This is a genomic window from Halorhodospira sp. 9628 (genome assembly GCF_022228075.1).
GTDB classification, from domain to species: Bacteria; Pseudomonadota; Gammaproteobacteria; order Nitrococcales; family Halorhodospiraceae; genus Halorhodospira; species Halorhodospira halophila_A.
Genome location: NZ_JAJNRF010000016.1, coordinates 1 through 43,086, shown reverse-complemented (window position 1 = coordinate 43,086; position 43,086 = coordinate 1). Strand labels below are relative to the sequence as shown.

51 protein-coding genes and 5 tRNA genes are annotated in these 43,086 nt (G+C 67.3%); 1 reads left to right on the top strand and 55 read right to left on the bottom strand.

Annotated elements, in window-relative coordinates; all coding sequences use genetic code 11:
- The first annotated feature begins 705 nt into the window (after positions 1 to 705).
- Complete coding sequence (locus tag LRG10_RS12480) at positions 706 to 1,689, top strand: Fic family protein (protein WP_238635720.1); 984 nt, start codon at positions 706 to 708, stop codon at positions 1,687 to 1,689.
- An 88-nt stretch (positions 1,690 to 1,777) separates the two neighbouring features.
- On the opposite strand, the gene LRG10_RS12475 is transcribed toward LRG10_RS12480, so the two are convergent.
- From LRG10_RS12475 to LRG10_RS12205, 55 genes are all read right to left on the bottom strand, one after another.
- Positions 1,778 to 2,452, bottom strand: coding sequence for a class I SAM-dependent methyltransferase (locus LRG10_RS12475; RefSeq protein ID WP_238635719.1), 675 nt, complete (start codon positions 2,450 to 2,452; stop codon positions 1,778 to 1,780).
- Positions 2,453 to 2,502: 50 nt separating this feature from the next.
- The gene (locus tag LRG10_RS12470) at positions 2,503 to 3,771 is read right to left on the bottom strand and encodes an aspartate aminotransferase family protein (RefSeq protein WP_238635718.1); all 1,269 of its coding nucleotides are present in this window, start codon (positions 3,769 to 3,771) and stop codon (positions 2,503 to 2,505) included.
- 76 nt (positions 3,772 to 3,847) lie between these two features.
- Positions 3,848 to 5,278, bottom strand: a complete 1,431-nt coding sequence (locus LRG10_RS12465) for an MBL fold metallo-hydrolase (protein WP_238635717.1) — start codon at positions 5,276 to 5,278, stop codon at positions 3,848 to 3,850.
- A gap of 15 nt (positions 5,279 to 5,293) precedes the next feature.
- On the bottom strand, positions 5,294 to 6,463 hold the full coding sequence (locus LRG10_RS12460) for an isocitrate/isopropylmalate dehydrogenase family protein (protein WP_238635716.1): 1,170 nt from the start codon (positions 6,461 to 6,463) through the stop codon (positions 5,294 to 5,296).
- 35 nt (positions 6,464 to 6,498) lie between these two features.
- Positions 6,499 to 7,479: a malate dehydrogenase gene (locus tag LRG10_RS12455; RefSeq protein WP_238635715.1), complete on the bottom strand. Its 981-nt coding sequence runs from the start codon at positions 7,477 to 7,479 to the stop codon at positions 6,499 to 6,501.
- A 78-nt stretch (positions 7,480 to 7,557) separates the two neighbouring features.
- On the bottom strand, positions 7,558 to 8,331 hold the full coding sequence (locus LRG10_RS12450) for an S-adenosyl-l-methionine hydroxide adenosyltransferase family protein (protein ID WP_238635714.1): 774 nt from the start codon (positions 8,329 to 8,331) through the stop codon (positions 7,558 to 7,560).
- A gap of 4 nt (positions 8,332 to 8,335) precedes the next feature.
- Positions 8,336 to 8,752, bottom strand: a complete 417-nt coding sequence (gene rplQ / locus LRG10_RS12445) for a 50S ribosomal protein L17 (protein ID WP_201169174.1) — start codon at positions 8,750 to 8,752, stop codon at positions 8,336 to 8,338.
- A gap of 20 nt (positions 8,753 to 8,772) precedes the next feature.
- Entirely contained in the window at positions 8,773 to 9,771 is a 999-nt protein-coding gene (gene rpoA, locus LRG10_RS12440; protein ID WP_201169176.1) for a DNA-directed RNA polymerase subunit alpha, read from the bottom strand.
- Between the two features lie 25 nt (positions 9,772 to 9,796).
- Positions 9,797 to 10,420, bottom strand: coding sequence for a 30S ribosomal protein S4 (gene rpsD / locus LRG10_RS12435; protein ID WP_201169178.1), 624 nt, complete (start codon positions 10,418 to 10,420; stop codon positions 9,797 to 9,799).
- A gap of 16 nt (positions 10,421 to 10,436) precedes the next feature.
- Complete coding sequence (rpsK, locus tag LRG10_RS12430; protein WP_201169181.1) at positions 10,437 to 10,832, bottom strand: 30S ribosomal protein S11; 396 nt, start codon at positions 10,830 to 10,832, stop codon at positions 10,437 to 10,439.
- Positions 10,833 to 10,903: 71 nt separating this feature from the next.
- Positions 10,904 to 11,263: a 30S ribosomal protein S13 gene (gene rpsM / locus LRG10_RS12425; RefSeq protein WP_201169184.1), complete on the bottom strand. Its 360-nt coding sequence runs from the start codon at positions 11,261 to 11,263 to the stop codon at positions 10,904 to 10,906.
- A 70-nt stretch (positions 11,264 to 11,333) separates the two neighbouring features.
- The gene (rpmJ, locus tag LRG10_RS12420; protein WP_201169187.1) at positions 11,334 to 11,447 is read right to left on the bottom strand and encodes a 50S ribosomal protein L36; all 114 of its coding nucleotides are present in this window, start codon (positions 11,445 to 11,447) and stop codon (positions 11,334 to 11,336) included.
- 107 nt (positions 11,448 to 11,554) lie between these two features.
- Positions 11,555 to 12,859, bottom strand: a complete 1,305-nt coding sequence (secY, locus tag LRG10_RS12415; RefSeq protein ID WP_201169190.1) for a preprotein translocase subunit SecY — start codon at positions 12,857 to 12,859, stop codon at positions 11,555 to 11,557.
- A gap of 40 nt (positions 12,860 to 12,899) precedes the next feature.
- Positions 12,900 to 13,340: a 50S ribosomal protein L15 gene (rplO, locus tag LRG10_RS12410; protein WP_201169193.1), complete on the bottom strand. Its 441-nt coding sequence runs from the start codon at positions 13,338 to 13,340 to the stop codon at positions 12,900 to 12,902.
- On the bottom strand, positions 13,341 to 13,529 hold the full coding sequence (gene rpmD, locus LRG10_RS12405; protein ID WP_011813639.1) for a 50S ribosomal protein L30: 189 nt from the start codon (positions 13,527 to 13,529) through the stop codon (positions 13,341 to 13,343). It abuts the gene before it with no gap.
- 2 nt (positions 13,530 to 13,531) lie between these two features.
- Positions 13,532 to 14,035 (bottom strand): 30S ribosomal protein S5, encoded by a 504-nt coding sequence (gene rpsE / locus LRG10_RS12400; RefSeq protein ID WP_011813640.1) that lies wholly within the window; start codon positions 14,033 to 14,035, stop codon positions 13,532 to 13,534.
- Between the two features lie 18 nt (positions 14,036 to 14,053).
- Positions 14,054 to 14,407, bottom strand: a complete 354-nt coding sequence (rplR, locus tag LRG10_RS12395; RefSeq protein ID WP_201169196.1) for a 50S ribosomal protein L18 — start codon at positions 14,405 to 14,407, stop codon at positions 14,054 to 14,056.
- 15 nt (positions 14,408 to 14,422) lie between these two features.
- The gene (gene rplF / locus LRG10_RS12390) at positions 14,423 to 14,956 is read right to left on the bottom strand and encodes a 50S ribosomal protein L6 (protein ID WP_201169199.1); all 534 of its coding nucleotides are present in this window, start codon (positions 14,954 to 14,956) and stop codon (positions 14,423 to 14,425) included.
- A gap of 15 nt (positions 14,957 to 14,971) precedes the next feature.
- Positions 14,972 to 15,367, bottom strand: a complete 396-nt coding sequence (rpsH, locus tag LRG10_RS12385; RefSeq protein WP_011813643.1) for a 30S ribosomal protein S8 — start codon at positions 15,365 to 15,367, stop codon at positions 14,972 to 14,974.
- Positions 15,368 to 15,378: 11 nt separating this feature from the next.
- Complete coding sequence (rpsN, locus tag LRG10_RS12380; protein WP_201169201.1) at positions 15,379 to 15,684, bottom strand: 30S ribosomal protein S14; 306 nt, start codon at positions 15,682 to 15,684, stop codon at positions 15,379 to 15,381.
- A gap of 20 nt (positions 15,685 to 15,704) precedes the next feature.
- Entirely contained in the window at positions 15,705 to 16,244 is a 540-nt protein-coding gene (gene rplE / locus LRG10_RS12375; RefSeq protein WP_201169204.1) for a 50S ribosomal protein L5, read from the bottom strand.
- Between the two features lie 10 nt (positions 16,245 to 16,254).
- Positions 16,255 to 16,572 carry a 50S ribosomal protein L24 gene (rplX, locus tag LRG10_RS12370; RefSeq protein WP_201169206.1) on the bottom strand — a complete coding sequence of 106 codons (318 nt, stop codon included), beginning with the start codon at positions 16,570 to 16,572 and terminating at the stop codon, positions 16,255 to 16,257.
- Between the two features lie 11 nt (positions 16,573 to 16,583).
- Positions 16,584 to 16,952, bottom strand: a complete 369-nt coding sequence (gene rplN, locus LRG10_RS12365; protein WP_201169208.1) for a 50S ribosomal protein L14 — start codon at positions 16,950 to 16,952, stop codon at positions 16,584 to 16,586.
- Between the two features lie 55 nt (positions 16,953 to 17,007).
- On the bottom strand, positions 17,008 to 17,268 hold the full coding sequence (gene rpsQ / locus LRG10_RS12360) for a 30S ribosomal protein S17 (protein ID WP_201169211.1): 261 nt from the start codon (positions 17,266 to 17,268) through the stop codon (positions 17,008 to 17,010).
- The gene (rpmC, locus tag LRG10_RS12355; RefSeq protein ID WP_011813649.1) at positions 17,265 to 17,468 is read right to left on the bottom strand and encodes a 50S ribosomal protein L29; all 204 of its coding nucleotides are present in this window, start codon (positions 17,466 to 17,468) and stop codon (positions 17,265 to 17,267) included. The genes rpsQ and rpmC overlap by 4 nt, the downstream gene beginning before the upstream one ends.
- A complete protein-coding gene (rplP, locus tag LRG10_RS12350) occupies positions 17,468 to 17,881 on the bottom strand; it encodes a 50S ribosomal protein L16 (protein ID WP_201169213.1) in 414 nt (137 codons plus the stop codon). The genes rpmC and rplP overlap by 1 nt, the downstream gene beginning before the upstream one ends.
- 21 nt (positions 17,882 to 17,902) lie before the next feature.
- The gene (gene rpsC / locus LRG10_RS12345) at positions 17,903 to 18,589 is read right to left on the bottom strand and encodes a 30S ribosomal protein S3 (protein ID WP_201169217.1); all 687 of its coding nucleotides are present in this window, start codon (positions 18,587 to 18,589) and stop codon (positions 17,903 to 17,905) included.
- 25 nt (positions 18,590 to 18,614) lie between these two features.
- Positions 18,615 to 18,947 (bottom strand): 50S ribosomal protein L22, encoded by a 333-nt coding sequence (rplV, locus tag LRG10_RS12340; RefSeq protein ID WP_201169229.1) that lies wholly within the window; start codon positions 18,945 to 18,947, stop codon positions 18,615 to 18,617.
- A gap of 12 nt (positions 18,948 to 18,959) precedes the next feature.
- Entirely contained in the window at positions 18,960 to 19,235 is a 276-nt protein-coding gene (rpsS, locus tag LRG10_RS12335) for a 30S ribosomal protein S19 (RefSeq protein ID WP_201169231.1), read from the bottom strand.
- A 13-nt stretch (positions 19,236 to 19,248) separates the two neighbouring features.
- Entirely contained in the window at positions 19,249 to 20,073 is an 825-nt protein-coding gene (rplB, locus tag LRG10_RS12330; protein ID WP_201169233.1) for a 50S ribosomal protein L2, read from the bottom strand.
- A 12-nt stretch (positions 20,074 to 20,085) separates the two neighbouring features.
- Positions 20,086 to 20,382 carry a 50S ribosomal protein L23 gene (gene rplW / locus LRG10_RS12325; protein WP_011813655.1) on the bottom strand — a complete coding sequence of 99 codons (297 nt, stop codon included), beginning with the start codon at positions 20,380 to 20,382 and terminating at the stop codon, positions 20,086 to 20,088.
- Entirely contained in the window at positions 20,379 to 20,996 is a 618-nt protein-coding gene (gene rplD / locus LRG10_RS12320; RefSeq protein ID WP_201241653.1) for a 50S ribosomal protein L4, read from the bottom strand. The genes rplW and rplD overlap by 4 nt, the downstream gene beginning before the upstream one ends.
- A gap of 18 nt (positions 20,997 to 21,014) precedes the next feature.
- Complete coding sequence (gene rplC / locus LRG10_RS12315) at positions 21,015 to 21,665, bottom strand: 50S ribosomal protein L3 (RefSeq protein WP_201169236.1); 651 nt, start codon at positions 21,663 to 21,665, stop codon at positions 21,015 to 21,017.
- 159 nt (positions 21,666 to 21,824) lie between these two features.
- Complete coding sequence (gene rpsJ / locus LRG10_RS12310) at positions 21,825 to 22,154, bottom strand: 30S ribosomal protein S10 (RefSeq protein ID WP_011813658.1); 330 nt, start codon at positions 22,152 to 22,154, stop codon at positions 21,825 to 21,827.
- Positions 22,155 to 22,161: 7 nt separating this feature from the next.
- Positions 22,162 to 23,352 (bottom strand): elongation factor Tu, encoded by a 1,191-nt coding sequence (tuf, locus tag LRG10_RS12305; RefSeq protein WP_201169237.1) that lies wholly within the window; start codon positions 23,350 to 23,352, stop codon positions 22,162 to 22,164.
- Between the two features lie 57 nt (positions 23,353 to 23,409).
- Positions 23,410 to 25,506 (bottom strand): elongation factor G, encoded by a 2,097-nt coding sequence (gene fusA, locus LRG10_RS12300; protein ID WP_201169238.1) that lies wholly within the window; start codon positions 25,504 to 25,506, stop codon positions 23,410 to 23,412.
- A 35-nt stretch (positions 25,507 to 25,541) separates the two neighbouring features.
- Positions 25,542 to 26,009 (bottom strand): 30S ribosomal protein S7, encoded by a 468-nt coding sequence (rpsG, locus tag LRG10_RS12295; RefSeq protein WP_201169241.1) that lies wholly within the window; start codon positions 26,007 to 26,009, stop codon positions 25,542 to 25,544.
- A 12-nt stretch (positions 26,010 to 26,021) separates the two neighbouring features.
- Positions 26,022 to 26,399, bottom strand: coding sequence for a 30S ribosomal protein S12 (gene rpsL, locus LRG10_RS12290; RefSeq protein WP_201169243.1), 378 nt, complete (start codon positions 26,397 to 26,399; stop codon positions 26,022 to 26,024).
- Positions 26,400 to 26,549: 150 nt separating this feature from the next.
- A complete protein-coding gene (gene rpoC, locus LRG10_RS12285; protein WP_201241649.1) occupies positions 26,550 to 30,842 on the bottom strand; it encodes a DNA-directed RNA polymerase subunit beta' in 4,293 nt (1,430 codons plus the stop codon).
- 178 nt (positions 30,843 to 31,020) lie between these two features.
- A complete protein-coding gene (gene rpoB / locus LRG10_RS12280; RefSeq protein WP_238634094.1) occupies positions 31,021 to 35,166 on the bottom strand; it encodes a DNA-directed RNA polymerase subunit beta in 4,146 nt (1,381 codons plus the stop codon).
- Between the two features lie 215 nt (positions 35,167 to 35,381).
- On the bottom strand, positions 35,382 to 35,768 hold the full coding sequence (rplL, locus tag LRG10_RS12275; protein WP_201169248.1) for a 50S ribosomal protein L7/L12: 387 nt from the start codon (positions 35,766 to 35,768) through the stop codon (positions 35,382 to 35,384).
- A gap of 64 nt (positions 35,769 to 35,832) precedes the next feature.
- Positions 35,833 to 36,360 (bottom strand): 50S ribosomal protein L10, encoded by a 528-nt coding sequence (gene rplJ, locus LRG10_RS12270; protein ID WP_201169249.1) that lies wholly within the window; start codon positions 36,358 to 36,360, stop codon positions 35,833 to 35,835.
- A gap of 279 nt (positions 36,361 to 36,639) precedes the next feature.
- The gene (gene rplA / locus LRG10_RS12265) at positions 36,640 to 37,335 is read right to left on the bottom strand and encodes a 50S ribosomal protein L1 (protein WP_201241646.1); all 696 of its coding nucleotides are present in this window, start codon (positions 37,333 to 37,335) and stop codon (positions 36,640 to 36,642) included.
- A gap of 3 nt (positions 37,336 to 37,338) precedes the next feature.
- Entirely contained in the window at positions 37,339 to 37,770 is a 432-nt protein-coding gene (gene rplK / locus LRG10_RS12260) for a 50S ribosomal protein L11 (protein ID WP_201169251.1), read from the bottom strand.
- A gap of 80 nt (positions 37,771 to 37,850) precedes the next feature.
- On the bottom strand, positions 37,851 to 38,384 hold the full coding sequence (gene nusG / locus LRG10_RS12255) for a transcription termination/antitermination protein NusG (protein WP_011813669.1): 534 nt from the start codon (positions 38,382 to 38,384) through the stop codon (positions 37,851 to 37,853).
- 3 nt (positions 38,385 to 38,387) lie between these two features.
- Positions 38,388 to 38,765 carry a preprotein translocase subunit SecE gene (secE, locus tag LRG10_RS12250; RefSeq protein WP_201169253.1) on the bottom strand — a complete coding sequence of 126 codons (378 nt, stop codon included), beginning with the start codon at positions 38,763 to 38,765 and terminating at the stop codon, positions 38,388 to 38,390.
- A gap of 57 nt (positions 38,766 to 38,822) precedes the next feature.
- A tRNA-Trp gene (locus tag LRG10_RS12245) sits at positions 38,823 to 38,898 on the bottom strand.
- A 58-nt stretch (positions 38,899 to 38,956) separates the two neighbouring features.
- A complete protein-coding gene (gene tuf / locus LRG10_RS12240) occupies positions 38,957 to 40,147 on the bottom strand; it encodes an elongation factor Tu (RefSeq protein WP_238635713.1) in 1,191 nt (396 codons plus the stop codon).
- Positions 40,148 to 40,211: 64 nt separating this feature from the next.
- Positions 40,212 to 40,287: transfer RNA gene (locus LRG10_RS12235), tRNA-Thr, on the bottom strand.
- 39 nt (positions 40,288 to 40,326) lie between these two features.
- Positions 40,327 to 40,400, bottom strand: a tRNA-Gly gene (locus LRG10_RS12230).
- A 63-nt stretch (positions 40,401 to 40,463) separates the two neighbouring features.
- Positions 40,464 to 40,548 (bottom strand) — tRNA-Tyr (locus tag LRG10_RS12225).
- Between the two features lie 48 nt (positions 40,549 to 40,596).
- Positions 40,597 to 40,672, bottom strand: a tRNA-Thr gene (locus LRG10_RS12220).
- Positions 40,673 to 40,693: 21 nt separating this feature from the next.
- Positions 40,694 to 41,236, bottom strand: a complete 543-nt coding sequence (locus LRG10_RS12215) for a hypothetical protein (protein WP_201169257.1) — start codon at positions 41,234 to 41,236, stop codon at positions 40,694 to 40,696.
- A complete protein-coding gene (locus tag LRG10_RS12210) occupies positions 41,236 to 42,003 on the bottom strand; it encodes a type III pantothenate kinase (RefSeq protein WP_201169260.1) in 768 nt (255 codons plus the stop codon). The genes LRG10_RS12215 and LRG10_RS12210 overlap by 1 nt, the downstream gene beginning before the upstream one ends.
- Positions 42,000 to 42,977 (bottom strand): biotin--[acetyl-CoA-carboxylase] ligase, encoded by a 978-nt coding sequence (locus LRG10_RS12205; protein WP_238635712.1) that lies wholly within the window; start codon positions 42,975 to 42,977, stop codon positions 42,000 to 42,002. The genes LRG10_RS12210 and LRG10_RS12205 overlap by 4 nt, the downstream gene beginning before the upstream one ends.
- Positions 42,978 to 43,086 lie beyond the last annotated feature (109 nt).

Sequence of the window (43,086 nt, the reverse complement as noted above, 5' to 3'; positions counted from 1 at the left end):
CGACAGGCGGGGCGCGATCTTCGGCCGCCACCGCGGACCGGCCTCCTGACCGGGGAATAACCACCCAAGTTTTGCCACCCCACAGAGGACACTCCGGCGTATCGCGCTTGCCCACGGAGTGGACCGATCTCATAATCGTTCTTCATGGAAAAACGCTCAGAACAACGCTTTTCAGGGGCTGTAACCATCTTTCGTGGGCTACGGCTTCCTGAGCGTGCTACGCCAGTAGGCTATGCCGCGCTGATCGATGCATACGACCTGCAGGTCCCGTGGCCGCGGAAGCTTCGAGCTGCCGCCGAGCGCCACAGGGTCTACAGCGAGGGCGGCTGGGAACTGCTGACACCGCGCCACCGCCCGCCCGCGACCCTTGAAAGCCACCTGACCTTCGCGCTCAAGCACGAAGGTCTCGATCTCGCTGTGCTGAAGCGACTCTTCCAAACGGTCGGTCCGGAGCCAATCGCGGGATGGGTCCGCTCCAAGCCAACGGGGTCATATGCACGAAGGGTCTGGTTCCTTTACGAGTGGCTGCTCGGGAGCCGATTGCCGCTGAACGATGCCACGCGCGGGAACTACGTCCCCGCAGTGGATCCCAACCTGCAGTGGGCGGGCGCGGGTAAGGTGTCGAAGCGTCATCGTGTGCGCAACAATCTCCCGGGGACCCCGTCGTTCTGCCCTCTCGTTTTCCACACGGATACACTCCGCGAGATGGTCGATCGCGACCTAGCCCTGCGGGCTCGCAAGGTACTGGATGAGGTGCCCCAGCATATCCTCTCGCGCACGGCGGCCTTCCTGCTCCTGAAGGACTCGCGCTCGAGCTACGCCATCGAAGGCGAGAAACCGCCGCAGGATCGTATCCAGCGCTGGGGCCGGGCCATCGGGGAGGCCGGGCGACACCCGATCGATATCGAGGAGCTGCTTCGCCTCCAGTCCCTTGTCATCGGCGATGCCCGGTTCGTGAAACTCGGTCTACGCACTGAGGGCGGTTTCGTCGGCACTCGAGAGCATCCCGGCTTACGCCCGCTGCCCGAGCACATCAGCGCGCGGCCGGAGGACTTGCCCGATCTGGTCTCCGGCATGATCGCATTCGATCAAGAAGCGGCCAGCGCGCTTGACCCGGTGATTGCTGCGGCCGTGCTCGCCTTCGGCTTTATCTACGCGCATCCGTTTGAGGACGGCAATGGGCGGATCCATCGCTACCTGATCCACCATATGCTCGCCGAGCGCGGTTTCAATCCGCCGGGGGTGGTGTTTCCTGTTTCGGCCGTCATGCTCGAAGAGATCGACCGTTACCGGCACGTCCTGGAAGACTACTCTCGGCGCCTGCTCCCGGTGGTTGACTGGCGGCCGACGGACGGTGGCAACGTCGAGGTGCTCAACGATACCGCGGACTTTTACCGCTTCTTCGATGCAACCCCTCACGCAGAGTTTCTCTACCGCTGCGTGCATCGCACCATCGAGCGCGACCTGCCGGAAGAGGCGCGTTTCCTGCGCCGGTACGATTCCTTCTGCCGTCGCGCAGAACAGATCGTGGACATGCCGGATACGACGCTGGATCTGCTTTTCCGCTTTCTTCAGCAGAACGAGGGACAGCTCTCCAAACGAGCCCGCACCAGGGAGTTCGCGCAACTAACCGATGACGAGGCCGCCGCCGTGGAACGGATCTATCGCGACCTGTTCACGGCGTCCTAAACCCCGCCGAAAGGCGGGGCGCGATCTTCGGCCGCCACCGCGGACCGGCCTCCCGACCGGGACCTCCTGACCGGGTAGCGGCCGTAGCTCAACTGGCGGTCGCCAGCTCCTCCTCCGGCTCCTCCACCGGCGCCGACTCCGCCGACGAACCATTGCGGTAATGGACCAGCTTCCAGTACCCGAAGAAGTACGCCGGATGCACCCCGAGGCACTCAAAGCCCGGGCGCTGCGGCAGATCATCCAACTCCATGTCCGTACGGAACCCGAGCAGCTTCGACAACGGCCGAATCGTCTTCTCGAACCCCCGGAGCACCGGATGCTGCGAGGCGAAGTGATTGATGATGAAGATCTCGCCCCCGGGCCGGCAGACCCGACGGCACTCATCCACCAATCGATCCGGGTTCGGCACTACCGAGGCGACGTACATCGCCACCACCACATCGAACGAATCGTCCGGGAAATCCAGCGCCTCGGCATCCATCTCGTGGAGCGACTCCACGTGCTCCAGCCCCTGCTCTGCCACCCGGCGATGGGCGATATCGAGCATATCCGGGCTGACATCGACGCCGACGATGGAGACATCCCGCCGGTACTCCGGCAGCGAGATCCCCGTCCCGACCCCCACCTCGAGGATGCGCCGGTCCGGCTCGGCGTTGAGATACTGCATCGTGAACTTGCGCCCCGGCGCGAAGATGCGCCCGAAAAAGCCGTCGTAGTACCGCGCGTAGCGCCGGTACGCGTTGCGGATCGAAGAGAGATCCATGACTCCGCTCACCTCCAGGAAATCGGTTCGGGTATCGCCATCGCACCGGCTCAGGCCGTGGCGCGCAGCGCCTCCGCAAAGGTGTCCACCGCCCGGTCGACCTCCTCGCGGGTGACGATCAGCGGCGGCAGCCAGCGCACGATCTGCCCCTGCGGCCCGCAGCGGATCATCAGCACGTCACGCTCTTCCATGGCCTTGAGTACCCGCGCGGCGCGATCACCATCCGGGCGCCCCTGCTCGTCCACCAGCTCGGTGCCGTGCATCAGGCCCATGCCCTGGACGTGGGCGATGGCCGGCTCCTCGGCACACAGGGCGTCGAGCCGGCGGCGCAGATGCGCACCCTGCTCGCGGGCGTTCTCCACCAAGCCCTCTTCCTCGATGACCTCCAGCGTCGCCAGCGCTGCGGCGCAGGCGACCGCGTTGCCGCCGTAGGTGCCGCCCTGGGAGGCCGGCCAGCCGCGCTCCATGATCGCTTCCGGCGCGGCCACGGCCGAGAGCGGGAAGCCACTGGCCAGCCCCTTGGCCGTGACCACCACGTCGGGCTCCACGTCGAAGTGGCTGTGGGCCCAGAAGGCCCCGCTGCGCCCGTAGCCGCTCTGCACCTCATCGGCGATGAGCAGCATACCGTGGCGATCGGCCCGCTCACGCAGCCCCTGCATGAAGGTCCGCCCGGCCGGGATGTAGCCGGCCTCGCCCTGGATGGGCTCGACGAAGAAGGCCGCCGACTCCGCCGGGCTCGACTGCGTGGCCAGGATGTGGTCGAGCTCACGCAGGCAGAACTCGGCGGTCTCCTCGTCGTCCCAGCCGTAGCGCCGGGCATTCGGGAACGGCGCGAACACGGTGCCGCCCATCATCGGCTGCACGCCGGCGCGCAGGCCCACGCTCGAGGAGGTCATCGAAAGCGAGCCCATGGTACGTCCATGGAAGCCGCCCTGGAAGACGATGATGTTGGGCCGGCCGGTGGCCTGGCGGGCCAGGCGCAGGGCGGTCTCGCACGCCTCGGTGCCAGCATTGGAGAAGAAGATACGGTCGATCGCGCCGGGCATGATCTCGCCCAGGCGCTCGGCAAGACGGACCATAGGCGGGTGGCGGACGATGGCGTACTGGCCGTGGACCAGGGTGGCGGCCTGGCGCTGGGCCGCTTCGACCACCTTGGGATGGCAGTGTCCGGTGGCGGTGACGCCGATGCCCGAGGTGAAATCGAGGTAGCGGCGCCCGTCGGTGCCGATGATGTAGGCACCCTCGCCGCGTTCGGCGACAACCTCGCTGGACTGCTTGAGCAGCGGGGAGATAGCTCCGGTCTTGTGCGCGTCGCTCATGGTGCGTGTCCTCCGCTCGGCCGTTCCCGGCCGTTGACTGCAGGGCCGCCGCAGCGACGGCCCCCTGTGGACCAAATTAGTACGCCGCGGGCGGTTCCGCGCTGCGCCCCGGCAGCTGAAGCAGGTCGATATGCGCGCCCTCTTCGGGAGTCTCGACGCCGAAGTCGCGGCTGCCCAGGGCCTCGGCGAGGCTGTCCATGGCGCCGGACTCGCCGTGAACCAGGGCCACCCGCGGCCCATTGGCGAAGTGCTCGGCCCAGGCGATCAGCTCCGAGCGCCCGGCGTGGGCGGAAAGCCCGCCGACGGTGTGCACGGTGGCGCCGACGCGCACCGGTTCGCCCCACAAGGTCAACTCCCTGGCGCCGTCGACCAGCGCGCGCCCGGGCGTGCCCTGGGCCTGGAAGCCGACCATGATCACGTTGCAGTTGCGCCGCCACAGGTTGTGCTTGAAGTGGTGGCGGATGCGCCCGCCGTTGCACATCCCTGAGCCGGCGATGATCAGCGCCCCGGACTGGACCCGGTTGATGGCCATGGAGTCTTCGGCCTGCGGGGTCAGGCGCAGGTTGGGCAACTGGAAGCGGTGGTTCTCCGGCTCGGCGTAGAAGGCGGCGGTCTCGGCGTCGTAGAGCTCCGGGAAGCGGGCGTAGACCTTGGTGGCCTCGATGGCCATGGGGCTATCGAGGAAGACGCTCCAGTCGCCCAGTTCCCACTCCTCGTAGTGCCGGGCGAGGATGTAGAGCAGCTCCTGGGTGCGCCCGACGGCAAACGCCGGCACCAGGATGTTGCCGCGGGAGGCGCGGGCATTGCGGATGATCTCGCCGAGTTCGGCCCAGGTCTCCTCCCAGGAGCGGTGGTCGCGGTCGCCGTAGGTGCTCTCCATGACCAGCAGGTCGGCGTCGCCGACCTGTGCCGGGTCGCGGAGGATCGGCGCGCCGGCATAGCCGAGGTCGCCGGAGAAGACCACCTTGCGGCGCTCGCCGCCGGCCTCGAGCCACATCTCGACGATGGCCGAGCCGAGGATGTGCCCGGCATCGCGCAGGCGCACGGTGACGCCGGGCACCGGCTGCCACGGTTCGTCGTAGGCGTGGCCGACCAGGGCGTCGATGGCCTGCTCGGCATCCGCCACGGTGTAGGTGGGCTCCACCGGCTCGTCGTGGCGGCGGCGGCGTTTCTTGTTCTCGATGGCGGCGTCGCGCTCGGCGAGGAAGGCGGCGTCGCGCAGGAGGATGTCCACCAGCGCGGCCCCGGCGCTGTGGGTGTGGATTGGCCCCTGGTAGCCGGCGGCTCGTAGCAGCGGCAGGCGACCGCTGTGATCCAGATGGGCGTGGGTGAGGATCACGGCGTCGAGGCTGCCCGGATCGAAGGGGAACGGCGCTCGGTTGCGTGCCTCCTGCTTGCCCCCGCCCTGGATCAGGCCGCAGTCGATGAGCACGCGGTGGTCACCGACCTCGAGCAGCATGCAGGAACCGGTCACCTCGCGGGTGGCCCCGTGGAAGTGCAGTCGCATGGACTCAGCCTCCGTCTACGCGGACGGCGCTCCGGCCGTCCGGATGCGTTGCGCCACGGCGCGGCCGACGTCGGCGCAGCCGCGCCCGCTCATGCCGTGCTCGGCGATGTCGTCGGCCACGGCGCGGTGGAGCTGCACGGCGGCACGGGCAGCCTGCGGATCGACCTCACCCATCCATTCCAGCATAGCGGCGGCGGTCAGCAGCATGGCCGCCGGGTGGGCGCGGTCGCCACCGGCGATGTCCGGGGCGCTGCCGTGGGTGGGCTCGAAGAGCGGCGGCACGCTGCGGTCGGCGGGGTTGAGGTTGGCCGAGGGGGCAACGCCCATGCCGCCGGCGAGCACTGCGGCTAGGTCGGTGAGGATGTCGCCGTGGAGGTTGCTGGCCACGACCACGTCGAACTGCCACGGCTGGCTGACGAACTTCATGCAGCAGGCGTCGATGAGCTCGTGGTGGGTGGCGATCTCCGGGTAGTCGGCGGCGACCTCGGCGAAGACCTCGCTCCAGAGCTCGCCGGCGTATTGCACGGCGTTGCGTTTGGTGACCACGCAAACGGCGCCGTCCGCACCGCCGTCACCGGCCGCATAGCGCGGCGCGCGCAGCCCCTGACGGCGCTCCTCGGCCCGCCGGGTGGCCCGCTCGAAGGCGTGGCGGATGATGCGCTCGGTACCGGCGCGGGTGAAGACCTCGAGCTGGGTGGCGGTCTCGCGGGGGGTGCCGGCGGCCAGCCGGCCGCCCTGGTCGACGTATTCGCCTTCGCTGTTCTCGCGGATGACGAGCAGATCGGTGTGCAGGGCGCGCGGGTCGGACAGGGGCATGGGGGCGCCGGCCATGGGCACCGCCGGGCGCTCACAGGCCCAAAGATCGAGCCCCTTGCGCAGCTGCAGCAGCGGCGCCAGCGAGACGCCATCGGGCAGCAGGTAGCGCCCCGGATCGTCGGCAGGCCCGGGGTCCCCGAGGGCGCCGAGGAGCAATGCGTCGTAGCCGACCAGTTGCTCGCGCCAGTCGGCGGGCATCATCTCACCGTGAGCGCGGTGCCAGGCGTGGGCGGGCCAGCCCAGCTCGGTCAGCGCCAACCGGGGCCCGGGGAGGGCCTCCAGGGCGTGGCGGGTGGCGGCCATGACCTCCGGGCCAATCCCGTCGCCGGGCATCACGGCGACCTGCCAAGTCTCCTGGTTGCGTTCCATGGCGGCCCTCCCCGGGCGTTGCCGTCCGCTTCCGCTCAGGGCAGCAGATGCGCCACCGCGCCGCGCTCCTCGGCGAGCTCGGCGGCGGTCTCGTCCATGCGTGCGCGGCTGAACTCGTCCACGGACAGCCCCTGCACGATCTCGTAGTCCCCGCTCCGACAGGTCACCGGGAAGGAGTAGATGAGCCCGGGCTCGATGCCGTAACTGCCATCGGAGGGCACGGCCATGCTCGTCCACTCGCCCTCGGGCGTGCCCAGCGCCCACTCGCGCATGTGGTCGATGGCGGCACTGGCAGCGGAGGCGGCGCTGGAGGCCCCGCGAGCCTTGATGATCGCCGCGCCGCGCTGCTGCACGGTGGGGATGAACGTGTCCTTCACCCAGGCGTGATCAACCTGCTCGCCGGCCGGAGTCCCCTGGATGGTGCAGTGGCTGATATCCGGGTACTGCGTCGCCGAGTGGTTGCCCCACACGGCCAGGCCGTGGATCTCCGTGGAATGGCAGCCAACCTTGTTGGCGAGCTGCGCCAGCGCGCGGTTGTGGTCGAGGCGGGTCATGGCCGTGAAGTTGCGCGGGTCAAGATCCGGCGCGTTGCGCTGGGTGATCAGCGCGTTGGTGTTGGCCGGGTTGCCCACCGCGAGGACCTTCACGTCGCGCTTGGCCACGGCGTTCAGCGCCTGACCCTGGGCCGAGAAGATCGCCGCGTTGGCCTCGAGCAGATCCTTGCGCTCCATGCCGGGGCCGCGGGGCTTGGCGCCGACGAGCAGGACGTAGTCGGCCTCGCGAAAGGCCTCCTCGGCGCTGTCGGTGGCGACGATGCCGGCGACCAGCGGGAAGGCGCAGTCCTCGAGCTCCATCACGGTGCCCTGCAGCGCCTCTTGGGCCTGCGGGATCTCAAGCAGCTGGAGGATCACCGGCTGATCCTTGCCGAGCATCTCGCCGGCGGCGATGCGAAAGAGCAGGCTGTAGCCGATCTGGCCGGCCGCCCCGGTCACCGCGACTCGCACGGGTGTCTTCATGGCTCTCTCCTCGATCCGTTGTAATGCCCGCCGGGCCCTGCCTGCCGACCCGGGCCGGGGGGCCGATTGTAGCAGAGGCTAGCCGCGCGCCCGCCAGTCCAGCACCGCCCCGGGCCCCTGGGCCAGGCGCTGCGCCGCGGAGCCGCTGTTCACCGCCACTTCGACCAGGCCCAGCGCGTTGACGTACCAGAACGCCGTGCCTGCGGGGACGTCAGCGAACCTCGCCGCCCGCGCCAGGCGCTCGCCGCCGACAACGAGCTCCGCCTGGTCCGGCGCGGTCTCGCCACGCCGGCCACTGATCAGATTACCGAAGCCGTCGGTGTAGATCAGGGCGTCCCAGTCCCGCGGCCACCTGTGGCCGACCCAGGTCTCCACCGCCTCCGACCCACGCGGCGGCCGGTCCGTAACCGCCACCTCGGCGGCGGCATCGGCGAAAACGTCGCGGCCGTGGAACGTCGCCGGGGTGCCCGGCGGTGGCGGCGGCAGGCAGTACGCTTGGACATCCGCGAAGTCGCGCGCCGCGACAGCGAACAGCCCGTTGTCCGGACCGATCAGCCAGCGTCCGTCGGCGCGCAGGGCCAGCCCGCCGCGCTCCGTGCCGACACCGGGGTCGACCACGGCTAGCACCACCGCGTCCGGTGGCAGGTACTTGAGGTTGGCGGCAAGCAGGTAGGCGGCACAGTCCGGGCGGAAAGCCGGAGCGTCGTGCATCAGGTCAACGACCTCGGGGGCCGAGTCGAAGGCCTGGCGCAGCCGTGCATGGAGGTGGCCCACATAGGGCCCGAGGTGGGTGTAATCCGTGAACAGGAAGACGGCACCGGGGCGAGCACGCTGGTTCACCCCGGTGCGCAAGGCGTTACGCCTCGGCCGTTTCCTCGGCGTCCTCTTCCGACTCACGCCGGGCGGCGATCGCCTCTTCCCGGTCGACGAGTTGGACGAGGGCCATCGGCGCGCCGTCGCCCTTGCGGAAGCCACAGCGCAGGATGCGCATGTAGCCGCCCGGGCGCTCCTTGAAGTGCGGCCCCAGCTCCTCGAAGAGCTTGGTGACCATCTCCTTGTCGCGCAGCCGTGCAAAGGCCAGACGGCGGTTCGCCGTGGTGTCTTCCTTGGCCAGGGTGATCAGCGGCTCGGCGACACGCCGCAGCTCCTTCGCCTTGGGCACGGTGGTGCGGATCTCTTCCTCGCGGAAGAGCGCGGCGGCGAGGTTCTTGAACATCGCCTTGCGGTGCGAGTTGTCACGGTTGAGGTGACGTCCGGCTTTACGATGGCGCATGACGTTGATCCTTTGACAGTTTAGCCGGCGATACGGGCGCGGTCCCCGAGGGACGGCGGCGGCCAGTTATCGAGTTGCATGCCCAGCGACAGCCCGTGCTCGGCCAAGGTGTCCTTGATCTCGTTGAGCGACTTCTTGCCGAGGTTCGGCGTCTTGAGCAGCTCAACCTCGGTGCGCTGGACCAGGTCGCCGACGTAGTGGATGCTCTCCGCCTTGAGGCAGTTGGCCGAGCGGACGGTGAGCTCCAGGTCGTCGATCGGGCGCAGCAGGACGGGATCGATCTCCGGCTCCTCCTGCTCTTCGCCGGCCTCCAGCAGCCCGCCTTCGAGGTCGATGAAGACCGAAAGCTGATCACGCAGCAGGCTGGCGGCGAACTTGACCGCCTCCTCGGGCGTGACCACGCCGTTGGTCTCGACATCGAGGACCAGCTTGTCGAGGTCGGTACGCTGCTCGACACGCGCACTCTCGACCGCGTACGAGACGCGGCGCACCGGGCTGAAGCTCGCATCCAGGGCCAGGTGGCCGATGGTGCGGGTGTCCTCTTCTTCGCGCGCGGTGACCGGCAGGTAGCCACGCCCCCGCTCGATCTTCAGCGACGCCTTGAACGGCTGCTCGTGCGTGATCGTAGCGATGTGAAGATCCGGGTTCTTGATCTCCACGTCGTGGTCGGTGGCGATGTCCGCCGCCGTCACGGCGCCTGGCCCCTGCTTCTCGACGCTGAGCGTCACCGAGTCGCGCTCGTTGAGCCGCACGGCGAGATCCTTGAGGTTGAGCAGGATATCCACGGTGTCTTCGTGGATGCCCTCGACCGCCGTGTACTCGTGCTGGACGCCCTCGATCTCCACCTCGGTGACCGCGGTCCCGGGCATCGACGAGAGCAGCAGCCGCCGCAGGGCGTTGCCCAGCGTATGGCCAAAGCCCCGCTCCAGCGGCTCCAGGACGACCTTGGCGCGGTTGTCCGAGAGCGGCTCGATCTCGACCGAGCGCGGCTTAAGAAAGTCCTTCAGGTACCCCTTCATGGACGACACCTTGCAGTTGCGGCTGTTACTTCGAGTACAGCTCGACGATCAGCGATTCGTTGATTTCCTGAGACAGATCGGCGCGGTCCGGGGCCTGCTTGAAGACGCCTTCCATCTTGGTGGCGTCGACGTCGACCCAGGGCGCCCAGCCGTTCTGCTGCGCCAGCTCGAGGGCGGCCTGAATGCGCAGCTGGCTCTTGGCCTTCTCCTTGACGGAGACGGTGTCGCCCGGCTTGACCTGGTACGACGGGATGTTAACCACCCGGCCGTTGACCAGGATGCCGCGGTGATTGACCAGCTGCCGCGCCTCCGCGCGGGTGCTGCCAAAACCCATCCGGTAGCAGACGTTGTCCAGGCGGCTCTCGAGCAGCTGCAGCAGCGCGGTGCCGGTGGCGTCCTTACGGCGGGCGGCTTCCTTGTAGTAGTTGCGGAACTGCCGCTCCATGATGCCGTACATGCGACGGACCTTCTGCTTCTCACGCAGCTGAAGGCCGTAGTCGGACATGCGGCCGCCGCGGCGCTGCCCGTGCTGCCCCGGGGGCTGCTCGAGCTTGCACTTGGTGTCGATGGACCGGACGCCGCTCTTCAGGAACAGGTCGGTTTTCTCGCGGCGCGCCAGTTTGCACTTGGGACCAATATACTTCGCCATGGCGAGCGCTTCCTCCTCAGACCCGCCGCTTCTTGGGCGGCCGGCAACCGTTGTGCGGGATGGGCGAGACGTCGGAAATGTTGGTGATCCGGTACCCGACCGCGTTGAGCGCACGCACGGCGGACTCGCGCCCGGGGCCAGGCCCCTTGACGCGAACCTCCAGGTTCTTGAGACCGTAATCCTGCGCGGCACGCGCGGCGGTCTCCGACGCCACCTGGGCAGCGAAGGGCGTGCTCTTGCGCGACCCCTTGAAGCCGCTGCCGCCGGCGCTCGCCCAGGACAACGCGTTGCCCTGCCGGTCGGTGATGGTGATCAGCGTGTTGTTGAAGGTCGCGTTGATGTGCGCGACACCATCACTGACTGTGCGCTTGACTTTCTTCTTGCCGCCACCGCGGCTGGATGCCTTCGCCATAGGTCTTTGTTCCCGTGTTCGCTCCGAACGCGGTGCCGATCCGGCCCACGCGTTGAATGTTGCCTACCCGATCAGCGGCTGGCGGGGCCCCGACGCGGACCCTTGCGCGTACGCGCGTTGGTCTGCGTCTGCTGCCCACGCACCGGCAGGCCGCGGCGGTGCCGCATGCCCCGGTAGCAGCCGAGGTCCATCAGGCGCTTGATGTCCATCGCCACCGAGCGGCGCAGATCGCCCTCGATAACGTAGTTGCCGACTTCCTGCCGCAGCGCCTCGACCTCGGCGTCATTGAGATCGCGGACGCGCCGGTCATGCGGCACGCCGGCCGCTTCACAGATGCTCAGGGCACGCGTGCGGCCGATCCCGTAGATCGAGGTCAGCGCGACCCACGCGTGCTTGTGTGTCGGTATGTTGATTCCTGCGATTCGGGCCATGGGGCCAACTCTCCCGTGATTCGCGCTTGTTGGGTGCCGGGTCGATCCGCCGGTGCTCGCCGGTCCGGATTCAGCCCTGGCGTTGCTTGTGCCGCGCCTCCGTGCAGATGACCCGCACGGTCCCGCGCCGCTTCACGATCTTGCAGTTGCGGCAAATCCGCTTGACCGATGCCCTGACTTTCATGGTCGTCTCTCCAATACTCCGAGCGCGGCCGCTCACGGGCGACCCAAAGGCGCGAAAGGATACCAGTCCGCGCGCCCGGATGCCACCCCGCAGCCAGTTTTATCGATTCAGCGCAGCATCCCGCCGCCAGGCCGGGTGTGCCCCTTGAGGTTGGCCTTCTTCATCAGCGGCTCGTACTGGTGCGAGACCAGGTGCGACTGCAGCTGCGCCATGAAGTCCATGACCACGATGACGCTGATCAGCAGCGAGGTGCCGCCGAAGTAGAACGGCACGTTCCAGTACAGGATCAGGAACTCCGGCATCAGGCAGACGGCGGTGATGTAGAGCGCACCGACGAAAGTGAGCCGGCTCTGCACCTGATCGATGTACCGGGAGGTCTGCTCGCCGGGACGGATCCCGGGGATGAACGCCCCCGACTTCTTCAGGTTGTCGGCGGTGTCCCGCGAGTTGAACACCAGCGCCGTGTAGAAGAAGCAGAAGAAGATGATCGCCGCGGCGTAAAGCGCCACATAGATCGGCTGCCCCGGCGAGAGCGTCGCGGCGATGTCTCCGATAAAGCCCAGCCCCTCGGCATCGCCGAACCACTGCCCGACCGTGGCCGGGAAGAGAATGATGCTCGAGGCGAAGATCGGCGGGATCACGCCCGCCATGTTCAGCTTCAGCGGCAGGTGGCTCTGCTGCGCGGCGTACATCTTGCGCCCTTGCTGGCGCTTGGCGTACTGCACGGTGATCCGCCGCTGCCCCCGCTCGATGAAGACAATGAACGCGGTCACCGCCGCGGCCATGATCAGCAGCAGCAGGATCGTCGCGGTACCCAGCTCGCCGGTACGCTGCAGTTCGAGCGTGCCACCCAGCGCGCCGGGCAGGCCGGCGACGATGCCGGCGAAGATGATGATCGAGATACCGTTGCCGATGCCCCGCTCGGTGATCTGCTCACCAAGCCACATCAAGAAGATCACGCCGGTGGCCAGGGTCACCGTGGAGATAAATACAAACGCCGGCCCGGGCATGGCGGCCACACCCTGCCCCTGCAGCGCGATACTGATGCCGATGCCCTGGAAGGTGGCCAGCCCGAGCGTGCCGTAGCGCGTGTACTGCGTGATCTTGCGCCGGCCGGCCTCCCCCTCCTTCTTCAGCCGCTCGAGCGACGGCACCACCGCCGTGAGCAGCTGCATGATGATCGCCGCCGAGATATAGGGCATGACGCCGAGGGCGAAGATGGAGAGTCGCTCCAACGCCCCGCCGGCGAACATGTTGAACATCTCCAGGATGGTGCCGCGCTGCTGCTCGACCATCTGCTCGAGCGCCGCCGGATCGATACCCGGGATCGTGATGTGGGTACCGATGCGGTAGATGATCAGCGCGAGCAGTACGAAAAGCAGACGCTGACGAACCTCGGTGAGACGTCCCATCCCACCGAGGGCCCCTGCGGCACCACCTGGACGTCCCAACTTAACCCTCCTCGACGACTTGGCCGCCGGCCGCCTCGATCGCCTTGCGGGCGCCCTGGGTCACCTTGACGCCACGCACGGTCACTGCGCGGTCGATGGTGCCCGAGGCGATAACCTTGACGTAGCGCATGTTCTTGCGCACGACGCCGGCCTTGTGCAGCGCCGAAAGGTCCACCGTATCACCGTCGACGCGGGCGATCTCGTGGAGGCGAACCTCCGCGGTACGCAGGCTTTTCTGCGAGGAGAAGCCGTACTTCGGCACCCGGCGCTGCAGCGGCATCTGGCCGCCTTCGAAGCCGACCTTGTGGAAGCCGCCACTGCGGCTGTGCTGACCCTTGTGACCGCGACCGGCCGTCTTGCCCAGGCCGCTGCCCGCACCGCGTCCGGCGCGCTTGGCCTCCGGCCGGCTGCCCGGGCTCGGCGACAGTTGATTGAGCCGCATTTACGCCTCCTGAACTTCCAGCATATAGGACACCTTCCGGATCATTCCGCGATTCTCCGGGGTGTCGTCGACCAGGACAGTCTGGTGCATCCGGCGCAGGCCGAGGCCGCGCACGCACTGGCGGTGCTTCTGCAGCCGGCCGTGGACGCTGCGCCGCAGCGTTACCTGGAGCTTCTTCTGGTTAGCCATGATCAGCCCGTAATCTCTTCGACACTCTTGCCCCGCCGGGCAGCGACTGCCTCGGGGGAGTCCATCGAGGCCAGCCCGTCGACCGTGGCGCGCACCACGTTGATCGGGTTGCGCGAGCCGACCGACTTGGCCAGCACGTCCTGCACGCCGAGCACCTCGAAGACCGCGCGCATGGCGCCGCCGGCGATAATGCCGGTACCCGGCGAGGCCGGCTTCATGAAGACCTTGCTCGACCCGTGGAAGTGGGTCACTGGGTAGCGCAGGGTCGGGCCATCCAGCGGCACGGTGCGCATCCCGCCGCGCGCCCGCTCCATTGCCTTCTGGATCGCTGCGGGGACCTCGCGGGCCTTGCCGTAACCGAACCCGACTCGCCCCTCGCCGTCACCGACCACGGTCAGCGCCGTGAAGCCGAACTGGCGGCCGCCCTGGACCACCTTCGCCACGCGGTTGATCGTGATCAGCTTTTCGCGGAGCCCGTCCGCGCCGGTTTGTTCACCGTTCGCCATAGCTTCTTAGCCCCTAGCCTAAAACTTCAGTCCGGCTTCACGCGCGGCCTCGGCCAGCGCCTGCACGCGGCCGTGGTACTGGTAGCCGGCACGATCGAATGCCACCTGCTCGACGCCGGCCGCCTTGGCGCGCTCGGCGATCAGCCGGCCCACCTCTTGGGCGGCGCTCACGTTGCCGGTCCCCTCGCTGCGCTGACGCAGGGAGGGCTCCACCGTGGAAGCAGCCGCCAGGGTCTTCGCGCCGTCCGGCTGCTGCACCTGTGCGTAGATATGGCGCGGCGTGCGGTGGACCGAGAGCCGGTAGGCACCGGCGTCGCGGATGCGCCCGCGGCTCTTGCGCGCGCGCCGCATGCGTGCTGTGTTCTTGTCCATCTTCGTCCCCACCGCCTACTTCTTCTTGGCTTCTTTGAGGACCACCCGCTCGTCGGCGTAGCGTACACCCTTGCCCTTGTAGGGCTCCGGCGGGCGATAGCCTCGGATCTGGGCGGCCACCTGGCCAACCTGCTGCTTGTCGGCGCCCTTGACCACGACCTCCGTCTGCGAGGGGCACTCGATCGTTACGCCCTCGGGGATCTCGTGGTACACCGGGTGCGAGAACCCGAGCGTGAGGTGCAGGGTGTTGCCCTGGACCTGCGCCCGGTACCCGACGCCCTTGAGTTCGAGGCGACGCTCGAATCCCTCGCTGACGCCGATCACCATGTTGCTCACCAGGGCCCGCGTCGTACCGGTCAGCGCCACCGCGCGGGTGCTCTGCTGCCGGGGCTCGAAGGTGAGCGTGCCGTCCTCCTGATTCAGAGAAACCAGGCGGTGGCAGCGCCACGCCATCTGGCCCTTGGGGCCCTTGACCTGAATGTCGTTACCCTGGAGCGTCACCTCCACGCCGGAGGGGACCTCCACGGGTGCCTTTGCGACTCTCGACATGATTGCCCGTCCTGTCTAGAAGACCCAGCAGAGTACCTCGCCGCCGTGCCCCTGCGCGCGGGCCTGACCATCGCTCATCACGCCCTTGGACGTGGAGATAATGGCGGTGCCCAGCCCGTTGCGCACGCGCGGCAGCTCGTCACGACCGCGGTAGACCCGCAGACCCGGCCGGCTGTAACGCTGGATTTCGCGGATTGCCGGCTGACCCTCGTGGTACCGGAGCGTGACCTCCAGGACCGGCTTTTTCTCTTCCCCGACCTCGCGGTAACCCTCGATGTAGCCCTCCTCTTGGAGGACGGCGGCAATCGCCCGCTTGAGCTTCGAGGACGGCATACGCACGTCCGCCTTCTCGGCGTGGTGCGCGTTCCGTACCCGGGTCAGCATGTCGGCAATGGGATCGGTCATGCTCATCGTCTATCCCCTTACCAGCTCGAGAGGGTCAGGCCCGGGATCTCGCCGTTCATGGCCGCCCGACGCAGCTCATTGCGGGCCAGCCCGAACTTGCGGTAATACCCCCGCGGCCGGCCCGACTTGGCGCAGCGGTTACGCTGGCGCACGGGGCTGGCGTTGCGCGGGATCTGCTGTAGCTTGAGCTGCGCTTCGAAGCGCTCCTCGACGCTCGACTCAGGGCTGTCGATAATCGCCTTGAGCCGCTCGCGCTTGGCAGCGTACTTCTGTGCCAGCTTGCGGCGCTTTCGGTCGCGCTCAACCATGGAGTTCTTGGCCATCTGCGCTGCTCCTCTGGACGTTAGGTCCGGAAGGGGAAGCCGAACCCTTCGAGCAGGGCCTTCCCTTCCGCGTCGGTGCGAGCGGTGGTGGACACCGTGATGTCCATGCCGCGCACCCGATCGATTTCGTCGTAGTCGATCTCCGGGAAGATCAGCTGCTCCCGGATACCGAGGTTGTAGTTACCGCGCCCGTCAAACGACCGCGGCGAGAACCCACGGAAGTCGCGGACCCGCGGGGCCGCCACGTGGATGAAGCGCTCGAGGAACTCGTACATCCGCTCGCGGCGCAGCGTGACCTTGCAGCCGATCGGCCAGCCCTCACGGATCTTGAAGCCCGCCACGGACTTGCGCGCCCGCGTGACGATCGGCTTCTGCCCGCTGATCTTGGCCAGGTCCTCCTGCGCGGCCTCCAGGATCTTCTTGTCCTTGGTGGCCTCACCCAGCCCCATGTTGATCACGATCTTCTGCAGCTGGGGCACCTGCATCACGTTCTGGTACCCGAATCGCTCCTGCAGGGCCGGAGTGACCTCTTCCTGATAAAGCTTTCGCAACGTCGCCATTCCAGCCCCCTCAGGCGTCAATCAGCTGCTGGTTGGACTTGAAATAACGCACCTTGCGATCCCCCTCCCAGCGGACGCCGACGCGATCGGCCTGCTCCGTCTCGGGGTTGTAGATCGCCACATTCGAGATGTGGATCGGTGCCTCTTTCTCGATAATCCCGCCGGTGGTGCCCTGCATCGGGTTCCCGCGCGTGTGCCGCTTGACCATGTTGACGTTCTCGACGACAACGCGGTCCTTGTCGGGGATCACCCGGGACACCCGGCCACGACGCCCCTTGTCTTTTCCGGCGATGACGATGACCTCGTCGCCCGTACGAATCTTGCGCATGATGACCTCGCCTACAGTACTTCGGGCGCCAGGGAAATGATCCGCATGAAGCGCTCGTTGCGCAGCTCACGGGTCACCGGGCCAAAGACACGCGTGCCGATCGGCTGCAGATTGTTGTTCAGCAGCACCGCCGCGTTGCCGTCAAAACGGATCTTCGACCCGTCGGCCCGGCGCACGCCTCGCTTGCTGCGGACGACTACAGCGTTGTAGACCTCGCCCTTTTTGACGCGCCCCCGCGGGATCGCGTCCTTGACGCTGACCTTGACGATATCACCAATCCCCGCATAGCGGCGCTTGGAGCCGCCCAGCACCTTGATGCACTGCACCTGCCGGGCGCCGCTGTTGTCCGCCGCTTTGAGGAGGCTTTCCATCTGGATCATGACGCTTCACCCGCTCTTGTTCTTGCTCGCCCCCTTGCGGGGCACTTCCGCGCGCTTAGCTCGCGGCCCGCTCCAGCACCTTCACCAGCCGCCAGGTCTTGTTCTTCGACAGCGGACGGCACTCCTGGATGGAGACCCAGTCGCCTTCGCGCCCCTCGTTTTGCTCATCGTGGGCGTGGAGCTTGGTCGACCGCCGGATGAACTTGCCGTACAGCGGGTGCTTCACGCGGCGCTCGACCAGCACGGTGAGGGTCTTGTCCATCTTGTTGCTGACCACGCGCCCGTTCACGGTGCGGGTGTTTTTCTCTTCACTCATGCCTGCCGCTCCGCACGCTTACGCTCGTTGAGCACGGTCTTGATGCGCGCGACGTCGCGGCGCACCTTGCCGAGCTGATCGGTCCGGGCCAGCTGACCGCTGGCCTTCTGCATCCGCAGATTGAACTGTTCCTTGCGGCGCTCGAGCAGCTCGTTCTCGAGTTCCTCGGTTTTCTTTTCGCGCAGCTCGCTCGCCTTCATCACATCACCGTCCGGTTCACGAAGGTGGTCTTCACCGGCAGCTTCGCCGCCGCGCGCCGGAAGGCCTCGCGGGCGACTTCCTCGGACACGCCCTCGATCTCATAGAGGACGCGACCGGGCGCGATCGGCTCGCACCAGTGATCCACGTTGCCCTTGCCCTTGCCCATCCGGACCTCGAGCGGCTTTTCAGTGACCGGCTTATCCGGGAAGACCCGGATCCAGATCTTGCCGCCGCGGCGGATGTAGCGGTTGATCGCACGCCGCGCGGCCTCGATCTGCCGCGAGGTGATGGGTCCGCGAGTGGTTGCCTTGAGGCCGAACTCGCCGAAGCTCACGCGATCACCGCGGGTCGCGAGGCCCGAGCAGCGGCCCTTTTGCTTCTTGCGGTACTTGGTCCGTTTCGGCTGTAACATCGCTTACGCGCTCCCGTCCGCTCAGCCCTGGGCAGCCGCGGCGCGCTTGACGCGCTCGGCAGGGGCCCCTTCGTTGTCGGTGTCGATGATCTCGCCCTTGAAGATCCAGACCTTCACACCGATGACGCCGTACGTGGTCATCGCCTCGGCAAAGCCGTAGTCGATGTCCGCACGGAGGGTGTGCAGCGGCACGCGGCCCTCGCGATACCACTCGGTCCGGGCGATCTCGGAGCCGTTCAGCCGCCCCGAAACCTGCACCTTGATCCCCTGGGCGCCGACGCGCTGGGCGTTGCCGACAGCCCGTTTGAGGGCCCGCCGGAACATGACGCGGCGCTCCAGCTGCCCGGCGATGCCCTCGGCCACCAGGTTGGCGTCGGCCTCCGGCTTGCGGATCTCCTCGATATTGATGTGCACCGGCACGCCCATCCGGGCCGCCACCTCACCGCGAAGCCGATCGATGTCCTCACCCTTCTTGCCGATCACGATGCCCGGGCGGGCGGTATGGATCGTAACCAGGGCGTTCTTCGCCGGGCGCTCGATCTGGATGCGACTCACGGAGGCGTTCTTCAGGCGCTCACGAATGAACTCCCGCACCTCCAGGTCGGTGTTGAGGTACTTGCCGAAGTTCGCGCTATCGGCGTACCACATGGAACGCCAGTCTTCGGTGACGCCCAGCCTAAACCCCGTGGGATGGGTCTTGTTTCCCATGCCGGCCTCTCTCGCTTGATCCGCTTCAGTCCTCGGCGACCGCCACGGTAATGTGGCTGGTCCGCTTGAGGATTCGGTTGGCACGCCCTTTGGCGCGCGGCTGAATTCGCTTCATCGTCGGGCCCTCATCGACCATGATCCGCGCTACGCGCAGCTCGTCGATGTCGGCACCATCATTGTGCTCTGCGTTCGCAACCGCCGACTCGAGCACCTTACGCACGATCTCCGCGGCCTTGCGCGGGCTGTACTCGAGGGTCCGCAGCGCGTCGTCCACCGGCAGCCCGCGAATCTGATCGGCAACAAGCCGGGCCTTTTGCGGCGAGACACGCGAGAAACGCAGTTTTGCTTGGGTCTCCATGGCGCGCTCCCGTTATCGCTTCGACTTCTTGTCCGCGGCGTGGCCGCGGAAGGTACGCGTCGCCGCAAACTCGCCCAGCTTGTGGCCAACCATGTTCTCGTTGATCAGCACGGGAACATGCTGGCGCCCGTTGTGGATGGCGATGGTGAGCCCGACCATATCCGGCATCACCACCGAGCGACGCGACCAGGTCTTGATCGGCCGCTTGCTGTTGTTGGCATTCGCCTCTTCCACCTTCTTCAGCAGGTGGTGGTCGATGAACGGCCCTTTCTTGGTCGAGCGTGGCACGATTCTTTACCCCTCAACGCTTCCGTCGGCGCACGATGTACTTATCGGTGCGCTTGTTCTTGCGGGTCTTATGCCCCTTGGTGGGCATACCCCACGGCGAGACCGGGTGACGCCCGCCTGCGGTGCGGCCCTCGCCGCCGCCGTGCGGGTGATCAACCGGGTTCATGGCGACACCACGGACGGTCGGACGCACGCCCAGGTGGCGCTTGGCGCCCGCCTTGCCGAGGTTGCGCAGGCTGTGCTCGGCGTTGCCAACCTCGCCCACCGTCGCCATGCAGTCGGCGGGAACGCGGCGCATCTCGCCTGAGCGAAGGCGCAGGGTCGCCATACCGCTTTCGCGGGCGACGATCTGCACGCTGGCACCGGCTGAGCGGGCGAGCTGCGCCCCCTTACCGGGCTTGAGCTCGACGCAGTGCACCTGCGTACCGACCGGGATGTTGCGCAGCGGCAGGGCGTTGCCCGGCTTGATGGCGGCGTCGCGCCCGCTCTGGATCGGCGAGCCAGGTTCAACGCCACGAGGCGCGATAATATACCTTCTCTCGCCGTCTTGATAAAGGACCAGAGCGATATTCGCGGAACGATTCGGGTCGTACTCGAGTCGTTCGACCTTGCCCGGCACCCCGGTTTTGTTCCGCTTGAAGTCAATCAGGCGGTAGCGCTGCTTGTGACCACCGCCACGATGGCGCGTGGTGATGCGGCCGTCGCTGTTGCGCCCGCCGGACTTGGTCTTTTGCACCACCAGGGGCTCATAAGGCCCACCCTGGTGCAGCCGGGCGTCTTTCGTCTTGACGACGAAGCGCCGGCCCGGAGACGTCGGCTTGCTCTTGACTAGTGCCATGACTGGCTCTCCTTACTCCCCACCGAGGAAGTCGATGTCCTGTCCCTCGGCGAGGGTGACGTATGCCTTCTTCCAATCCCGGCGGCGGCCACGGATCATGCCGAAGCGCTTGCGCTTGCCCTTGGCGTTGACCGTGCGCACGCCGGTGACTTGCACATCGAACAGCTTTTCGACGGCGGCCTTGATTTCCTTCTTGTTGGCGTCGGGCGCCACCTGGAAGACCACCTGGCCGGCGCCGTCGGCGATGACCGTGCTCTTCTCGGAGATGTGCGGGCCACGAAGCACGGTATAGAGTCTTTCCTGGTTCATGACAGCCACTCCTCGACACGGCGGATGGCGGACTCGGTGATCACCACCCGCTCGGCGCCGACCAAGCTCGCCGGATCGACGCCGGCGGCGTCAACCACGCCCAGGCGCGGCAGGTTACGGGCGGCAAGTTCGAGGTTGGTGTCGATCTCGTCGACCACGATCAACCCCTCGCTCACGCCGAGCCCGTCCAGGCGCGCCTTGAGCGCCTGGGTCTTGGGCGCGTCGACCGTCAGCTGCTGGACGACCACCAGGCGGTCCTGGCGGGCCAGCTCGGACAGGATCGAGCGCATGGCGCCGCGGTACATCTTGCGGTTGACCTTCTGCGAGAAGTCCCGCGGTTTAGCCGCGAAGGTCTGGCCGCCGCCGCGCCACAGCGGGCTGCGGATGGTGCCGGCACGCGCGTTGCCCGTGCCTTTCTGACGCCAGGGCTTCTTGCCACCGCCGGCGACCTCGCTGCGCGTCTTCTGTGCCTTGGTCCCGGCACGCGCCCCGGCGAGGTGGGCGGTAACCACCTGGTGGACGAGCGATTCGCGGAACGGCGCGTCGAAGGTCTGATCCGAGACCTCGAGCTGGCCTGCCGCTTCGCCCTTTTCGTTACTGAGCTTGAGCTCCATGGCTCCCCCTGTCACCTCTTACGCCTTGCTCGCCGGACGGACGATCAGGTCGCTGCCGACGGCCCCGGGGACAGCACCCCGGATGAGCAGCAGGTTGCGCTCGCTATCCACGCGCACGACCTCCAGGTTCTGGACGGTGGCGCGCCGATTGCCCATCTGCCCGGCCATCTTCTTGCCCTTGAACACGCGCCCGGGGCTCTGGCACTGGCCGATGGAACCCGGGACCCGGTGCGACTTCGAGTTGCCGTGGGTGTTGCGCTGGGCCCGGAAGTTATGCCGACGCACCGTACCCGCGAAGCCCCGGCCCTTGCTGGTGCCGGTGACGTCGACCTTCTGGCCGGCCTCAAAGCTGCCCACTTCGATGGAGGCACCGGCCTCCGGCAGCTCCTCGTCCGTGGCGCGCTGGCCCTTGTCCAGCCGGAACTCCCACACGCCGCGGCCGGCCTCGACCCCGGCGCGGGCGAAATGCCCCGCCTCGGGCTTGCGCACGCGCTGCGGCTTGCGCCGGCCGGCGGTCACCTGCACGGCGCGGTAGCCGTCACTCTCCTCGGTCTTCACCTGGGTGACGCGATTCGGGTCCGCCTCGACGACGGTCACCGGGATCGAGCCCCCTTCTTCGGTAAAAACACGCGTCATGCCGCGCTTGCGACCGACGATTCCAATTGCCATCGTCCGCGTCTCCTCAAAATCTCTCTGCCCGGATCTAGCTCACCGGGAACGAATAGACTCCGGCGGGCGCACGGCGCGCAGCCCCTGCGGGGCGGCCCGCCGCTTGCCGGCCGGAGCGCCGGTCACCGCCGGTCGTTGTCGATACGGCGGCTCGACGTGTCAGTAGAGCTTGATCTGAACGTCGACACCGGCGGCCAGGTCGAGCTTCATCAGCGCGTCGACCGTCTTGTCCGTCGGGTCGATGATGTCCATCAGCCGCTTGTGGGTGCGGATCTCGTACTGGTCCCGCGCGTCCTTATTGACGTGCGGCGAGGTCAGCACGGTAAACCGCTCCTTCTTGACCGGAAGCGGGATGGGGCCACAGACGTGGGCCCCGGTCCGCTTCGCGGTATCCACGATTTCCCGGGCGGACTGATCGATCAGACGGTGATCGAACGCCTTCAGCCGGATCCGGATACGCTGGTTCTGTGTTGCCGCTGCGGTCGCCATGGCTACTTTACTCGATGATCTTGGAGACGACGCCGGCGCCGACGGTGCGGCCGCCCTCGCGGATCGCGAAGCGCAGGCCGTCCTCCATGGCGATCGGGGCGATCAGCTGAACCGTCATCTTGACGTTATCGCCCGGCATCACCATCTCGGTGCCCTCCGGCAGCGTCACCGTACCCGTGACGTCCGTCGTCCGGAAGTAGAACTGCGGACGGTAGCCGTTGAAAAACGGCGTGTGCCGGCCACCCTCGTCCTTGCTCAGGACGTACACCTCGGCCTCGAAGTGCGTGTGCGGCGTGATCGACTTCGGCTTGCACAGCACCTGGCCACGCTCGACGTCGTCGCGCTTGATCCCGCGCAGCAGCGCACCGATGTTGTCACCCGCCTCGCCCTGGTCGAGCAGCTTGCGGAACATCTCGACGCCGGTGCAGGTCGTCTTGCGCGTCTCGGTGATGCCGACGATCTCGACCTCTTCACCGACCTTGATCACACCGCGCTCGACCCGGCCGGTGACCACCGTGCCGCGACCCGAGATGGAGAAGACGTCCTCGATCGGCATCAGGAAGTCGCCGTCAACCGGACGCTCCGGCTGCGGGATGTGCTCGTCCATGGCCTCGACGAGCTTGATGATCGCCGGACGCCCCATCTCCGAGTCGTCGCCCTCGAGCGCCTTCAGTGCCGAGCCGGTGACCACCGGGATGTTGTCACCGTCGAAGTCGTAGTCGCTCAGCAGCTCGCGGACCTCCATCTCGACGAGCTCGAGCAGCTCGGCGTCGTCGACCATGTCGGCCTTGTTCAGGAAGACCACGATCGCCGGGACACCGACCTGACGGGCGAGCAGGATGTGCTCACGCGTCTGCGGCATCGGGCCGTCGGCGGCGGAGACCACCAGGATCGAGCCGTCCATCTGCGCCGCGCCGGTGATCATGTTCTTCACGTAGTCGGCGTGACCCGGGCAGTCGACGTGGGCGTAGTGGCGGCTCTCCGACTCGTACTCCACGTGCGCGGTGGCGATCGTGATGCCGCGAGCACGCTCCTCCGGCGCGTTGTCGATCTGATCGAACGCGCGGGCGTCGCCGCCGTGAGCTTCCGCCAGGACCTTGGTCAGGGCCGCAGTCAGCGTCGTCTTGCCATGGTCCACGTGACCGATGGTGCCGACGTTGATGTGCGGCTTCTTACGCTCAAACTTTTCCTTGGACACGCCACACCTCGTTTATCTTGTACGGTCTCTCGTCTGAAACTGAACGGCGACGTACGCTTACGACGCCTTCTTGATCACTTCATCGGCGATGCTCGCCGGCGCCTCGTGATACTCCTCGAACTCCATCACGTAGGAGGCACGCCCCTGGGTGTTGGAGCGCAGGTCCGTCGCGTAGCCGAACATCTCCTTCAGCGGCACCTGGGCACGGATCTGCTTGCCGTTGGGGATGTCCTCCATCTTCTGCACGGTGCCACGCCGACGGTTGAGGTCACCGACCACGTCGCCCATGTACTCCTCCGGCGTGACCACCTCGACCTTCATCACGGGCTCGAGCAGAACCGGATCCGCCTTCATGAACCCTTCGCGGAAGGCCATGGAGCCGGCGATCTTGAACGCCATCTCCGAGGAGTCGACATCGTGGTAGGAGCCGTCGTAGAGCTCCACGGCCACGTCGACCACCGGGTAGCCGGCGAGCACGCCCTCTTCCATGACCTCGCGACAGCCGTGGTCGACCGACGGCACGTACTCCTTGGGCACCACGCCGCCGACGATCTTGCTCTCGAAGTTGTAGCCGTCGCCACGCTCCTGCGGCTTCATGCGGATGTGCACGTGACCGTACTGGCCGCGGCCACCGGACTGGCGCACGAACTTGCCTTCCTGCTCGACCTGCTTACGGATGGTCTCGCGGTAGGCGACCTGCGGCGCGCCGACGTTGGCCTCGACCTTGAACTCCCGCTTGAGGCGGTCGACGATGATATCCAGGTGCAGCTCACCCATGCCGGAGATGATGGTCTGCCCGGACTCCTCGTCGGTGCGCACGCGGAAGGACGGATCCTCCTGCGCCAGCCGGCCGAGGGCCTGGCCCATCTTCTCTTGATCACTGCGCGTCTTCGGCTCGACGGCAACGGCGATCACCGGCTCGGGGAACTCCATGCGCTCGAGCGTGACCTTGTTGCTCGGATCGCACAGGGTGTCACCGGTGGTGACATCCTTCAGGCCGACAGCGGCGGCGATGTCGCCGGCGCGGACCTCCTTGATCTCCTCGCGCTGGTTGGAGTGCATCTGCAGCAGACGGCCGATGCGCTCCTTCTTGCCCTTGACCGGGTTGAAGACCGCGTCGCCGGAGCTTAGCACGCCGGAGTAGACGCGGAAGAACGTGAGGTTGCCGACGTACGGATCGTTGGCGATCTTGAACGCCAGCGCCGCGAAGGGCTGATCGTCGCTGGACTCGCGGGTGACCACGGTCTCTTCGTCATCGAGCACACCCTCGATGGCCGGGACCTCGTTGGGCGCCGGCAGGAATTCGATGACGGCGTCGAGCAGCGTCTGAACGCCCTTGTTCTTGAACGCCGAGCCGCACATGCACAGCACGATCTCGGTGTTCAGGGTGCGCTGGCGCAAGCCACGCTTGATGTCGTCGTGGGACAGTTCCCCTTCGTTGAGGTACTTGTCCATCAGCTCTTCGTCCGCCTCGGCGGCGGCCTCGACCATCTCCTCGCGGGCGGCCTCGGCGTCGGCCCTGAGCTCTTCCGGGATCTCCCGCTCGGAGTAGGTCATGCCCTGCTCGTCGCGGTCCCAGTAGATGGCGGACATGCGCAGCAGGTCGATGATGCCCTCGAACTGGTCCTCGGCGCCGATGGGCAGCTGGATCGGCACCGCCTGGGAACCGAGCCGCTCGCGGATCTGGCTGACCACACGCGAGAAGTCGGCGCCAGCGCGGTCCATCTTGTTGACGAACGCCATGCGCGGCACGCCGTACTTGTTGGCCTGGCGCCAGACCGTCTCGGACTGCGGCTCCACGCCACCGACGGCACAGAACACGGCGACGGCGCCGTCGAGCACCCGCAGCGAGCGCTCCACCTCGATGGTGAAGTCGACGTGACCCGGGGTGTCGATGATGTTGATCCGGGTCTCGGGGTACTGCTGGTCCATGCCGCGCCAGAAGCAGGTGGTCGCGGCGGACGTAATGGTGATGCCACGCTCCTGTTCCTGGGACATCCAGTCCATGGTCGCCGCACCGTCATGGGTCTCACCCATCTTGTGCGAGACACCGGTGTAAAACAGGATGCGCTCGGTGGTGGTGGTCTTGCCGGCATCGATGTGAGCGGCGATGCCGATGTTCCGATAGCGCTCGATGGGTGTCTTGCGTGCCACGGTGGAATACCCCGTTTTGAAGCGTGTTTCTGCGTTTACCAGCGGTAGTGCGAGAAGGCCTTGTTGGCCTCGGCCATGCGGTGCGTGTCTTCACGCTTTTTCACGGCCGTCCCGCGACTCTCCGCCGCCTCAAGCATCTCGTTGGCCATGCGCGCGGCCATGGTCTTCTCGCCGCGCTTGCGGGCCGCCTCGAGCAGCCAGCGCATGGCGAGGGTCTGGCGCCGCTCGGGGCGGACCTCGACCGGGACCTGATACGTAGCGCCACCGACGCGCCGGGACTTGACCTCGACCCGCGGCTTGACGTTCTCGAGCGCGGTCTCCATGACCTCGATCGGATCGTCGTGCTTGGCGCCGATGCGCTCCAAGGCCCCGTAGAGGATTCGCTCGGCCACCGAGCGCTTGCCGTCGCTCATGACCATGTTGACGAATTTGGTCAGGACCTCACTCCCGTACTTGGGATCGGGCAGGACCTTGCGCTTGGGTACTTCTCGTCTCCTAGGCATGACTGAGTCCCGTTACTTCTTCTTCGGGCGCTTGGCGCCGTACTTGGAACGACCCTGCCGGCGCTTGTCGACACCCGCCGTATCCGCGGCACCGCGGACGACGTGGTAGCGCACACCAGGCAGGTCCTTGACACGCCCGCCACGAATGAGGACGACCGAGTGCTCCTGGAGGTTGTGACCCTCACCACCGATGTAGGAGGCCACCTCGTAACCGTTGGTCAGACGCACACGCGCCACCTTCCGCAGCGCGGAGTTCGGCTTCTTCGGCGTGGTGGTGTAGACGCGAGTGCATACGCCGCGCTTCTGAGGGCTCGCCTCCAGCGCCGGCACACTGCTCTTCGCGGTGCGCTTGGTGCGACCTTTGCGCACCAACTGGTTCACTGTCGCCATAGGGTTTTGCGCTCCGTACCGACCCAAAAACGACAGGCCGGATGGCCGGCCTGTCGAAGACGCGGCATTCTAGGGTGATCCCGCGCCCTTGTCAATGACACGCCCCGGGACCACCCCGGGGCGCACGGCTTGCGTTGCGGTTGCTCGGGGCTATTCGGCCTCGGGCCCGGCCTCCTCGCCGGAGGGACCGGAATCCGCGCCTTCGCCCTGACCGAGCGAGGCGAAGACCTCCTCGGCCTGCTGCTCCGGCGTCGCCACCGGACCGGGGGCCTCCTGGCGCCGCGCGGCGTGGTAGGCGAATCCGGTGCCCGCCGGGATGAGCCGGCCGACGATGACGTTCTCCTTCAGGCCACGCAGGTCGTCTCGGATGCCGCGGGTCGCCGCCTCGGTGAGCACCCGGGTGGTCTCCTGGAAGGAGGCCGCCGAGATGAACGACTCGGTGGACAGCGACGCCTTGGTGATGCCCAGCAGCGACGGCTCCCATTGGGCCGGCTGCTTGCTCTGCGCCTCGAGCCGCTCGTTCTCTTCGAGCAGCTTGGCCCGGTCGACCTGCTCGCCCTTGAGGTAGAGCGAATCGCCCGGGTCGGAGACGATGGTCTTGCGCAGCATCTGGCGGACGATCACCTCGATGTGCTTGTCGTTGATGCCCACGCCCTGGAGGCGGAAGACGTCCTGGATCTCCTGGACGATGTACTCGGCAAGCTTGGTCACGCCGAGCAGCCGCAGGATGTCGTGGGGGTTGGGCTCGCCATCGGCGATGGTCTCGCCCTTCTCCACGTGCTCGCCCTCGAAGACGGTGACGTTCCGCCACTTGGGGATGAGCTCCTCGTGGGTCTCGCCGTCGGCCTTGGTGATGATCAGCCGCTGCTTGCCCTTGGTCTCCTTGCCGAAGCCGACGGTGCCGGAGGCCTCGGCGAGGATCGCCGGCTCCTTGGGCTTACGCGCCTCGAACAGGTCGGCCACCCGCGGCAGACCGCCGGTGATGTCACGGGTCTTGGACGCCTCCTGCGGGATGCGCGCCAGGGCGTCACCCACGCGGACTTCGGCGTTGTCCTCCAGCGAGACAATGGCACCAGCCGGCAGGTAGTAGTGGGCCGGGATCTGCGTGCCGGCGATGTTCAAGTCGTTGCCGTCGCCGTCGACGAGCTTGATCATCGGGCGCAGGTCCTTGTAGGCGACCCGCTCCTCGGTGACCTTGCCGTTGGCGTCGGTGACCTGGCGCTTGTGCTCGCCGGTCCCGCGACTCTTCGGATCGGTGACCACGAGGCTCGACAGGCCGGTGACCTCGTCGACCTCACGCTGCACGGTGACCCCCTCGACGAAGTCGTGGAAGCGGACGTACCCGTCCACCTCGGTGACGATCGGGTGGGTGTGGGGGTCCCAGTTGGCCACCACCTGGCCGGCCTCGACGGGATCCTCGTCGCCGACGCTCAGCACGGCGCCGTAGGGGATCTTGTAGCGCTCGCGCTCGCGGCCGTACTCGTCCATGACGGTGAGCTCACCGGAGCGAGAGACGGCCACATAGCTGCCGGAGTGGTGCTGCACGGTCTTGATGTTGTGCAGCCGCGCCTTGCCGGTATTGCGCACCTCCACCTGGGAGACGGCGGCCGCCCGCGAGGCGGCACCGCCGATGTGGAAGGTGCGCATGGTCAGCTGCGTGCCAGGCTCGCCGATGGACTGCGCGGCGATGACGCCGACGGCCTCGCCGATGTTGACGCCATGGCCACGGGCCAGGTCACGGCCGTAGCACTTGGCGCAGACGCCGTGGCGGGTCTCGCAGGTGACCGCAGAGCGGACCTTGATCTCGTCCACACCCATCCGCTCAAGGCGCTCGACCCAGTCCTCGTCGAGCAACGTGCCGGCCTCGACGGCGATCTCGGTGCTGCCGGGCACCGCCACGTCCTCGGCCACGACGCGGCCGAGCACCCGCTCGGCGAGGGTCTCGACGACGTCCCCGCCCTCGATGATCGGGGTCTGCACGAGGCCATCGGTGGTGCCGCAGTCTTCCTCGGTGACCACCAGGTCCTGCGAGACGTCCACCAGGCGGCGGGTCAGGTAGCCGGAGTTGGCCGTCTTGAGCGCCGTATCGGCCAGGCCCTTCCGGGCGCCGTGGGTGGAGATGAAGTACTGCAGGACGTTGAGGCCCTCGCGGAAGTTGGCCGTGATCGGCGTCTCGATGATCGAACCGTCGGGTTTGGCCATCAGGCCGCGCATGCCGGCGAGCTGGCGGATCTGCGCGGCCGAGCCACGGGCACCGGAGTCCGCCATGATGAAGATGGAGTTCAGGGACTTCTGCTCGGTCTCGTTGCCCTCGGCATCGATGACCGTCTCCTTGCCCATCTTCTCCATCATGGCGCCGGCGACCTGGTCGTTGGTGTGCGCCCAGATGTCGACGACCTTGTTGTAACGCTCGCCGCTGGTAACGAGCCCGGAGGCGTACTGGTCCTCGATCTCGCGGACCTCCTCCTCGGCCGAGCGCAGGGCCTCCTCCTTGTCCGTAGGCACCTCCATGTCGTCAACGCCGATGGAGACGCCGGCCTTGGTGGAGTAGAAGAAGCCTGTGTACATCAGCTGGTCGGCGAAGATGACAGTGCCCTTGAGGCCGACGCGGCGGTAGCAAGCGTTAACCAGCCCGGAGATGCCCTTCTTGTCGAGCTCGCGGTCGACGGCCTCGAAGGGCAGGCCGTCAGGGACGATGTCGAACAGCAGGGCACGCCCGATGGTGGTCTGCCGGCGTTGAACGCGCTCGACCAGCTCACCGGTGTCGTCGAAGACGCGCTCGCGGACACGCACCTCGATCCGCGCACCGAGTTCGGCGGCGCCGGTCTGGTAGGCGCGGTGGACCTCTTCGACACCGGACAGCCGCATCCCCTCACCGCGGGCGTTCACGCGCTCGCGGGTCATGTAGTAGATGCCCAGCACCACGTCCTGGGAGGGGACGATGATCGGCTCCCCCGAGGCCGGCGAGAGGATGTTGTTGGTGGACATCATCATCGCCCGCGACTCGAGCTGCGCCTCGAGCGACAGCGGCACGTGCACCGCCATCTGGTCGCCGTCGAAGTCGGCGTTGTAGGCGGTGCACACCAGCGGGTGGAGCTGGATGGCCTTGCCCTCGATGAGCACCGGCTCGAAGGCCTGGATGCCGAGGCGGTGGAGCGTCGGTGCGCGGTTGAGCAGCACCGGATGCTCGCGGATGACCTCGTCGAGGATGTCCCAGACCTCGCCGGTCTCACGCTCGACCATCTTCTTGGCCGCCTTGATGGTGGTGGCCAGGCCGCGGCGCTGCAGCTTGGAGAAGATGAACGGCTTGAACAGCTCCAGCGCCATGCGCTTGGGCAGGCCACACTGGTGCAGGCGCAGCGTCGGGCCGACCACGATCACGGAACGGCCGGAGTAGTCGACGCGCTTGCCCAGCAGGTTCTGCCGGAAGCGCCCCTGCTTGCCCTTGATCATGTCGGCCAGGGACTTGAGCGGGCGCTTGTTGGTGCCGGTGATCGCCCGGCCGCGGCGGCCGTTGTCGAGCAGGGCGTCGACGGACTCCTGGAGCATGCGCTTCTCGTTGCGCACGATGATGTCCGGTGCGGCCAGCTCCAACAGCCGCTTGAGGCGGTTGTTGCGGTTGATCACCCGCCGGTACAGATCGTTGAGATCCGAGGTGGCGAAGCGACCGCCGTCGAGCGGCACCAGCGGGCGCAGGTCCGGCGGCAGGACCGGCAGGACGGTCATGATCAGCCACTCGGGCTTGTTGCCGGACTCGAGGAACGCCTCGAGCAGCTTGAGCCGCTTGGACAGGCGCTTGATCTTGGACTCGGAACCGGTGGCCTCGATGTCGTCACGCAGCCGGCGCGCCTCGGCCTCCAGGTCCATGCCCTTGAGGATCTCGAGCACCGCCTCGGCACCCATGCGGGCGTCGAACTCGTCGCCGTGCTCCTCGACGGCCTCGAGGTACTGCTCGTCGGTCAGCAACTGCCCCTGCTCGAGCGGGGTCATGCCGGGCTCAATGACGATGTACGCCTCGAAGTAGAGCACCCGCTCGACGTCGCGCAGGGTCATGTCCAGCAGCAGGCCGATGCGCGACGGCAGGCTCTTGAGGAACCAGATGTGGGCCACCGGACTGGCCAGGTCGATATGGCCCATGCGCTCGCGGCGCACCTTGGCGACGGTCACCTCGACACCGCACTTCTCGCAGACCACGCCCCGGTGCTTGAGCCGCTTGTACTTGCCGCACAGGCACTCGTAGTCCTTCACCGGGCCGAAGATCTTGGCGCAGAAGAGCCCGTCGCGCTCCGGCTTGAAGGTGCGGTAGTTGATGGTCTCCGGCTTCTTGACCTCGCCGTAGGACCAGGAACGGATCATCTCGGGCGATGCCAGCCCGATACGGATCGCGTCGAAGTCCTCCAGCTGAGCACCCGGCTGCTTGAAAAGGTTGAGAAGATCTCTCATGTCTGCTGCCCGCTCGCGCGTTGATCTCAGGTCGCCGCCGCTAGCCCGGCGGCTCGGACCCCGGGGCATCGGCCCCGGGCATCTGAATCGGTACGCCAGCGCTCAGGCGACGTCCGGCCACGGCCCCCGAAGGTCACCGTCACCGCGGCCGCCGCACGCCCGGCGCTGAGCGCCGCTGTCAGTCGTCCCTCTCCAGTTCGATGTTGATGCCCAGGGAACGGATCTCCTTGACCAGGACGTTAAACGACTCCGGCATACCGGCCTCCATGCGGTGGTCCCCGTCGACGATGTTCTTGTACATCTTGGTCCGGCCACTGACGTCGTCGGACTTGACGGTGAGCATCTCCTGCAGGGTGTACGCCGCACCGTAAGCCTCCAGGGCCCAGACCTCCATCTCGCCGAAGCGCTGACCACCGAACTGCGCCTTGCCGCCCAGCGGCTGCTGGGTGACCAGCGAGTACGGCCCGGTGGCGCGGGCGTGAACCTTGTCGTCGACCAGGTGGTTGAGCTTGAGCATGTACATGTAGCCCACCGTCACCGGCCGGTCGAAGGCATCGCCGGTGCGCCCGTCGTAGAGCGTGGTCTGACCCGACTCGGGCAGGCCGGCGAGCTTCAGCCAGCGCTTGATCTCCGCCTCGTTGGCGCCGTCGAACACCGGCGAGGCCACGGGCACGCCGCCGCTCAGGTTGCGGCAGAGCTCATGGAGTTCGGCCTCCGTGAGCGTCTCGAGTTCCTCCTTGCGCCCGGAGGCGTTGTAGATCTCGGAGAGGTAGCCGCGCAGCTCCTCGGCCTGGGCCTGCTGCTCGAGCATCTGCCCGATCTGGTGGCCGAGCCCACGTGCCGCCCAACCGAGGTGGGTCTCGAGCACCTGCCCGACGTTCATCCGCGACGGGACACCGAGCGGCGACAGGACGACCTCCACCGGCGTGCCGTCGTCCATGAAGGGCATGTCCTCTTCGGGGACGATCATGGAGATCACGCCCTTGTTGCCGTGGCGGCCGGCGAACTTGTCGCCGGGCTGCAGGCGGCGCTTGACGGCCAGATGGACCTTGACGGTCTTGAGCACGCCCGGAGAGAGGTCGTCACCGGCCGTGATCTTCTCCTTCTTCTCCTGGAAGCGACGCTCGAAGCGGTCGTTCTGGGTCTCCAGCTGGTGGCGCACGGCCTCGAGCTGCTGGTTGACCTCCTCGTCGCGCATGCGGATCTCGAACCAGCGCTCACGCGGCAGGTCCTGCAGATACGCCTCGGTGACCTCGGCGCCGCTGCCCAGCCCCTTGGGACCGCCCTCGGCAACCTTGCCGACGAGCAGCTTCTCGAGCCGGGCGTAGGCGTCGTCCTCGAAGATGCGCTTCTCGTCGTCGAGGTCCTTGCGCACCCGGGCAATCTCCTCGCGCTCGATGGCGCGGGCGCGCTCGTCCTTCTCGACGCCGTCGCGGGTGAAGACCTGGACGTCGATGACGGTGCCGTCCATGCCGGTGGGCACACGCAGCGAGGTGTCCTTCACGTCGGAGGCCTTCTCACCGAAGATCGCCCGCAGCAGCTTCTCCTCCGGCGTCAGCTGGGTCTCGCCCTTGGGCGTGACCTTGCCGACGAGGATGTCACCGGCCTTGACCTCCGCACCGATGTAGACGATGCCCGACTCATCGAGGCGGGAGAGGGCCGACTCGGAGACGTTGGGGATGTCGGCGGTGATCTCCTCACTGCCGAGCTTGGTGTCCCGGGCGACGCAGGTCAGCTCCTCGATGTGGACGGAGGTGTAGCGATCCTCCTTGACCAGCTTCTCGGAGATGAGGATCGAGTCCTCGAAGTTGTAGCCATTCCACGGCATGAAGGCGACGAGCATGTTCTGGCCCAGGGCCAGCTCGCCCATGTCCGTGGACGGCCCGTCCGCCAGGGCGTCGCCCCGGGCGACGTGATCGCCGACGTGTACCAGCGGCTTCTGGCTGAAGCAGGTGTTCTGGTTGGAACGGGTGTACTTGGTCAGGCTGTAGATGTCGACGCCCGGCTCGCCCGGGGTGGTCTCGTCGTCGTCGACGCGCACGACGATCCGGCTCGAGTCGACCTGCTCGACGACGCCGCCGCGCTCGGCGGTGACGATGACGCCGGAGTCACGGGCGACGGTGCGCTCCATGCCGGTGCCCACCAGCGGCTTGTCGGCACGCAGCGTCGGCACGGCCTGGCGCTGCATGTTCGCACCCATCAGCGCGCGGTTGGCGTCGTCGTGCTCGAGGAACGGCACCAGCGAGGCGGCCACCGACACGATCTGGCGCGGCGAGACGTCCATGTACTGGACGCGGTCCGCCGTGGCCATGGTGAACTCGTTCTGGTGACGGCACGAGATCAGGTCGTCGGCAAGGTGGCCGTTCTCGTCCACGCGGGCGTTGGCCTGCGCGATGACGTAGCGCGACTCCTCGATCGCCGAGAGGTACTCCACCTGATCGGTGACCTGACCGTCGACGACCTTGCGGTAGGCGGTCTCGAGAAAGCCGTAGCGGTTGGCCTGGGCGTAGACGGCCAGCGAGTTGATCAGGCCGATGTTCGGCCCCTCCGGCGTCTCGATCGGGCAGACGCGACCGTAGTGGGTCGGGTGCACGTCACGGACCTCGAAGCCCGCCCGCTCGCGGGTCAGGCCGCCGGGGCCCAGTGCCGAGATGCGCCGTTTGTGGGTCACCTCGGAGAGCGGGTTGTTCTGGTCCATGAACTGCGACAGCTGCGAGGAGCCGAAGAACTCCTTGATGGCCGCGGCCACCGGCTTCGCGTTGATCAGCTCCTGGGGCATCAGCCCCTCGCTCTCAGCCAGGGAGAGGCGCTCCTTGACGGCACGCTCGACGCGCACCAAGCCGACTCGGAAGACATTCTCGGCCATCTCACCGACGGAGCGCACGCGGCGGTTGCCCAGGTGGTCGATGTCGTCGACCTGGCCGTTGCCGTTGCGGATGTCGATCAGCTCGCGGAGCACGTCGAGGATATCGGAGCTCTCGCCGTAACGCTCGAGCAGGTCAGCGGCGTCCTTGTCCTCGTTGCCGAGGCCCGCGAAGTACTTGCCGTCGAAGAGGATGCCCGGGCCACGGACCTCGTCGCGGCCGACGCGCAGGTTGAACTTCATCCGCCCCACCGGCGACAGATCGTAGCGGTCGCTGGTGAAGAACAGGGTGTGGAAGAGGTTCTCCGCGGCGTCCTTGGTCGGCGGCTCGCCGGGACGCATCATGCGGTAGATCTCGACCAGCGCCTCCATCTGGCTGCGGGTGGCGTCGGCAGCCAGGGTGGTGGACATGTACGGGCCGCGGTCGAGGTCGTTGACGAACAGCGTCTCGATCTCGCGGATGCCGGCGTCGAAGAACGACTGGGTGATCTCCGGCGTCAGCGTAGCGTTGGCCTCGGCGAGGAGCTCGCCGGTGGCCGGGTCGACGACGTCGTGGGCGAGGATCTTGCCGGTGAGGTAGTCCTCGGGCACCTCGAGCTGCTCGACGCCGGACTTCTGCAGCTGCTTGACGTGCCGCGCAGTGACCCGCCGGCCCGACTCGACGATGGTCTCGCCGCCGGCGACGATATCGAAGCTGGCGGTCTCGCCGCGCAGGCGCTCAGGCACCAGATCGAGCACGACCTTGTTGCCGCTGCCCAGGTGGAAGCGGTCGGTATCGAAGAAGGCGTAGAGCATCTCCTCGGGCGTGTAGCCGAGGGCACGCAGCAGGATCGTCGCCGGCAGCTTTCGCCGGCGGTCGATGCGCACGTAGATCGTGTCCTTGGGGTCGAACTCGAAGTCGAGCCAAGAGCCGCGGTACGGGATGACGCGCGCCGAGAAGAGCAGCTTGCCGGAGGAGTGGCTCTTGCCCTTGTCGTGGTCGAAGAAGACACCCGGCGAGCGGTGGAGCTGGTTGACAATCACGCGCTCGGTGCCGTTGACCACGAAGGTGCCGGTGGAGGTCATCAGGGGCATCTCGCCCATGTAGACCTCCTGCTCCTTGATGTCCTTGACGCCGCCGCCCTCCTTGTCATAGAGCGCCAGACGCACCAGCATGCGCAGCGGCGCGGCGTAGGTCAGCCCACGGCTCTGGCACTCCTTGACGTCGAACGGCGGGTCGCCGATGCGGTACGAGACGTACTGCAGTTCGGCGTTCCCGGAGTGGCTCTGGATCGGGAAGACCGACCGGAACGCGCCCTCGAGGCCTACCTCGGTGTCGCGCTCGTCTTCGCTGACCTCGTCCTGCAGGAACTGCCGGTACGAGTCGACCTGGGTCGCCAGCAGGTAGGGGACATCGAGGATATTCGGGAGCTTCCCGAAGTCCTTGCGGATGCGCTTCTTCTCGGTGAACGAATAGGCCATCGGGCTTCCTCAGCGCTTGAGCAGCTTCTCGAACCAGACCGCGGATTCCCGCGGACAGCGTTGCCAAAGGGACCGCTCCGGGCGTAACGTTGCCTTGTCAGGCGCCCCGAAGGGTCTCTGCGTTATTCGGTGATGCAGTATCAACAGGCGAAGGCCGGCGGCCTCCCGGCCGCCAGCCCGCGCTTACATCCGCTTGGACGGTTGCTCGGTCCAGCTCACTTGAGCTCGACGCTCGCCCCCGCCTCTTCCAGCTTGGCCTTGATGTCGTCGGCCTCTTCCTTGGAGGCGCCTTCCTTGATCGGCGCGGGGCAGCCCTCGACGACCTCCTTCGCCTCCTTCAGGCCCAGGCCGGTCACGCCGCGCACGGCCTTGATGACGCCGACCTTGTTGTCGCCGTGGGAGCTGAGGATCACGTCGAACTCGGTCTGCTCCTCGGCGGCGGCGCCCTCGTCGCCGCCACCACCGCCGGCAGCGGGCGCAGCGGCCACGGCCGCGGCCGCGGTGACGCCGAACTTCTCTTCCATCGCCTCGATGAGCTCCACGACCTCCATGACGCTCATGTTGGCAATGGACTCAAGGATCTCGTCTTTCGAAGCGGCCATCTGTGTCTCTCCTATTCAGTAATCAGCGAGTGGACCCCTGCGGGTCCGGTGGCGTATGGCCAGGTCAGGCAGCCTGCTTGGCGTCGCGCACGGCGGCCAGGGTCCGCACCAGCTTGCCCGGCACCTCGTTGGTGGTGGTGGCGAGCTTCTGGACCGGGGCACGCATGGTCGCCATGAGCTTCGACAGGGCCTCATCGCGGGTCGGCAGGCTGGCCAGCCGCTCGAGGTGCTCGGCACCGTACAGCGTGCCGCCGAACGCCACGTTGCGCACGACCAGCGCCTCGTTCTTCTTGCGGTAGTCGCGCACCAGACGCGCCGCCGCACCCGGGTCGTCCTGCGAGAACGCCAGCAGGAGCGGCCCGTAGAAGCCCTCGGTCATGCATTCAAAGTCGGTGCCGGCCACTGCCCGCCGGGCCAGGGTGTTCTTGACCACGCGGAGGTAGACGCCCTGCTCACGCGCCTGGGCGCGCAGCTCGTCCATCTCCCCGGCAGTCAGGCCCCGGTACTCGGCGGAGACCGCGGTCAGGGCCTCTTGGGCCACCGCAGCCACCTCCTGCACCATCGCCTTTTTCTGCTCCAGACTCAGTCCCATCGTCTGTCTCCTGGGAAGGTTGATCTCCTCGGAAGTCGCCTCCCGGGAGCCGATGGTGCGCACCCCGTGGTTGGGATACGCGAATCGACTCTCTCGAGTCGGCTTCACGGTGGCGAAGTGCAGGCTCCTCGCTTGCGCCACCGTCTACGCAGGCGGGTCTCCCCTTTAAGCCCCGCAGGGCACCGGCGGTCTCGGACGGCTGTCGCTGTCAGACAGCCGGGCCGGCCTCCGTGCCGGCCAGGTCCGGCGGGCCGCAGCACGGCCCGCCAAGGTTCCGGATCACACTCCGAGGGTGCCCTTATCGACGCGGACACCGGCGCCCATGGTCGAGGACACGGTGACCTGCTTGATGTAGACACCCTTGGAGGTGCTCGGCTTGAGCTTGTTCAGGTCGGCCAGCAGCGCGTCCAAGTTCTCGCGCAGGGCCTGGTTGTCGAAGTTGGCGCGCCCGATCGCGGAGTGGATCACGCCCCCCCGATCGGTGCGGTAGCGCACCTGCCCGGCCTTGGCGTTGCGCACGGCGCCTGCGACGTCGGCGGAGACGGTGCCGGTCTTCGGGTTGGGCATCAGCCCGCGCGGGCCGAGGACCGGACCGAGCTTGCCGACCACCCCCATGGCGTCCGGCGAGGCGATCACCACGTCGTAGTCGAGCTCGCCGCCCTGCATGCGCTCGGCCAAGTCGTCCATGCCGACGGCGTCGGCACCCTCGGCCTGCGCGGCGTCGGCGTTCTCGCCCTGGGCGAAGACGGCCACGCGCATCGACTTACCGGTACCGTTGGGCAGCACCGTGGAGCCGCGGACGATCTGATCCGACTTGCGAGGATCGACGCCGAGGTTAACCGCAACGTCGATGCTCTCGGGGAAGCGCGCCGTGGCCAGCTCCTTCACCAGAGCCAGCGCCTCGTCCACCGGATAGGCTTGGTTGCGGTCCACGCGCTCGCGAATCTGCTTCTGCCGCTTGGTCAGCTTGGCCATGGCTTAGACCCCCTCCACGTCGATGCCCATGCTCCGCGCGGTACCGGCGATGGAGCGCACCGCCGCGTCCATGTCGGAGGCGTTCAGGTCCGGCCACTTGGTCCGGGCGATCTCCTCGAGCTGATCGCGCTGGACGGTGCCGACCTTCTTGGTGTTCGGCGTGCCCGAGCCGCCCTTGGCGCCAATGGCCTTGAGCAGCAGGATCGCGGCCGGCGGGGTCTTGGTAACAAAGGTAAAGCTGCGATCGGAGTAGACCGTGATCACCACCGGGATCGGCAGGCCGGCCTCCATCTCCTGGGTCTGGGCGTTGAACGCCTTGCAGAACTCCATGATGTTCAGGCCGTGCTGACCGAGAGCGGGACCCACCGGCGGGCTCGGGTTGGCCTGCCCGGCAGGGACCTGCAGCTTGATATAAGCTTCGATCTTCTTCGCCATGCTTGCGTGCTCCTGTCACGGGTGCGAACGCCGGGTGAGGGCTCCCCGTGGGGTGAGACGCGCCGGTCGGCGCGTCGCGGTTACGTTTTCTCGACTTGGCTAAACTCGAGCTCGACGGGCGTGGAGCGGCCGAAGATCAGCACCGCAACACGCAGGCGGCTCTTCTCGTAGTTGACCTCTTCCACGGCGCCGTTGAAGTCGGTGAAGGGACCGTCGGTGACCCGCACGATCTCGCCGACCTCGAAAAGAACCTTGGGGCGAGGCTTCTCCGCGCCCTCCCGGACCCGGCTAAGGATCTGCTCGGCCTCGCGGTCGGAGATGGGCGCGGGGCGATCGGGCCGCCCGCCAATAAAGCCCATGACCCGAGGCACCTCTTTAACCAGGTGCCAGGTGTCGTCGTCGAGCTCCATTTGCACGAGGACGTAGCCCGGGAAGAACTTGCGCTCACTCTTGCGCTTCTGCCCCTCGCGCATCTCGACGACTTCCTCGGTGGGCACGAGGATCTCACCGAACTTGTCCTCCATGCCCGCGCGCCGTATGCGCTCCTGGAGGGAACGCTGGACCTGCTTTTCAAAGCCCGAGTAGGCGTGGATTACATACCAGCGCAGTGCCATGGATCAGCCTCCGTGGCCGGTGATCATGCCGACCAGCCAAAGCAGGAGCAGGTCCATCAGCCAGAGGAAGATCGCCACGATGATCACCACCGCGGCGACAATCAGCGTGGTCTGCAGGGTCTCCTGCCGGGTAGGCCAGACGACCTTGCGCACCTCCTGCTTGGCCCCCTGGGCGAACGACCAGACGTTCCGCCCCTGCGCGGTGGTGGCAAGGATGGCGACGGATACGCCGACGACGGCCAGCAGGCCGGCGACCCGATAGAGGAGGGGCTCGTCACCGAAGACGTAGAACCCGGCCACGGCCCCGAGCGCGAGAGCGATGGCTACGACCCACTTAACGACGTCAAGCGGGGATTTCGCAGTCTCTGCCTTTGACTTCATGGACCCTGCTACCGAAGCGGTCCGGCGAGCCGTGCCCGCCGGACCGCGTCGTGAAGTTGGCAGGCCAGGAGGGACTCGAACCCCCAACCTGCGGTTTTGGAGACCGCTGCTCTGCCAATTGAGCTACTGGCCTGGTGTTTGATGACCTGAGGGTGCGGAGTTATACCACCCACACCCCCGGTCTGGCAAGATCAGTCGATGATCTTGGAGACGACGCCGGCGCCGACGGTGCGGCCGCCCTCGCGGATCGCGAAGCGCAGGCCGTCCTCCATGGCGATCGGGGCGATCAGCTGAACCGTCATCTTGACGTTATCGCCCGGCATCACCATCTCGGTGCCCTCCGGCAGCGTCACCGTACCCGTGACGTCCGTCGTCCGGAAGTAGAACTGCGGACGGTAGCCGTTGAAAAACGGCGTGTGCCGGCCACCCTCGTCCTTGCTCAGGACGTACACCTCGGCCTCGAAGTGCGTGTGCGGCGTGATCGACTTCGGCTTGCACAGCACCTGGCCACGCTCGACGTCGTCGCGCTTGATCCCGCGCAGCAGCGCACCGATGTTGTCACCCGCCTCGCCCTGGTCGAGCAGCTTGCGGAACATCTCGACGCCGGTGCAGGTCGTCTTGCGCGTCTCGGTGATGCCGACGATCTCGACCTCTTCACCGACCTTGATCACACCGCGCTCGACCCGGCCGGTGACCACCGTGCCGCGACCCGAGATGGAGAAGACGTCCTCGATCGGCATCAGGAAGTCGCCGTCAACCGGACGCTCCGGCTGCGGGATGTGCTCGTCCATGGCCTCGACGAGCTTGATGATCGCCGGACGCCCCATCTCCGAGTCGTCGCCCTCGAGCGCCTTCAGTGCCGAGCCGGTGACCACCGGGATGTTGTCACCGTCGAAGTCGTAGTCGCTCAGCAGCTCGCGGACCTCCATCTCGACGAGCTCGAGCAGCTCGGCGTCGTCGACCATGTCGGCCTTGTTCAGGAAGACCACGATCGCCGGGACACCGACCTGACGGGCGAGCAGGATGTGCTCACGCGTCTGCGGCATCGGGCCGTCGGCGGCGGAGACCACCAGGATCGAGCCGTCCATCTGCGCCGCGCCGGTGATCATGTTCTTCACGTAGTCGGCGTGACCCGGGCAGTCGACGTGGGCGTAGTGGCGGCTCTCCGACTCGTACTCCACGTGCGCGGTGGCGATCGTGATGCCGCGGGCACGCTCCTCCGGCGCGTTGTCGATCTGATCGAACGCACGGGCGTCACCGCCGTGAGCCTCGGCGAGCACCTTGGTCAGGGCCGCAGTCAGCGTCGTCTTGCCATGGTCCACGTGACCGATGGTGCCGACGTTGATGTGCGGCTTCTTGCGCTCGAACTTTTCCTTGGACATGGACGGCTTCTCCCCGTGTTCGCTGATGTTTTGACAGGGCGTCTGCGTGTTGCGCCGTGAAAAATGGAGCCCATAACCGGACTCGAACCGGTGACCTCTTCCTTACCAAGGAAGTGCTCTACCTGCTGAGCTATATGGGCCCGCTGAACTGGCTATGCCGCCTGCGGCGGCCAACTGCCTGGAGCGGGTGATGGGAATCGAACCCACGTCATCAGCTTGGAAGGCTGAGGTTCTACCACTGAACTACACCCGCAGAACCCAAACGCCGTCGTTCGTACCCGCTGCCCGCCCGCCGGCGTGGCGCCGCTTTTCTGTCTGGTGGAGGGGGGAGGATTCGAACCTCCGAAGGCTAAGCCAGCAGATTTACAGTCTGCCCCCGTTGGCCGCTTGGGTACCCCTCCGGATACAGGATGCGAAATTATGCAGATCCGTCCGGATTCTGTCAACGCTGGAGCTGGCGACAGGATTCGAACCTGCGACCCGCTGCTTACAAGGCAGCCGCTCTACCAACTGAGCTACGCCAGCCCAATCACCGGAGCATCGTAATCACCATTGGAGCGCATCGCAATGCACCGGGCGCCACAAGGTCCCGAAACGGACCACCGACAGGCGCGATGCGGGGGCGCGCACGACCACGCGGGCCGTGGTACGGGTGCGGTAGACGGGCTCGACGGTGGTCTCGATCCCGACCCGGGCGAGATTCGCGGCACGGCGATCGGCCTCGACGCGCTTCCGGTGGGTGCCGTAGGAGACGGTGGGCCGGCCGTCGGCGCCACGGGCCAGGGCGGCGCTGAAGCCCGCCCCCTCCGCGGTCCGGATCCGCTCACGGGCGCGATCCAGGCGCAAACGCTGCGGTGCGGCCACCCGGTAGCCGACCTGCTTCTCGTGGACCCCCTCCTCGCTGCCGGCGATGTAGCCGCGCTGGCGCAGGCTGGCCACCAGCTGCACGGCCCGCTGCCGGTCCGCTGTCCACGGCGTGGCGTAGCAGCCCGCCTCGCTCTCTCCGCGCGGGACAAGCTCCAAGGCCGGGGCCGGCCCAGGCAGCGTCAGCAGCAGCGCAACCGGCAGCAGCCAGCGGCGAGCGAACATCAACGCGGGGCCTCGTGGGTACTCCAGTGCAGCAGACCCTCCAGCACCAAGTGGGGCCGGTGACACCAGCCCGGCCCGAGCGCCGGAGCGAGTTCGTCGGCGCCGCCGCCGGTGAGCAGCCGTTGCGAGCCGTCCGGGCAGGCGGCCAGAATCGCCTCGGCCAGAGCGGCGACGGCGGCCGGGGTGCCAACACCGATACCGGCGCGGATCCCGTCGGCGGTGGAGCACGCTGGCAGCTCCGGGCTGGCCGCCGGGCCGGGATCGGGCAATCGGGCAGTGCCCCGGGCCAACGCTTCGTGGAGCAGGCGCAGACCCGGGTAGATGGCGCCGCCGACGTGTCGCCCGTCGGCGTCGAGGCCATCGACGGTGATGGCGGTGCCGATATCGACGATGCAGGCCCCGCCGGGGCTTCTGGCCCGCGCGCCGATGAGCGCGGCCCAGCGGTCGACACCGAGCTGCTCCGGTCGGTGGTAGGCGTTGATGACGCCGGCCGCACTCGCGGTGCTGGCCAGGTGGTGGACCGGTACGGGCCAAGCGCGCTGGAGCGCAGCGTCGAGCTCACGCTGCCAGGCGCGGGAGAGCACGCTGGCGACACAAATGCGTGCGGGCGCCGCGGCGTCGCCAAGGCCATCCCGCAACGCCGAGACGACGCCTTCGGGCCCGGAGGCTTCGGCATAGGCCAGCCGTCCGGTCCGCCACGGGGCGGGAGCGGGCGGAACCGCGGCCCACTTGACCGCACTGTTGCCGAGATCGAGGAGCAGCTTCATGATGCGCTCCGGTGCAGGTGCGCCTCGCCGCTGGCGAAACAGGCCAGGCCGCGCTCGGTCTCCACACGCAACCGACCGTGCTCATCAATCCCCCGGGCCACGCCGCTGGTCGTGCGTCCGCTGCCCTCTAGGTGCACGGTCCGGCCGGCAAGGGCATCCACTGCCTCCCATCCGACGAGCAGCGGGGCCAGGCCGTCGCGCTCGAAGCGCCGCGCGCCAACGGCCACCCACGCCGCCACCGAGCCGGCCAGTGTCGAGCGTTCGGTGCCCGGCACCTGCGCGTCGGTGATTGCGCCGGGCGACAGCCCCCGGTGATCGGTGGCCGCCGGCACATAGCGGTTGAGCCCGACCCCGATCACCACCCGACAGGGGCCCAGAGGGTCACCACGCAGTTCGGTGAGAATGCCGCCGATCTTGCGGCCGGCGACGAGCAGGTCGTTGGGCCACTTCACCTGAACCGGCACCCCCAGGGGGCGGAGCCCCTCAGCAAGCGACACCGCCACGCCCAAGGCCAGGGGGGCCGGCGGCTCGGGGACCGTCGCAAAGTCGTGGACCACTGAGAGATAGATGTTGCCGAGCGGAGACACCCAGGCCCGCCCCAGCCGCCCGCGCCCGGCACACTGCCCCTCAGCGAAGACGACCCCGGTGCCCCGCTCAGCGGTCTGCAAGGCGTGCTCGTTGGTGGATGCGGGGCGGTAGAGGCACTCGAAACGCGACGGGTCGGGGCCGCCGGCGGCCACCCAGGCCTGTCGCGCCCGTACCGCGTCGAGCGGGTCATAACCGCCGGGGATGCGGTAGCCGCGGCCACGTACGGCGTCGATGCGCAGTCCAGCCTGACGCAGGCGCGCCACGGCCCGGGCCACGCCGGCCCGTCCGATACCGAGCGCCTCGCCGAGCGCTGTCCCGGAGGCGAAGCGCCCGTCGCTCAGTGTGCGCAGGAGCCGGGTCTCTGTGTTCTGATCCAGGTGTTGCACGGCCTCGGTACCCCGTCCCAACCTTGCCGGCGTGGTATACCGTACCCTTATACCGAAGACCCTATAAAAAAACCCCCGGCTCCATTGAGGAGACGGGGGTTTTTCGGTG

Bases quoted from the DNA above. Each gene is read 5' to 3' on its own strand.
- rpmJ (WP_201169187.1), bottom strand. From the start codon at position 11,447: ATGAAAGTCAGGGCATCGGTCAAGCGGATTTGCCGCAACTGCAAGATC.
- secE (WP_201169253.1), bottom strand. From the start codon at position 38,765: ATGAAGTCAAAGGCAGAGACTGCGAAATCCCCGCTTGACGTCGTTAAG.
- rplP (WP_201169213.1), bottom strand. From the start codon at position 17,881: ATGTTACAGCCGAAACGGACCAAGTACCGCAAGAAGCAAAAGGGCCGC.
- rplL (WP_201169248.1), bottom strand. From the start codon at position 35,768: ATGGCCGCTTCGAAAGACGAGATCCTTGAGTCCATTGCCAACATGAGC.
- rplO (WP_201169193.1), bottom strand. From the start codon at position 13,340: ATGCGGCTCAATCAACTGTCGCCGAGCCCGGGCAGCCGGCCGGAGGCC.
- rpoC (WP_201241649.1), bottom strand. From the start codon at position 30,842: ATGAGAGATCTTCTCAACCTTTTCAAGCAGCCGGGTGCTCAGCTGGAG.
- rpsG (WP_201169241.1), bottom strand. From the start codon at position 26,009: ATGCCTAGGAGACGAGAAGTACCCAAGCGCAAGGTCCTGCCCGATCCC.
- rpsH (WP_011813643.1), bottom strand. From the start codon at position 15,367: ATGAGCATGACCGATCCCATTGCCGACATGCTGACCCGGGTACGGAAC.
- rpsM (WP_201169184.1), bottom strand. From the start codon at position 11,263: ATGGCCCGAATCGCAGGAATCAACATACCGACACACAAGCACGCGTGG.
- rpsQ (WP_201169211.1), bottom strand. From the start codon at position 17,268: ATGAGTGAAGAGAAAAACACCCGCACCGTGAACGGGCGCGTGGTCAGC.
- rplB (WP_201169233.1), bottom strand. From the start codon at position 20,073: ATGGCACTAGTCAAGAGCAAGCCGACGTCTCCGGGCCGGCGCTTCGTC.
- rplW (WP_011813655.1), bottom strand. From the start codon at position 20,382: ATGAACCAGGAAAGACTCTATACCGTGCTTCGTGGCCCGCACATCTCC.
- rpsL (WP_201169243.1), bottom strand. From the start codon at position 26,399: ATGGCGACAGTGAACCAGTTGGTGCGCAAAGGTCGCACCAAGCGCACC.
- rplF (WP_201169199.1), bottom strand. From the start codon at position 14,956: ATGTCGAGAGTCGCAAAGGCACCCGTGGAGGTCCCCTCCGGCGTGGAG.
- rpmD (WP_011813639.1), bottom strand. From the start codon at position 13,529: ATGGCTAACCAGAAGAAGCTCCAGGTAACGCTGCGGCGCAGCGTCCAC.
- rpsJ (WP_011813658.1), bottom strand. From the start codon at position 22,154: ATGGCGACCGCAGCGGCAACACAGAACCAGCGTATCCGGATCCGGCTG.
- LRG10_RS12460 (WP_238635716.1), bottom strand. From the start codon at position 6,463: ATGGAACGCAACCAGGAGACTTGGCAGGTCGCCGTGATGCCCGGCGAC.
- rpmC (WP_011813649.1), bottom strand. From the start codon at position 17,468: ATGAAGGCGAGCGAGCTGCGCGAAAAGAAAACCGAGGAACTCGAGAAC.
- rplK (WP_201169251.1), bottom strand. From the start codon at position 37,770: ATGGCGAAGAAGATCGAAGCTTATATCAAGCTGCAGGTCCCTGCCGGG.
- rplQ (WP_201169174.1), bottom strand. From the start codon at position 8,752: ATGCGCCATCGTAAAGCCGGACGTCACCTCAACCGTGACAACTCGCAC.
- rplC (WP_201169236.1), bottom strand. From the start codon at position 21,665: ATGGCAATTGGAATCGTCGGTCGCAAGCGCGGCATGACGCGTGTTTTT.
- rplR (WP_201169196.1), bottom strand. From the start codon at position 14,407: ATGGACAAGAACACAGCACGCATGCGGCGCGCGCGCAAGAGCCGCGGG.
- LRG10_RS12465 (WP_238635717.1), bottom strand. From the start codon at position 5,278: ATGCGACTGCACTTCCACGGGGCCACCCGCGAGGTGACCGGTTCCTGC.
- rplJ (WP_201169249.1), bottom strand. From the start codon at position 36,360: ATGGGACTGAGTCTGGAGCAGAAAAAGGCGATGGTGCAGGAGGTGGCT.
- rplV (WP_201169229.1), bottom strand. From the start codon at position 18,947: ATGGAGACCCAAGCAAAACTGCGTTTCTCGCGTGTCTCGCCGCAAAAG.
- rpoB (WP_238634094.1), bottom strand. From the start codon at position 35,166: ATGGCCTATTCGTTCACCGAGAAGAAGCGCATCCGCAAGGACTTCGGG.
- rpoA (WP_201169176.1), bottom strand. From the start codon at position 9,771: ATGAAGGGGTACCTGAAGGACTTTCTTAAGCCGCGCTCGGTCGAGATC.
- rplD (WP_201241653.1), bottom strand. From the start codon at position 20,996: ATGGAGCTCAAGCTCAGTAACGAAAAGGGCGAAGCGGCAGGCCAGCTC.
- nusG (WP_011813669.1), bottom strand. From the start codon at position 38,384: ATGGCACTGCGCTGGTATGTAATCCACGCCTACTCGGGCTTTGAAAAG.
- rplN (WP_201169208.1), bottom strand. From the start codon at position 16,952: ATGATCCAGATGGAAAGCCTCCTCAAAGCGGCGGACAACAGCGGCGCC.
- LRG10_RS12470 (WP_238635718.1), bottom strand. From the start codon at position 3,771: ATGAGCGACGCGCACAAGACCGGAGCTATCTCCCCGCTGCTCAAGCAG.
- rpsN (WP_201169201.1), bottom strand. From the start codon at position 15,684: ATGGCCAAGAACTCCATGGTTGAGCGCGACCGAAAGCGCCGCAAGCTG.
- rplX (WP_201169206.1), bottom strand. From the start codon at position 16,572: ATGCGCAAGATTCGTACGGGCGACGAGGTCATCGTCATCGCCGGAAAA.
- rpsD (WP_201169178.1), bottom strand. From the start codon at position 10,420: ATGGCGAAGTATATTGGTCCCAAGTGCAAACTGGCGCGCCGCGAGAAA.
- tuf (WP_238635713.1), bottom strand. From the start codon at position 40,147: ATGTCCAAGGAAAAGTTCGAGCGCAAGAAGCCGCACATCAACGTCGGC.
- rpsE (WP_011813640.1), bottom strand. From the start codon at position 14,035: ATGGCGAACGGTGAACAAACCGGCGCGGACGGGCTCCGCGAAAAGCTG.
- rplA (WP_201241646.1), bottom strand. From the start codon at position 37,335: ATGGCCAAGCTGACCAAGCGGCAGAAGCAGATTCGCGAGCGCGTGGAC.
- rpsK (WP_201169181.1), bottom strand. From the start codon at position 10,832: ATGGCGAAGGCATCCAGCCGCGGTGGCGGCAAGAAGAAAGTCAAGCGC.
- secY (WP_201169190.1), bottom strand. From the start codon at position 12,859: ATGGGACGTCTCACCGAGGTTCGTCAGCGTCTGCTTTTCGTACTGCTC.
- LRG10_RS12215 (WP_201169257.1), bottom strand. From the start codon at position 41,236: ATGTTCGCTCGCCGCTGGCTGCTGCCGGTTGCGCTGCTGCTGACGCTG.
- LRG10_RS12210 (WP_201169260.1), bottom strand. From the start codon at position 42,003: ATGAAGCTGCTCCTCGATCTCGGCAACAGTGCGGTCAAGTGGGCCGCG.
- LRG10_RS12475 (WP_238635719.1), bottom strand. From the start codon at position 2,452: ATGGATCTCTCTTCGATCCGCAACGCGTACCGGCGCTACGCGCGGTAC.
- rpsC (WP_201169217.1), bottom strand. From the start codon at position 18,589: ATGGGAAACAAGACCCATCCCACGGGGTTTAGGCTGGGCGTCACCGAA.
- LRG10_RS12480 (WP_238635720.1), top strand. From the start codon at position 706: ATGGTCGATCGCGACCTAGCCCTGCGGGCTCGCAAGGTACTGGATGAG.
- rplE (WP_201169204.1), bottom strand. From the start codon at position 16,244: ATGGCGACGTTGCGAAAGCTTTATCAGGAAGAGGTCACTCCGGCCCTG.
- LRG10_RS12455 (WP_238635715.1), bottom strand. From the start codon at position 7,479: ATGAAGACACCCGTGCGAGTCGCGGTGACCGGGGCGGCCGGCCAGATC.